Source organism: Ardenticatenales bacterium (assembly GCA_020634515.1).
Taxonomy (GTDB): Bacteria; Chloroflexota; Anaerolineae; order Promineifilales; family Promineifilaceae; genus JAGVTM01.
The window spans coordinates 57,672-115,342 of the sequence record JACKBL010000003.1 but is presented as its reverse complement, the minus strand read 5'-3'; the positions used below and the strand labels follow the sequence as shown (position 1 = coordinate 115,342).

The following is a 57,671-nucleotide window of genomic DNA, read 5'->3' as shown; positions in this document are numbered from 1 at the left end:
AAAACCTGCGCCAGGAAATCGCTTCCGCCAGTGGTTCTATGCAGGACCGACTCGACGAGAAGCGCGCCCGCCTGCACCTACAGGCCCAGGCCAATCGGGAGCAGTTGGAAAGCATTGCGCAAATGATGTTTCTCAACGAAACCGAATACCGCGAGCTGAAACAGAAGTTTGGCAATGTATTCCGCGCCGACATGGGGGCCGAGGCTTTCTACGAAATCCTGAAGAACATGGATCTGAATAAGCTGGCGAACGATCTGTGGCGCGAAGTCCGCACCACCCGTTCCAAGCAAGCGGCCAAGCGAGCCACGAAGCGGTTACAAGTCGTGGAGGCGCTGCGCAAGAGCGGCAACCGCCCGGAGTGGATGATTCTTACCGTGCTGCCCGTGATCCCGCCCGATCTGCGCCCCATGGTGCAGTTGGACGGTGGCCGCTTCGCCACGTCCGACCTGAACGACCTCTATCGCCGTGTCATCAACCGCAACAATCGTCTCAAGCGCCTCTTGGAACTGGGCGCGCCTGATGTGATCGTGCGCAATGAAAAGCGTATGTTGCAAGAGGCCGTGGACAGCCTGATCGACAACAGCCAGCGCGGCAAGGCGTTGAGCCGCCGTGGTCGCCGCGAACTCAAGTCGCTCTCCGACATGCTCAAAGGTAAGAAGGGGCGCTTCCGTCGCAACCTGCTGGGCAAGCGCGTGGACTATTCCGGGCGCTCCGTGATCGTCGTGGGTCCTAACTTGAAGTTGGGGCAATGTGGGCTGCCCAAGACCATGGCCCTGGAACTGTTCCGCCCATTTGTGATCAGCAAATTGATCACGTATGAGTATGCCAGTAACGTCAAAGGCGCGCGCCGCGTCATTGAGCGCCAGCCACCTGAGGTATGGGAAGTGCTGGAAGAGGTCATCACCGATCACCCGATTCTGCTCAACCGCGCCCCCACGCTGCATCGCCTGGGTATTCAGGCTTTCATGCCTGTGTTGGTAGAAGGGAAGGCCATCCAACTGCACCCGCTGGTTTGCTCCGCTTTCAACGCGGACTTTGATGGCGACCAGATGGCCGTCCACGTCCCCCTTTCACAAAAGGCGATTGGGGAAGCGAAAGAGTTGATGATGGCCACGCGCAACCTGCTGAAGCCATCCGACGGTCGTCCTATCGTCGGTCCTTCCAAGGACATGGTGCTGGGCATCTACTACCTGACCGTGATGCACGGTGGCCTTAAAGGTGAAGGCAAGATGTTCAGTAACATGGATGAAGTGGAACGGGCCTATGACCTGGGCTACATTGACCTCCATGCCAAGATTGAGTTGTACACGGACACTTACTTCGACGACAACAATCGCCGTTATGAAGATGGACAGGCGCACCGGCGAGTGATCACGACGTGCGCCGGACGTGTGATCTTCAATCGCACATTGCCGGCAGAAATGCGGTTCATCAATCGCCTCCTGGACAAAGGCGCGGTCAATGATCTCGTCAACCAGGTTTATCGTCGCCTCGGCGATGATGCCACGATTGACATGGTGGACGCCATCAAAGACCTGGGCTTTAAGTATGCCACGCGCTCTGGTGTGACCATTGCGGTTTCGGATCTGACCGTACCAGAAGAGCGGACCGCTATCCTGGACAATGCGCGGCAGCGTGTAGAAATGATTGATCGCCAGTATCGTCGTGGACTGCTGACGGAAGATGAGCAGTATCAGCGCACCATTGAGCAGTGGAACGACGCTAAGGCGCAGGTTGAAGAAGCGGTGCGCGGTGCGATGGACCCGCTTGGTCCCGTCACCGTCATGGCGTTGTCGGGTTCCACGAAAGGGGGTTTTGGCCCCATTACACAGTTGGCCGGTATGCGCGGATTGATGGCCGACCCGCAAGGACGAATCATTGCCGTGCCCATTCAGTCCAACTTCCGTCAGGGGTTGTCTGCCCTGGAATATTTCATTTCCACGCATGGTTCGCGTAAGGGCCTGGCGGATACGGCGCTGCGCACGGCGGACGCCGGCTACCTGACGCGCCGTCTGGTGGATGTGGCCCAGGACGTCATCGTGATGGCCGACGATTGTGGCACGAATAAGGGCATTATGATCCGTCGCACCGATAACTTTGGCAAAGAGACGATGTCGGAACGGCTGTTTGGTCGCTTTGCCGCCGGGCCGGTGACCCACCCGCGCACGGGCGAACTCCTGGCGGATACGGGCCACCTGTATACGGAGGAATTGGCGGACAAAATTGATGCCGCGGGTGTGCAAGAGGCGAAGGTGTTCTCGCCGATGACGTGCGAATTGAACCAGGGCATTTGCGCCAAATGCTACGGGCTGGACATGGCCCGAGGGCAGGTGGTGGAGATGGGTTCCGCCGTGGGCATCATGGCGGCGCAGTCGATTGGTGAGCCGGGGACGCAGTTGACGCTGCGTACGTTCCATACGGGTGGTACGGCTTCCGCGTCTGGTGACATTACGCAAGGTTTGCCTCGTGTGGAGGAGTTGTTTGAAGCGCGGCAGCGACCCAAGGGCGAAGCTGTGATGACGGAGATCAGCGGTATGGTGGAGATCCGGATCATTGATGGCGTGCGCCATGTGTTTGTGACGGACAGCAAGGTGCTGGAGGATCGATACGACGTGCTGCCTGGCTGGATGGTGCGCGTTTCTGATGGTGATGGCGTGGAAATGGGCGAGGTGTTGGCGCAGCATAACGAGAATGAGGACGAGTTTATGCCGGCACGCCACCCCGGCCGTGTCGTCATGGATCAAGAAGGATTGCGCGTGGTCTGGGAAAGCAAGGACGAGCGTGATAATGAGATTCCTGCCGGCACGCGCCTGCTCGTTACCGAAGGCCAGGACGTGAGCGCGGGCGACCAGTTGACCGAAGGTTCCAAGAACCCGCACCGCATCCTGGAAATCCTGGGGCGCGACGCGGTGACCAACTACCTGCTGCGGGAAATGCAGGCCGTCTATCGTCCGCAAGGCCAGAACATCAACGACAAGCATTTTGAGGTGATCATCCGCAAAATGCTGAGCAAAGTAGTCGTGACGGCTTCCGGTGACACGGAGATGCTGCCGGGCGAACTGGCGGAAGCGACCACGTTCAGCACCATCAACGAAGAGATCGTCGCCGAAGGTGGTGAACCGGCGGCGGCTCAGCCGGTACTGCTGGGCATCACGAAGGCGGCGCTGACGACGGATAGTTTCCTGTCGGCCAGTTCCTTCCAGCATACGATTAAGGTGTTGGCGGGAGCGGCAATTGCCGGCAAAGAAGACAAACTTATCGGCTTGAAGGAAAACGTGATCATCGGCAAGCTGATTCCGGCGGGCACGGGCTTCTACCAATTCGGCCGCAACCAGCCGCCGGAAGAGGAAGCATCGGCGCTGGAGGCGGCGGAAGGCGAACAGCGCGCCCCGTTCCTGATCGACGACAATGTTCCTGACGAAGTGCTGGCCAGCCTCACGCCCGGTCTGCGGGACGAGTCTGCGCTGCTCGACGCGGAATAGACAACGTAGCCACCTTCATTCATTTGTTACCAAAAAGGCCTCCATCACGGAGGCCTTTTTTTGTGACGCCAACCAACAAGCTACCGACAACGGCCAACGAAAATGAGGTCAGGCATTTTCGGAATGTGAATGATCCTATTCCATACTGAAAAAGCCTCAAGCCAATCCAGAAAATCGCGCCTTTTCCGGATCGACATTTTTCTGGATTGGCCTTAGCCGGTGATGCGCCGCTTTAGGGCGCGGCTGATGAAGCGTACTTTTTCGCGGCCAGGGAAGCGATTTAGATTTTCTTTGACCACGCCTTTGGTCAGATTCGTGCGGCGGCTGTAGTCAATGTTCACGTCAATGAGGACGGGCTGCCCCTGCGCGGACCATTCTTGCGCCTGCCTGATGACGGGGGCAATGTCAGCGTCGCTTCGCATAGCCAGGAAACGAGAGCCGACGGCCTGGGCGATGCCTTCCGGGTGGAACTGGCCGAGGACGGTACATGTTTTGCGGTTGAGGGGGATTTGTTGGAACTGTGAAATTTGCCCCAATTCGCCGTCGTGAAAGACGAAGACCATGACGCCGATTTTGTGGGTGACGGCGGTGAGCAACTCCATGCCCGTCATGAGGAAGGCGCCGTCGCCGACGATGGCGGCGACTTGCTGTTGCGGATGGGTGAGTTTGGCGCCGATAGATGCCGGCACGCAATACCCCATGCAGTTGAAATCTGTCGGCGAAATAAAGTGGCGTGGCCGGTAAACCGGGAACAACTCCGCCGCCAGGAACGTGTGCTTGCCATCATCCACCACCACGATAGCGTCCTGCGCTAACTGCCGCCGTAGTTCCTCAAAAAAGAAGCCCGGCGACACCTGCTTGCCGTTCTTGCGCTTGCGCCAGCTTCGCGTGTACTTTTCTTTATTTGCCTGGATCGTGGCGGTGAATGCCGGCAAATCGCGCGGACAACGCCACGCCCGCGCCGCCAATTCCTGGCAAATCGCCGCCAACGCCTGCCCCGCATCCCCGGCAATGGCGACCGTGGCCGGATAATTCTTATGAAACACCTGGGGATTGATGTCCACGTGAATCAGCGTCTCCGGGACGGGCATACTGTAGCTGCCCGTCGCCAGTTCGCCGAAACGCGCGCCGACGGCCAGCAGGCAGTCGCAGTCGGCAAAGGCCGCCTGCGCGGCGGGCACGGAGGCCGCGCCAAAGCCCACACCCACATGCAGCCCATGGTTGGCGGGGAAGGCGCTCAGCCCTTGCATGGTTGTCGCCACCGGCGCGACTAGCATTTCCGCCAGTTTAGCCGTCTCCGCGGCGGCGTCCACCGCACCCCAACCCACATAAATGCCCGGATGATCGGCGTGAATGAGCAGATCAACGGCCAGGCGAATCTCATCTGCCGGAATTTCCGCCGTCGCGCGCGGCTTTTTGCGGTAAACGGGCAGTTCGCTGACCTCCCCCTGGAACATTTGCACCTCCACGGGGATTTCCACGAACACGGGTCCCGGCTCACCGTCGGTGGCCGTGTCGTATGCCGCATAAATCGTGGGGATGATCTCCTCGTGCCGCTCAACCAGGTAGTACTGCTTGATGATGCCGTCCAGCACCCGTCCCTGGTCCAGTTGGTGAAGCTGGTAGTGGCGACCGCTGTCGCGGCGCGTGCCACCGGAGATGACCAGCAGGGGGATGCCGTCCAGATAGGCTTCGCCGATGCCGCTCATGGCGTGGGTCATGCCCGCTGCCGGCACAATCACCAGTGTGCCAATCGTCTCCGACGTGCGCGAAATTCCCTCCGCCATAAACGCGCCCGCCCCCTCGTGCGTCACCAGGATAGGCTCAATCTTCTCCGACATGCTCAGCGCGTCGTATAACTCCGTGTTGTGTACACCGGGGATGCCAAACGTGTGCGTCACGCCAATTTGCTCCAGCGCGTACACCGCCAGAAATGCGCCTGTTTTTTTCATGTTTGCTGCCTTTGTTGGGTTGTATCCATGGCGCTGTGCATCGCCACGTAGTCTGTCAGACTTTTGGACTCTGTATTGCGCCATTACCCGGCGATGTGCCGCGCCGCAACGCGCCCGGTGAGGACGCATGTGCCCAGGAACGTGCCTTCGAGCGCGCGCAGGCCGTGGGAGCCGCCGCCACCAAAGCCCGCGGCCTCGCCCACGGCGTACAGGTTGGGGATGGGCGTCTGTTGCGGCGTGAGGACGCGGCTGTGTAGATCGGTCTGGATGCCGCCCAGGCTTTTGCGCGAGAGAATGAACTCGCGGATGGCAACCAGCGGCATGGCGTCCGCGTCCAGGATGGGGGCGAATTTGCAGGTGCGCACGCGGTCGCCACGATATTGGCGCAGGTGGGCCAGGCGGCGTAGCTGGTCGTCGTTGTGGTAGGTGGGGCCGCGCGCAATTTGCGCGTCGTAGGCGGCGATGGATTCTTGCAGGGCGGCGGTGGTGACGTAGGACTGACCGGTGAGGGCGTTCATTTTGTCCGCCAGTTCCGCCAGGGAGTGGGCGACGATGAAATCGGGGCATTCATCGACCATTTTTCGCAGCAGTTTTTCGTTGCCGCGTAGCAGATCGAGGAGGAAGGATACCCATTTTTTCTCGCGGATGCTGTCGTTGAACTCGGAACCGGAAATCGCCAGCTCTTTTTTGGCGATTTTCCAGTTCATGATTTGCCAGGAGTGTTTGACGGGCTGCCGGCATATTTGCTCCACCAAATAGCGCGTATCATACCCGGAGATCAACGGAATCGGTCCCAGCCGCCGCCCATCGTACCCCAACCACAGCGCCGACTTGGGCGGCACCAGGCTGAGGCCGTGGTGGGGACGGTCGGGGCGGGGGGTGGGGTGATGCACACCGCCGGCATAGTGCCACGCTTTATCCAGGTGCGTCACCCGCGCGTTCACGCGCCGGGCTGCTTGCAGGAGTTCGCCATCGGCGTAGGGGTGGGAACCGTTGAGGATGGTTTCCGGCGGCGTCCCCCACGGTTGATACCAGTGCTGCTTGACGAGGTTGATGTTGCCACAGATGCCGCCGGCGGCGATGATGGTGTGATTGGCGGCGGCGGTGAAGGGCGTGTCATCGTTTTCGTCCACGCCGCTGACGCCGGTGGCTTGCCCGTCGTGGGTGTCGATGTGGGTGACGTGGTGGCGGAAGAGGATGCGAAGATTGCCGGCATTCTTGTGCCCCCTCAACCCATCCAACAACGCCATCACCAGCCCGTGCCCCGTCCCCCAGACCATGTGAAAGCGGGGCACGGAGTTGCCGGGGACGAACAGGCCGCGCTCTACCCAATGCACCACGGGAAAGAAGCCGACGCCAAACCCGCCCAACCAGCGAAAAACGTCGTCCGTGCAGCGGTTGACGTAGGCTTCCGCCCAGCAGCGAGGCCAGATGTCGTCCGGTTCCAGTTCGGCGAAGCTGAGCCAATCTTGCAGGGCCAGGTCGGGGCTGTCTTTGATGCCCAGGCGGCGCTGGTGGGGGGTGTTGACGAAGAACATGCCGCCGAAGGATTCTTTGGCCAGGCCGCCAAAGCGGTCGGCCTCGTCGCGGTCCAGCAGCAGCACTTTCAGGTTGTGTTCGAGGAGTTCCAGGGCGGCGGAAATGCCGGCAATCCCACCCCCCACAATCACCACATCCGCCTCATACCGTTTCTCGCCCATGCGTTTCCTCTTTTTTCTTGCGCCAACAGGAAGTCATGATCCCCAGCATAAAACAAGGAAGCACGATGGATTATGTTACCCATCAAATCTTCCGGGAAGCTCGCTCTCAAGCCAGAGTCACCTCATAAACAGCTTTCAGGAAGATATGGAAATCCATCACATCGTAGTTGACAAGACACTATCCTCAAAAATGATGCTTAAGGGTTCGCCCAAAATCAACTTTGGACTATCCATCAAGCAAGAACCCTTCCAGCACATCCGTCAATTCCCGAGCGAAGCCTCTATTAACGGATGCGCCCTGAAGTGCGATGGGGGCGAACTCTCAGAGAGCGGGTCGCTCCCAGTGGCGCTCGTCAATGTACTCCAACGACTGGTGGCGGAAATAGGTGTCGTAGAGGGTGGCGTAATGGCCGCCTTGGGCCATCAGCGAGTGGTGACTGCCTTCCTCAATGATTTGCCCCTCGCTGAGGACAATGATGCGGTCGGCGGCGCGCACCGTGGAAAGGCGGTGGGCGATGATGATGGCCGTTGTCTGCCCCATGATCAGGTTCAGCGCCTCCTGGATCTGCGACTCCGTGAACGGGTCAATAGAGGCCGTCGCTTCGTCCAGGATGAAGATGCGCGGATTCTGCACCATCACGCGCACCAGAGCCACCAACTGCCGCTGCCCCATGGAGAGGCGGCTGCCTCGTTCACCCACCTGGCTATGCAGGCCGTTCGGCAGCGTTTCCAGCCACTCCCCTTCCCCGATGCGTCGGGCCATGGCCGCGATCTCCTTGTCGCTGGCCTCCGGGCGACCATAGCGGATGTTGTCCGCCACTGTGCCATCAAACAGGAAGGGAACCTGGGAGACGATGCCCAACTGGTGGCGATACGGCGTCAGGTCCAGCGCGCGAATATCTTGCCCGTCAATGCGGATTTGGCCGCCCTGGAATTCATAGAAGCGGGCGACGAGTTTGATGATGCTGGATTTGCCCGCGCCCGTGTGTCCTACCAGGGCCACACTCTCGCCAGGGGCGATGCTCAAGGAAAAATCAGGCAGCACGACCTCTTTCTCATTGTAGCGAAACTGGACGTGGTCGAAGGTGATTTCCCCGGCCAACCGCGCCACGGGCATATTGTCCGCTTGAATCACGGCTGGCGCCGCGTCCATGAGGGCAAAAACGCGCTCAACGGCGGACAGTCCCGCCTGGAACTGGCTCCAAAAGGCGGAAAGATTGGTCACCGGGAACCAGAAGCGGTCCACGGTGGCCACGAAAAGATACCAGGCGCTGATGGCGATGAGGCCGTTGACTGCCGTGAGGCCGCCGAAGTAGACGAGCGATGCCGTGCCGATGCCGCCCAGGATGTTGAGCGTGGGGAAGATGTTGGCGAGGACGAAGCCGCGGCGCACGTTGATCTGGTACGCTTGTTTATTGACGGCGGCGAAATCCTCGTAGATGGCCAATTCCTGGCGGAAGTTCTTGGCGACGCTGATGCCGGTGACCGCTTCCTGGATAGATTTGTTTACCTCGGCCATGGCCCGCGATGCCTGCCGTGTGACGCGGCGGGCCAGGCGGCGGAATTGCAGCGCCACGGTTGCCACGATGGGGACCATCACCAGGACGGCTAATGTCAACCGCCATTCGATGCGGAACAGAACGGCGATCAGGATCAATGCCACGACAACCTGGTTGATGATGTCCGTCGCCAATACGATGATCTGGCCGAATTCTTCTGTGTCGCTGGTGATGCGGCTGACGACGCGCCCGGAACTGAACTCGTCGTAAAAGGAGAGGTCCTGGTTGGCGGCGGCGCTGAAGGCGTCGCTGCGCATGGACAGAATGACGTCGGAGATGACTTCCGAGGTGAGGCGACGGCGGATCCAGTTGACGAACCATGTCCCTACGCCGGTGAACGTGATCAGGCCGATCAGCCAGGGGATGATGGCCTGGTTGCCGTTGTCGGCCACGGCATTGATGCCGCTGGAGACGATCAGGGGGGGGGCGGTGCCAAAGGCGGCGATGACGGCCAGGCAGATGCTGATAATCCATACTTTGCGCCGATAGGGGCGAAAGTAGGCGATCACTCGCTCAACTAACTCTTTGTCGCTGTACTGTCGATCATAGGCCTCGGCGTCGAGGCCGCGCATAACGGCTGCCATAGTAACATTCCAGGTAATTGCTAACCCTCTCGTGGGCTGAGCTTGTCGAAGCCATATTGCCTGTGGACGAGTTTCTAACTCGCCCTACAAAGGGGGTTTTGAAGACATGCCGGCATTTACAAAATACGTTGACCGAGCAATGAAGCAACGAGGGCCACAGCCAGCTCGGCGGTGCGGTTGCGGTCGTCCAGGATCGGGTTGATTTCCACCACATCCATAGAGCTGACGCGGCCGCTGTCGCCCAGGATTTCCATGAGCAAGTGCGCTTCGCGGTAGCTGAGGCCGCCGGGGACGGGCGTGCCTACGCCGGGGGCCTCGTCCGGTTCCAGGCTATCCATATCCAGGCTGACGTGCAGACGGGGAAGATGGCGCAGCCGGTCCAGGGCCTGGCGCGCGACGGCGGCCATGCCCAACTCGTCCAGGTGGCGCATGGTGAAGACATGAATGCCGCTGCGAGCCAGCCGCTGCCGCTCCAGCGGGTCCAGGTCGCGGATGCCGATTTGCACGATCTGGGCGGGGTGGAGTTTGCCGCCCGGATACCCGAGATCGACGAGGGGCTGGGGGCCATCGCCGATGAGGGTGGCGACGGGCATGCCGTGGATATTGCCGGAAGGGGAGCTTTGCGGCGTGTTGAAGTCGCCGTGGGCATCAATCCAGATGAGGCCAACGGGACCGCTGGCGGCGACAGCGGAGACTGTGCCAATGCTGATGCTGTGGTCGCCGCCGAGGAAGAGGGCGAACTCTTCCCTTTCCAGGCAGGCGCGCCCGATTTCGTAGATGGATTGGCAGGCGGTGGCCACGGCTTTGAGTCGCCGCGCGCCGCCTTCGGCGATCTGCTCTTCGGGGTTGGGTACGGGAACGTTGCCGTGATCGTGGACGGTGAGGCCAAGCTGGGTAAGACGTGCTTGCAGATTGGCGTAGCGCATGGCGCTGGGTCCCATGTCTACGCCGCGGCGGTTTTGTCCCAGGTCCATGGGGACGCCGACAATACGAACGGTATCAGGCAAGGTACACCTCGGGGGTAGGGGTGTGCGGGTGCGCGGCACCTTTTGATGTTTCTATTGTCGCTGAAAGGGGAGATGCCGGCAAATACAACCGGTGCTCAATGGGTAGTACGGAGAAGTCGGGGCCTACTTGACATCGTTTGGTGAGACTCCTATACTCTTGCCATTGTTGGCGGCACACCATTGCTGATAAAAATAACCTGACATAAGGGCGCATCCATTATAGAGGGTTTGCTTGGGAATTGAGGGATGCGCCGGAAAGTGGTTCATTCTTCGGGAATGAACCAATCTGCAAGGAGCAAAATATGTCCATTCAATACAATCATAGCGAAACGTACCGTCCTACGGAGAGCCAACTTGCCTCCGCCCTTGCCACGGCCATGACGCGCGTGTACGGGCTAATGGCCGTGGGGCTGGCCCTGACAGCCATCGTGGCCTGGATAACGGCGCATTCCGCCACGATCTTGCAACTCATTTTTGGCAATACCATTGTCTTTTGGGGATTACTTATCGGTGAACTGGTGCTGGTGATTGCCATTGGCCGCGCCATTAACAAGTTGTCGCCCACGGCGGCCACGGCGCTCTTCCTATTTTACGCGGCGCTCAATGGGCTGACGTTGGCGGCCGTTTTTCTCGTGTATACGTTGTCGTCCATTGCGTTGGCGTTTGTGGCTACATCAAGCCTGTTCGCGGCGATGAGCATCATTGGCTATACCACGAAGCGGGATATGAGTAAGATGGGGGGCTTCCTGCTGATGGCGCTGATCGGGCTGATTATTGCGTCCGTGGTGAATTTTTTCCTGGCGAGTAGTGCGCTGGAGTGGGTTTTGACGTATGCCGGCATTGCCATCTTCCTCGGCCTCACCGTTTACCATACCCAACGCATCAAGCAAGGGACCGCCGCCATGCTCCTCTCCGGCCAACCCGAGATGGTCAACCGCGTCGCCATTATGGGCGCATTGAGCCTCTACCTCGACTTCATCAACCTCTTCCTTTACCTGCTGCGCCTGATAGGACGCCGGCGGTAAATCCCGTTGGCGGTTCATGGTTGATGGTCGTCAGTCGGGTCGATAGATGAGCGTGTCCGGGCGGAAAGCGGCCCAGGCAAACCAGAAATGGTCGGCGTGAATAATGGGGGGGAGCGCCTCACCCATGAGCGGACCACCGGTGGCCTGTCCCAAGACGTTCCAGGTGGAGCCGGTTTGATCATCCACAATCCCTCCCGCTTGCTGCTGAAACGTCAATTTCCGACCGTTGACGTGGGGGGCGAACACGCCCGTGGCTCCCACGTCTTCCCCTTCGGCGATGATGGCCGCGCCCAGGGCGCTGCTGGTTCCGCCGTTGTAAAAAACGACCAGGTCCTGCTCCCCTTGCTGATCGTTGATGACGCCTATCTCGCGCAAAACGTCCAGCGGATAGGCGACGAATACGTCACCGGGCAGGGCCACCGTGACGACGCGAGCCATTGCGGGGAGTCGCTCATCGTATTCGCCCGTGAACAGGAATGGGTTTTGGTCAATGCGATCATAGCCGGCGTAGGGATTTTGCCCGTAGCGCCGGCTGTAGCCCGTTTCGCGGGAGAGGATGCGGCCCTGGGGGTAGGCGGCGCGGAAGTCGGCGAAGCTGATGATGGCCGAGGGGAGGAAGGTGAGCTGCGCGCCGGTCATTTCGCCCACGATTCCCTCTCCCGTGAACTGCTGCCACAGGCTTTCCGTCTGCCGGTCCCACATCACCAGATCTGAATTCCGCAGCAGGCCGGATGTGCCGAATGTCATTTCCATGCCGGCAATTTGCCGTTCAAAGACCACCGCCGAATTGCATAAGGGGCAAAACGTGACCACAACGGGTAGGCCGCCAACGGTGTCGTTGACGATCTCGTGCCAGGTCAGGATTTGCAGGGGATAGGCGCGGGCGTCGTCGTTGTGGACAAAGAGGATGATGGGTTCGTTGCCGGCAAGCCATGCCGCGGCATCTTCCGTGGTGACAAACGCGGGCTGGTCCAGCGGGGGGATGCCGTCACGCGGCGGCCCGCCGGAGAGGAGTTCAGAATAGTCAATCGTGTGACGGCTCCAATCCGTTTGCCAGTCTCGCGTGATCGCTTTGAGGCTTTCAGGGGGGGCGTCCCTGGCGGGCGTGTTCCGGGGGGCGGTTGGCGTGGCGGCAGGGGGGGGATTGGGGGATGTCGGCGGCGCGGTGGTGGGGGAAATGCCGGCACCACACCCCACAACCAACAGGAAAACCAGCCAGGCCAGGTGACGAGCGATTCTGCTCACCTATCCTCCATTGTAACCGCTAACCCTTTCGCGGACTGGACTTGTCGAAGCCCGTGTCGGCCCCGTATTGCCGTGATAGGCTCAGGCAACGGGTTAGGAGTCACCCTCCATCTGCAAAATTTGCAGCAATATTTGATACTCTTCGCAGCAGCCGCGGCACTGATCTAGATGCTTCTTCACCTTGGGCATGATCACCGTGGGGTCGCTGCCGCGCAGTACGCTTTCCGCGTACTGATCAATCAACTCATACACATCGCCGCAGCCGTAGTCATCCTCTTCCGTTTGCGCCACCATACGCGCCAGCGCCGTCAGACGCGCCACCTGAGCCGCCGCCGCCTCATCCTGCGCGCGGCTGCCGCGCACTGCTTGAATAGCTCTCTGTAGTTTCTGCCGCAAATTCCACATAGTCATTATTTTCCCACTTTCCAGACGAAGTTGATTGTCAGCTTCTTACCTGGCATATGGGGTCTCGGGGATTGGTTGTCGCAATCCTCGTCACGAAAAAGTCGCCAGTACATCCTCCGCCGAGAGATTTTCTTCTTCCAAAGCGCGTTTCAACCGCAGGCGGGCGTCGTGCAGCAGCTTGTAAAGCGCGTTACGGTTCGTGTTCATCTCATCCGCCACCACTTCCATGGGCATCCCTTGAATGACCAGTTTGGTCATTGCTTGCTGCTGCCGCTCCGTTAGCCCTTCCCGAATCAGCCGCGCCAGCGTTTGCAGCAGCAGCCGCTGATTGGCGGACATTTCTGGCGTGGGGCGCGGGTCGGCGAGGAAGTCGGGTGTGAATTGGGTCTGATCGTCCCGCATGGTCATGGCGTCCAGGGAGACATCCCGCCAGCGTTGGCGGCGCAACTCCGTCAGCGCCACGCGCACGGCAACTTTGTTGGCCCACGTCGTGAACTGGCTTTCGCCACGAAACGTGTCCAATTTTTCCAGAATTTTCAGCAGCGCGTCCTGGGCGAAATCCTCCACGATGGCGTCCAGGTCCTGGCGGATGCGGCTGGCGAGGGCAAAGCGCAACCCACGCACCAACAAGGTGCGTAGGTCCGCCAGGGCTTCATCATGATCGGGACCGCCGCTGAGGGCGTCGATCCATTGTTCGTTGGTTCGTCTGGTCATGCAGAGAGCGTGTTAATCGTTGGCGGTTGGTTGTTGACGGTATCCAAAAAGCGGATCGCTCCCCGATTGTAACATACTCTCGCCAACGTGGTACGCGCGGACTGCTTTGTGTTTGGAGTCTCTACCGCAGCGCCCTATAATTCAGCCCATGCAAACGCAAGTCTGGTTAGTGAATCGCCTGCCCTGGCCAACGGATTGGAATGCCTTTTTTGGCCGGGAAGCGCCGCTGCTGTTGGAGATTGGCTTTGGCGGCGGTCATTTCCTGGTCGATCTGGCGCGGAAACGGCCAGACGCCAATGTTTTGGGGATTGAGATTTCCAATCCATCGCTGCGACGCACGCAGGACAGGCTGCGGAAGGGAGGAATCACCAACACGCGGCTACTGTATGGGGATGCGCGGGTGTTGTTTTGGCTCCTTTGCGCGCCGACCACGGTGCAAGAGGTGTACATCAATTTCCCCGATCCGTGGCCGAAGCCGTCGCATTACCGCCGCCGCCTGGTTAGCGATGCTTTTTTGCAGTTGGCGGCGACGCGGATGCCGCCGGGCGCGCGCCTGGAGATTGCTACGGACCATCCTGATTATCAGGCGTGGATCAATGAGCATCTGGCGCGTACGCCGTATTTTGAGAGTACGACGGGGGCGGTGTATGTGACGCGGGATGATGAGCGCCCCCGTACTAAATATGAGCGGCAGGCGTTGGATGCCGGCATTCCCTGTCACTACTACAAATTCCGCCGCAACCACACCCCCGCCCCCGACATTTTTCCCATCCCCCCGGAACTGCCCATGCCCAACGCCATCATCACCACCCCCCTCACTCTGCCCCAAATCCAGGCTCGCTTTCAGCCCGGCGAAGCCGCCGCCGACTCCGTACACGTTCGCTTCATCGACGCCTTCATGAGCGCCCGCTACCCCGCGCTGCTGGTGGAGGCCTACATCAGCGAAGAACCGCTGGACCAGCGCGTGGGGCTGGTGCTGCACCAGCGCGCCCCCGGCGAGGTGCTGGTGACGCTGCATGAGATTGGTTTTCCGCGGACAACTGCCGGCATTCACGCCGCCCTACGCCTCCTATCTGAATGGGTTGCCAGCCTCCACCCCGACGCCTTCATCAAGCAGCACAACCTGGCCTGACCGCCGCTTTTTGCCGGCATGGAACCGATTGCCGGCATCCAACTGGACCAAAAACATGACGACCGCCATTTCCGCCACAACCGCCCAAGACATCCACCGCTACCTCACCACCCACCAGGAAGCCATGACCGACTTCCTGCGCCAGCTCGTCTGCCTGGAAACCCCCTCCTCCGTTCCCGCCAGCCAGGCCCCCTTGCAGCACCTGCTCACCACCGCCCTGCGCGATCTCGCCTACGAAGTAGAAACCATTCCCGGCCACCGGACCGGCGGCCACTTGCTGGCCCGCCCACCCGCCCCCGCCGACCACCCCCGGCAGCTATTGCTGGGGCACTCTGACACCGTTTGGGACGTGGGCACGCTGCAAACGATGCCCTGCGTCATTGAGGACGGCAAAATGCGCGGCCCCGGCGTCTACGACATGAAGGCCGGCCTGGCGCAGATGATCTTCGCCCTACGCGCCCTGCGAGACCTCCGCCTGACCCCCGCCGTGGCTCCGCTCGTCTTCGTCAATTCCGACGAAGAGATCGGCAGCTTTGAATCCGGCTCGCACATTGCGCGCCTGGCGCGGCAGGTGGCGCGGGTGCTGGTGCTGGAGCCATCGCTGGAACCGGGTGGCAAACTGAAAACGGCGCGCAAAGGTGTGGGTGACTTCGTGATCACCGTGCATGGACGCGCCGCGCACGCGGGTCTGGAGCCGGAAAAAGGGATCAGTGCCATCCTGGAGATGGCGCGCCTGATTCCCCAACTGGACGCCATGAACGATTGGGAGCGCGGCGTTTCCGTGAACGTGGGGCTGCTCTCTGGCGGTGTCCGCTCCAACGTCATTGCCCCCATCAGCCAGGCGACTGTGGATGTGCGTATTCCCACGCAGGCGGATGCGGAAAGGGTGACGGCTAAGATTCGGGGGTTGTGTCCATCACGTGCCGGCATTTCCCTGGACATCGAAGGCGGCATCAACCGCATGCCCCTGGAACGCACGCCGCGCAACCGGCAATTGTGGCATCTGGCGCGCGACCTGGGCCGCCTGCTGGGGCTGCAACTGGAACAAGGCGCGGCAGGCGGCGGCTCCGACGGCAACATCACCAGTCCCTACACCGCAACCCTGGACGGCCTGGGCGCGGTCGGCGACGGCGCGCACGCCACCCACGAATTCGTCTACCTGGACAAGATGGTCGAACGTGCCGCCCTCCTCGCCCTCCTCATCCTTACCGAACCGCCCACCAACTGATAACTACCAACTCCTATGTCTCCTGCTCTGACCTACGAACAACTGACCGCTTTCTTAACCCCCAAACTCCCCTTCTATCTTGACCTGCTGGCGCAAATGGTGCGCATCAATAGCTTCACCAGCAACTGGCAAGGCGTCAACCAGCTTGGCGACCTGACGGCGACGGTTTTTGCCGAACTTGGTTTCACCACCGCCCGTGTGCCTTCGGTTAACCCCCAGTATGGCAACCACCTGGTGCTGACGCGCCCCGGTCGCTCCGGACGCAAGATCGGCCTGGTGACGCACCTGGACACCGTTTTTCCCCCGGACGAAGAGGCGCGCAATGATTTTAGCTGGCGGCGGGAGGGCGAGCGCGTTTATGGACCGGGGACGGTGGACATTAAGGGAGGGACGGTCGTCATCTACATGATGTTGGACGCCATCCGTGCCCTGGCCCCTGATGTGTATAATGATGTGACCTGGATTGTGCTGGCGGACGCCTCGGAGGAGGCAGAGGCCGCGGATTTCGGCGCTCTGTGCGTGGAAAAGTTGGCCCCCGATGCGCTGGCCTGCCTCGTGTTTGAGGGTGGGTATGTTTCCGCCACGGCCAAAGAACTAAATGTGGTGGTGGCCCGCAAGGGAATGGCCGTTTATCGCCTGCTGGTGGATGGCAAGGGGGCGCACGCGGGCGCGGCGCACGCGCTCGGGGCCAACGCAATTGTGCAGATGGCGGACGTGATCCAAAAGGTGGCAGCGATGACGGATTACGAGCGGAACCTGACATTTAACGTGGGCACGGTGGCCGGCGGCACGGTGGTCAATCGTGTGCCGCACCTGGCGACGGCAACGGTGGAGATGCGTGTTTTCGATCCGGTAGTTTATGACGAGGCATTGGCGCGGATGTTGGCGCTGAACGGGTACGCTTCCGTGTTTAGCCAGGATGGATTTGCCTGTCAGGTTTCGGTGGAGGTGATGCGGCGTTTGCCGGCATGGCCCGTCAATCCGGAAACCGACCGCCTCTTTGACATTTGGGCACGGGCGGCGGCGACCGCCGGCTTCCGCGCGATCCGGGAACATCGCGGCGGCCTCAGCGACGGCAACCATTTTTGGCATGCGCTGCCCACGCTGGACGCCCTGGGACCATCCGGCGGCAACGCCCACTGCTCCGAGCGCAGCGCCGATGGCAGCAAGGACCAGGAATTTGCCCTGGTTCCCTCCTTCGTGCCCAAAGCGGCGCTGAACGCGCTGGGGATTCTGGCGCTGACCCAATTGCCGCCACACGCTCCCCCGGTGGCCTGATCGACCTCTACGCTCTGTTCCCTGCCACTATCTACTGTTTTGGGAGCGGGAATTAAATAAGACAGCGAAGTTGTTTCCTTACCGTCCCGTCAAACTGACGATGCAATTCCGACCTTTATTTCTTCGTCAGTCCTTAACTATCACCCACGAGCAAAATAATGGCCCACGTCTCACGCAAACTATCCAATTCCTTCGAGGGTGCGTTGGCCGGAGGCGGCGATCCTGCCACGTCGCCGCTGTACGTGTTTGGCCCATTTTTGCGCCTGATTGTGGCGGCGGGGGTGGCGGGGGTGACATTTGGGGCCAGCGTGTGGCTGGTGGTGCTGACGGTAGCGACGGTTTCGGCCATGTACCGCCTGGTGATGGATTGGGTGACGGATGGCAGCGGTGGCAGTGGTTTGAGTGAGGAGGAGTTTGGCGGGTGGGCGGTGAAGGTGAATGCCGGCATCACCTTCATCGAATACACCCTCACCTTCCTCGTCAGCATGGCCGCCCTCGTCACCTTCATCGCCGACCGCTTTCCCCTACTCAACGACACCCTCCTCGGCCTCTGGCAATACCGCACCCTCCTGGCTATCGCCCTCAGCCTCCTCACCGGGTGGCTCGTCAATCGTGGTCCCAAAGTCGCCGCTGCCGCCTTCGGTCCGGCCACCGCCGGCGTCCTCCTCCTCCTCTGGATCATGATCTTTGCCACCATCAACCGCTTTGGTTTGCAACTCCCTCGTATTGACTGGCAGGCATTTCGCGGCGAATATCTGGAATTCACCTTTGGCGGCTACGTGCGCATCCTGGCGGTGATGACGGGTATCGAGGTCTTTGCCAACCTTGTGGCCGCCTACAGTGGTTCGCCGGCGGAAAAGAGCCGCAAGGCGTTTGGCAGTTTGTTGATCATCATGGGGACGACCTGTGTCACGATGCTGGTGGTCGGGCCGGCCATCTTCAGCCTGGCCGATCCTATGAACGCGGAAGTTTCCGTCTTCACGCAGACGATGGACCAGTTACTGCCCGCGCCGCTGGCCTACATGGGAACCATCGTGGGCGTGGCCGTGCTTCTTTCCGCCTGCGCCGCCAGCGCCCAGGGTCTGCAAAACCTGGCGCTCGGACTCAAATATCGGCACTATATTCCTCCCATGATGGGGCGCAAGAATACCTTTGGCGTGGCTGATGGCCCCGTATGGTTGGAAGTGGGTATGGCCATCCTCTGTTTTCTCGCCTTTGGCACGGACGAGGAGACGTACCTGGCGATTTATGCGGCCGGCGTGTTTATCTTGCTCAGCATGACGGGATGGGCGGCGGCCAAGCGGCTGTTGCGCCATTTGCGCGCCGAGTTTTCCGCCGGCCATCTGGCCGTGCTGGTGGGCACGATGGTGGCCGCGGCGCTAACCACGACGGCCACCATCATTATTTTCGCGGAACGGTTTCGTGAGGGAGCCTGGACCTATTTTCTGCTGCTGCCCATTCTCTATGCCCTCTTTTCTTATTTCCGCGCCCGCCTCGGTAATCCCAGTGCGCGTCAGGAGCGATTGGGGCGGTTAATTGCCGGCAGCGGTCCCCTCCCCACCGCGCTCCCTGCCTGGCGTGACCGCCTGGGCACGGATGGCCTGATGCGGCGCATATTGGTGCCGCTGGATGGTTCCCCATTTGCCGAACATGTCCTTCCCCTTGCCCGCACCCTCAGCCGTTCCCTCTCTGCCTCCCTTCTGCTCACGTCCGTTGTGGATGCCCCGCCAAATGCCGGCACGCCTTCTGAGCGCAGCAAATACCTGGAGGACGTTACCGCGCAGGTGCGCTTCTATGACATTCCCGTCACTGCCGTCCTCAGGCACGGCGCGCCCCCTGATGCCATCCACGCCGTAGCCGATGAATACGGCGTGGATCTCGTGGTCATGTCCACGCGGGGTCATTCCGGGGTGCGGCGGCTGCTGTTCGGCAGCGTGGCGCACGCCCTGGTGCAGCGGCGCGCCTATCCGCTGCTGCTGCTGCGCCCCCAGGAAAAGACCGAAGGGGGGCCACCCATCCGCATAGACCGCATCCTGGTCCCCCTGGATGGCTCCCATCTGGCGGAAAACGTGCTGCCGTTTGCCGAACGGTTGGCGCGCCAATTCGCGGCGGAACTGCTGCTGCTCTCCGTGCCAGACGGCCCCGAAGGCAGCGGCCTCAGATCCCAGTTGCAAGCCTACGTGGATGGCGTGGCCGCCGTGCTGGATGAGCAGACCGTGGAGGTGCGTACGCTGGTGACGGGCAGCGGCGCCGCGCGCACGATCCTCGCCGTGAGCGAGGCGGAGCAGGTGGACCTGATCGTGATGGCGACCCATGGGCGTGGCGGGTTGGAACGGCTGCTGTTGGGCAGCGTAGCCGCCTCAGTCGTCACGGATGCCCCGTGTCCTGTCTTCCTGGTCCCACCCCGCTCCGGTCGGTAACGCTTCCTGGCTTCCCGGAAGCTGTTTGGATGTGGAGCTTCCGGGAAGGTTTTTGAGCGGGGAGGGTGTCTCTCCTAGCTTCCCGGAAGCTGTTTGGACGTGGAGTTTCCGGGAAGATTTCTGAGCGGGGAGGGTGTCTTTCCCACCTTCCCGGAAGCTGTTCTAATGAAAGGATGTGAATCATGAATCGTCAATTAACACAATCAGGCAGTTCGTCGCCAACGGCGACGGATCTTGGACGAGAGAATCTGGCCGCGTGGGAGGCCGCGCAGCCGGACAACTACTTCAACGCCGACCGCAATTTGCGCCGGATGTTAGCCTTCTACTGGGGTCAATCGCGCCTGCAACTGGTCGCGCCCCAGCTTTATCATTTTGGCCGTTATGCGGCCACCACCGTAGACGCCGCCGCGCGCACGGCGGACTTGCGCCACAATCTGCCGCAACTGGCCCGTTTTGATGGCATTGGCCGACGCATTGAGGATGTAGATTTTCACCCCAGCTACCACGAAGCGGGCCGCCACATCTATGGGTCGGGCATCATCTCCGTTTACGAGGAACCGGCGCAAAACCTGCTCGCCCTAACCCTGTTCTACATTTCCTCACAAAATGGGGAAGCGGGGCACAACTGCCCCGTGGCCTGCACTGCCGGCGCGGTGAAGGCGCTGCAGGCGGTTGGCTCCCCCTTCCTGCGCGAGACGTATCTCACCCGCTTGCTCGACCCCGACTACGATACCCTTTTCCACGCGGCCCAATTCCTCACGGAAGTGCAGGGCGGCTCCGACGTGGGCGCAAATGCGACTACGGCCACGCCATTGGACCCCCAGGAAGGGACGTGGTTGATTGAGGGCGAAAAGTGGTTCTGCTCCAACGTGACGGCGCACGTTATTTTGATGACGGCGCGCGTGGTGGACCAGGGAGAGGGCACGCGGGGTTTGGGACTGTTCCTGGTGCCGCGTTACCTGCCGGATGGCCGCCTGAATCATTACACCATCAATCGCCTGAAGGAGAAGTTGGGCACGCGAGCCATGGCCAGCGGCGAGGTGTTGTTCCAGGGGGCGCTGGCGTACCAGGTGGGGGAGGTGGCGGCGGGTTTCCGCAATGTGATGACGCATGTGATCAATACGTCGCGCCTGTACAATGCCGTAGGGACGACGGGTAATGCGCGCCGCGCCTATCTGGTGGCGCAAGCGTATGCCACGCATCGCCGCGCCTTTGACCGGGCTATTATTCATTTCCCGCTGGTGCAGGATTTGCTGGCGAAGATGCGGGCGGATACGATGGCGATGTTGTCCGGGTCGCTGCGGATTGCCTATTTGCTGGATCAGGAGGCGTTGGGGCGGGCGGAAGCGGAGGATGCGGGCTTTTTGCGTATGGCCTTGAATCTGAATAAGTTCCGTTCGGCGGTGTTGGCGCATGAGGTGATCCTGGCGGCGATTGAGTTGTTGGGTGGCAATGGGGCGATTGAGTCATTTTCGGTGCTACCGCGGCTGCTGCGGGATAACGTGGTGTATGAGAATTGGGAGGGGACGCACAATGTGCTGCTGGCGCAGGTGCAACGCGATATGCGCCGCTATAAGGTGCATGAGCCGTTTTTGCGGAAGCTGCGGCATCTGTTTAATGGAGCGGCGGCGCTGACGGAGTTGCGGCTGCAAGGGTTGGAGGCGGTGGAACAGATGGCGGCGGAGGTGGAGCAAGTGTTGGGGATGGATGAGTTGACTGCCGGCATTTACATGCGCCCCCTCATGACACGACTGACAGACCTGTACTACACCGCCTGCCTCGCGGCGGAAGCCGACTGGGAACTGCGAGAAAAGCAAGATCGGCTGAAGCAGCGCGTGGCGCTGTTTTTCTTCAGTCGGCGCGTGTTGGGGCGTGAACCGAAGGACATCCCCTACTACGACGACATGGTGGCGCGGCTGGCCGCCGAGCGATGAGTTCTGTTTTGCCTGCTTCGCGTTGTTCGTCACTGGGGCAATGGTTGGCGTTGAGCCGTGCCCGGCGGCTTTGGGCGTGGCTGTGGTGGGGTGTGGCGCTGCTGTTGGTGGGCTGCACCCAACCTGCGCCCACGCCGACACCGCTCCTCACGCGCACACCGACGATGACGCTGACGCCTGCCGTGGGCGTGTCCTTTGCTACGGTTGCGCCGCCGACGGTGGCCGTGATTCAGACGACGCCCACGCCGCTGCCGACGCCCACGGAGACGCCGACGCCGACCCCGATTGCCTATCAGGTGGTGGAGGGGGATACCATCTGGGTGATTGCGGCCAAGAGTTATCGCACGGTGGATGAGATTTTGGCTTTGAATCCGGGGGTGCGTCCGAATTTGCTACAAATTGGGCAGATGCTGCTGCTGCCGCCGCCGGCGACGCCTGTGTTTCAGGGTGGGGGCAGCACACCGGTGCCGATCCGGGTGGCGGTGGTGAGTGTGACGCCGTATCAGACGCCGCTGGATGGGTTGTGGTTGTTGGGGGAGGTGGTGAATGAGGGGGAAATGCCGGCACAAAACCTACAACTAACCCTTGATCTCCTCGACGCCGTCGGGGATGTGCAACAAACAACCACCGCCTGGGTGGTCGCGCCCGTCCTTCCGCCCGGTCAGCGTGCCCCCTTTGGCGTCTTGCTGCCGCGTCGTCCCGATGGATTTGCCGGCACGCGCATCTCCATCAGCGGCGGCGATACGGTCATTGACCTGGGCACGCGCTACCTGGACCTGGCGGTTACGGTGGATGAGGCGAATCTTGGGGAGAATCAGGCGAGACTGGCCGGGGTAATCACCAACGTGGGCGGTGCGTCGGCCACGCAGATTTTGCTGGTGGGCACATTTTATGATGCGCAAGAGCGCGTTACGGGTTATTATCAGCATGTTTGGACGGATGAAATGCCGGCAAGCGGGCAAATCCCCTTTTCCTTCGACATGACGCCGCCGGGTGGGCGGGCCGTATCCTACCAACTGGCGGCCTACGGGCTGCAAGCGGAACCTTAATGGCCGCCCAGAATTTAGTTCTCCCCAAGATTGATTCATTCTCCAAGAATGAACCAAACTGGAGAATGAACCAACAAGGATGCATAAATGCAAACCATCTTCCTCTACATCCTCCGTGGCGTGATGCGCCTGCTGCTGTTCATTGTGGGCAGTGCCCGCTTCTTTGGGCAGGAAAACATCCCGGCCAAAGGCCCCTTCATCATTGTTACCAACCATATGAGCAAAGCGGACGCGCCGCTGCTGTTCCTGGCGCTGCCCGTTCCGCCCATGCGTATTCGCTTCTTCGCGGGCGAAAAATGGGCCAAAAACATCGTTTATGGACCGTTGATGAAGGCGGGGGGCGCGGTTTACATCAACCGTGGCGAAGTGGACCGCAAAGCGTTAAAAGAGGCGATTGAGGCGATTGAAAGCGGCGAAGTCTTTGGTCTGGCTCCGGAGGGGACGCGCAGCCGCGTGGGGGCGCTGATTCAGGCGAAGGATGGGGCCGCTTATCTCGCCAGCCGCACCAACGCGCCGCTGCTGCCCGTGGCAGTGGTGAATACGGATGTGGTGGGGGAGAACTTTAAGCATTTGCGGCGGACCCGACTGGTATGCCATATCGGTCAGCCTATCCAACTGCCGGACCTGGGTCGCCGTGCGCGCACATCCGATCTGGCCGCCTATACGCATTACATTATGGTGCATATTGCCGGCATGTTGCCATCCCAATACCACGGTTATTACAAAGACAGCCCGGCCCTCGCCGCGCTGCTGCGTGGCGAAGACCCGTGGCCGTATTGTCTGCAAGCGGAAGGCGTGCAGCCTTAAAAGCCGCGTACCCCGCTACAGTTCGTAGATGTCGCTGAATTTGGCCGTGATGTAGCGCACAAAAGGTTCGTGGCTGAGCGGCTGGCCGGTGGCCTGCTGCACCAGTTCCGAAGGCGTGAATTTGCGCCCGTGGCGGTGGACATTATCGCGCAGCCATTGCAGCAAGGAGATAGGATCGCCTTGCTCCACGTCGGCGCGGATGGCCGGGTTTTGCTCCTGGGCGGCGGCGAAGAGCTGAGCGGCGTACAGGTTCCCCAGTGCATAGGTGGGGAAGTAGCCAAAACTGGGGCGGGACCAGTGGATGTCTTGCAAGCAGCCTTCGCGGTTGGTGGGGGGCGTGATGCCCAAAAGCTCTTGCATTTTGTCATTCCAGGCGGCGGGCACATCCGCGGCGGCCAGATCGCCGTTAATCAGCGCCTGTTCCAACTCAAAACGCAAGATAATGTGCAAATTATAGGTCAGTTCATCCGCTTCCACGCGAATGGTGGATGGCTGTACTTTGTTGATGGCGCGGTAGAAATCGGTGAGGTTGACCGCGCCCAGGGTGTCGGGGAAGAGGGCTTGCAGTTTGGGGAAATGGACGCGCCAGAAGCCGAGGCTGCGCCCGATGTTGTTTTCAATCATGCGCGATTGGGATTCGTGGATGCCGGAGGACGTGCCGCGCGCGAGGGGCGTGCGCGCCAGTTCTGGCCCCGTGCCCTGTTCGTACATGGCGTGGCCGGATTCGTGCAGCGTGCCAAAGAGGGAGGGGTTGAGGAAGTCGGGGTACCAGCGGGTGGTGATGCGCGCATCGTCCCGCGAGAAGCTGGTGGCGAAGGGGTGAGTGGCTGTGCCCAGGTGGCCGCGACTGAAGTCGTAACCGACGGCGGTGGCGATGTAGTGGGCGAATTCCTTTTGCCGGGCTACGTCGTAGGGTTGGCGCAGAATGCTGCTATTTACGGGTTTGTCGTGTTCCTGGATAGCGCGGAGGAGGGGGACGGTGGCTTCTTTGACGACGTTGAAGATGGCGCGCACCTGCGCGGTTTTGGCGTCGCGTTCGAATTTGTCGAGCAGGGGGTCGTATTTCTCGTCTTCGTAGCCGTAAAGGTCGGCCATTTCTTGTCCCAGAGCGACGACTTGCGCCAGCCAGGGCTGGAAGATGGCGAAGTCGTCCTGTGCGCGGGCGGCTTTCCAGGCGACGTTGGCCTGGGCGCTGATCTGGGTGCGGCGGGCGACGAATTCCGACGGCAATTTCGTGTTGATCTCGTAATCGTAGCGCAGATACCGTATCAGGCTGGCCGCAAAGGAATCGTACGCGGCGTCGTTGAGGCTGGCGGCGGCGTTTTCGATCAGGTCGCCCATTTCGGGGGAGGTTTGCAGGGTGTGGATGAGGCGGCTGAGGGTGGTCATTTGTTGGGTGCGTGCCGGCATTCCCCCTGCCGGCATATTCACTTCACGATCCCAACTTAGCAGCATCAGCGCCTTCTGCAAGTCGTGCAATTCGTTGACTTTTTCCAGGAGAATATCAAAAGGGGAGGTCATGGGAAGCTCTCTGTTGTGAACAGCGGATAGGTCGCGTCAAACGTACTGCCCGGCGCGGGCAGCCGCGACAATTGTACCTCGGAAAGTTAGCGGAGAAAAAGGTGACTACTAACGCTCTCTGGAGCTTGGCCGTTATCAGGGAAAAAGAAAAAGCGGGGACGGCGTGTATCAGAGCAAAGAGAGGAGATAAGGGGCGCTGCTGAGGAGGGGGGCAAGTTGCCACAACGGCAGCCAGCCCGCCGGCTCGCCACGGTAAGGCCAGTGCAGGATGTTGGTGGCGATGTAGTCGGCAATGGCCCAGAGTCCGAAGCAGCCCACGGAGCAGAGGATGATGGCGACGGCAATGGAGAGGATGAGACAGGATTGCGCCCAGGAGAAGCTGGTTGCCGGCATAACGCGCACCTTAGACGTTCTGTTAGCGGAGGTCACGGGGGCGCCGGGGCGCATCGTCTGTCGTCGTTCTCGCGGTGGCCGCGTCATCACATCCACCACTTCCCCCCGCCCCGTGCAGCCGTACGCCGTGCAGCGATTACCGTTTGCCTGCCAGCACGCCTTATGGTGGCGCGCCGCATCCTCCGGGCAGACGACCATTTCATCGCCGGCGCGAAATTCCTCTTTGCATAACGCGCAAGCCTCTCCGATGAAGGGAGAGGCCTGGTCAAGGTGGATGGGCGTTACAGCCATGATCAGTGATTGTGTGTTTATTTCAACGACTGGCCCGTTGCCTGAGCCTGTCGAAGGCAACAGGAGCTTCGACAAGCTCAGCCCACGAGAGGGTTAGCAGTTGCTGTCTACTCCAAAATGCGAATTGCCCGCAGCAGGCGCTCGAACCAGATGATCCAGAAGGGGCGGCGGCGCTCTTCCTGGCGGCGGCGCTGCTCTTCCGCCTTCAACCGCTTCTCATACCCATTGGGAGATGGCCGTGGGGTTTCCTTTGGCAGGTCGCCGTACGTGATCCGCATAATGGGACCTAAATCTTGCCCATAGGGGCGGCACTCGCTGCTGCCGCAGCCCAGGATGGCGCACTTGCCGCCGCTCTGCTCCCAGCACGCCTGGTGATAAAGCGTGCTACACTTGACGCAAACCACGGGCGCCAGGGACGCGCCATCCACGTTTTTTTCCACGGCGCTGGCGCAAATGGGGCAATTCAGGCTCAATTGGTTGGCCTGGCTGATGTCTTCGGTGGAAATAATGAGTGGATCGTTCTCGATCATCTTTAGAAGGCGGGTTAGAGACGCGCCCTATAGCGGGTTTTTGCGGGCGTTAACCGGTACCGATTTACAATCGTAACTGCTAAGCCAGATTGGCCCAATTTTCTTTAGTGAGCATGGCCATTGCGCGCGTAAAATTGGTGCAATTTCCAAAGAGCGTTAGTAGTTACTTACAATCAACAGTCAACGGAAACCAACTGCGGTTATTATACCATTGAACCGGGAGACGATGCAGCAGTCTTTCCTGCATTCATGCACCCGTTATGTTGCTGACAAGCTGTCCGCACATTTGCGCCAATTTAATTGCGGATAGCCACTTCGGGTCAATTCCCGAGCGAAGCCTTGATTAACGGATGCGCCCTTACCAGGCGTCGCGTGCCCAGGCGGGCCAGGGAAATTCGTAGGGATCCACGCGCGAGCGTTGGCGGTCCCAGCAGAAGAAGCCGGTGCGCTGGGCGCGGGGGTCCAGCACCAGGGCCACATGCCATATCTGCGTGAAGAAGTTCTGGTGGATGAACTGGTCCATGCCGGAGAGGAAAATCCCGAAGCCGGGATGGGTATGATACCAGCCGACGATGACGGCGTCTCCTTCGGGATACCGTTCCTGGAGTTTGTCGTTGATGTACCGCCAACTTTCCGGGGTGTAGGTGACGCTGGCACCGTGCATGCGCGTATGTTTGGCGATGATGATGTCGGTGATATGCACCAGGTAGCGGCCATCGGGTTGTTTTTCGGGAGGGGGACCTATGAGCATGCCGGCAACTTCCCGATTCATGCTTGAAAGTGCGTGTGCCTGGGTATCACGGAACGCCGGCTCGTTCATCAAAATATCCACCGCCGTCCAGGTTGAATGCCCCAGGGGACGCCGTTTTCCCAGAATGCGGATGTGTGGTGGGGATATGGGGCGTGCCGTCATGCCGGGGCGGGCTTCGCGTTCCTCATGCACCGGCTCCGATTCCGCCACCATGATGGCCGGTTCCTGTTCTTCGGCGACGGACGCGGGTTCTTCCGCCGCTTCTTGCGCCGGTTCCTGCGCGGGTTCTTGCGCCGCTTCTTGCGCCGCTTCTTGCGCCGCTTCTTGCGCCGGTTCGGGGATGGGTTTTGCCGGCACGCTTTCCGGCTCCAGGTCCGCTTGCGCCTTAACGTCCGCCGCCGGCGGCGCTGCTTCCGCCACGGTGTCCGCCAGTTCCCCGGTGGCCACGGGCGGGGTAAGCAGAATCATGTGATCCAGCAGGGTGTCCAGGGGTAGCGTTCCGCCGGTTGATTCCGCCAGGCACGCGCCAACGGTGATGTCTTCTTGCTGCTGCAGGTCCGCCAGCCGAATCGCCTGATACGCCTGCCAGACGTCGGCTTCCAGCGCATCGGCAAAGGTTTGTAGTTCCGCCAGCGTGCAATCGCCCAGCCGTTTGGCCTGGTCGTCGCCAATGTCCACCGTGTCTGAGGGGTGCATGATCACGCGGGCCGTAATCGCCTGGTCGTGGGATGGCAGGGAAATCGTAATGATTGCCAGGTAAGATGTTTCGTTGCTTTCAATCATGTGAGTGGTCCGTCAGGGCGGGGGGTCAGCGGGGCGCGGAAAGCAGTCGCTCTAGCAGCAAGGCCAGACTGATGATCAGGCTGAGGCTGCCGAGGAAAACGCCCCACCAGGGGCTGATGGGAGGCAGTCCGGGACCTACGTGTTGCGCCAGCATAACGCGGCTGCTGGTTTCGGTAAATGGTTCGTTCGTGATCTGCCAGCCGACGAGGCTACCGGGTTTCTGGTCGAGCCATTCGTAGAAGCCGGTGATGGGCAGAATCTGTTTGCCGTGGCTGGCGATTTCCCAGCCAAAGAAGCACGCTTCCTGGCGCAAGGGATCGACGACGAGGCCCACTTGCCAGGGGAGGGTGAAGGCGGCGGAGTGGACGACAACGTCATCGGCGGAGTAGAAGACGCCGAGGTCGGGGTGGGTGTGGAACCAGCCGACGATGTCCAGGTCAGGGTATTCGGCTTCGCGGGCGTGGTTGATGTGTGCCCAGGTGTCGGCTGTGAAGGTGAAGTGGACGGGGCCGTGGTCACTGCTGGGAGCGGGCATGGCGGCCAGGATTTCGACGAAGGTTTGCGCCTGATGCCGGCATACGTGCCCCAACAACGCGCCGCCTACTTCCCGATCCATATCGCTGATCGTGTGCGTCTGGATCTGCTGTATGGCATTCTGCGCCAGGATAACGCGCACCTGTTTTTGCTGGGGAAACTCGCCGTGGAGGACGACGTCGCCGCTGAATGCTGCCGGCATCGCCTGTGGCAGACTATCCAGCGCCGCCTGGTCAAGCCGTGGTCCCGATGGCACGTGCAGGCCCATGGGGGCGTCCGGCGACTCCGTTACCGTATCCGGTTCGCTAGAGAATGTTGATGCTGAGGTCATCTGCTTCCTCTTCATCGCCCAAGATAATCAGGTCATCCAGTGACTGTCCTTTTAGAGGGCGGTCATCAATTGGAAAGAGGTTTTTGTTGCGCAGCGCCCAACTGGCGGCCTGCGAATTCATGGGATCCATGGGGTCGAAGTTTTTGTATTGGATCATCTCCCCTAACGTGAGCAGCAGTTCGTCCAGTGTTTTGGCCGGCCACCAGGCGCCAATGCACACGGCGCCCGTGCGGTGAATATTGGGGTGGAAAATGGGGGTGAGCCATTTGAGCTGCGGCTGCTTCAGGGGGTATTCCGCATGCAAATAAACGGTCACTTCGTGCAGTTCACGGTAGACGGGGCGGTTGCTGGGGGTGAGTTTCTCCACGCCTTTGCAGGTGAAACGAATGCGATACCGCTCCGGGGGATCGCCGTCGGTGTCTATGATGAAGACGAATTCGCTCCGTTTGACCAGGTCGATGACGCGGTTGTGATCGTTCCGCAAACGGGTCTCACGAATATCATTGCTAAACGCCATGTACGCCTCCAGTGGCGCGAAAATGCCGGCATTTTTGCCTTACGCCGGCGTGAGTGGGGCCTGAAACCAGACCCCCACCAATCACGCGCTCCGGGTGAGAAATGCCGGCAGCCAGAAAAACCTGCAATAGCCCCGGGCATGTTCCTGCCGGCGGGTGCGGTGCAGTCCTGTGTCTCGTGGCCTTACGCCTGCGCCCCCGCCGTCACTTCCGGGAAGAGGCTGAGAATATCGTCATCCTTCACGCCGGCATCTTTCAAAGATTCCTCGTCGCCAATTCGCTTGCCAGATTCACGATGATCCAACCGGTACGTTATAGGATTCGCCCCCTGCGTGGTAGGCAGTCCCATTTTCGTAACCAGCGCCGGAATGAGGCGGCGCATGGGAACGTCGGCGGGAAGTTCCACCGGAGTCTTCTTCGAGCCAGTCGGATCATAGATGATTACTTTGACGCTTGCCATTAGTTTGGTTTCCTCCATAACGTGGGCGGAATCGCTTGTTTCTCATTACCCCAGACCGCCGTCGATCATAAAAGTCTGCCGGATTTTCGTGCTCTCTCCCGGATTAACATTTATCAGGGGCGGACGATTCCAAAAAAGTTCATACGCTAATTATTACGTGAAATGGAAAGGGGAGTTGCGTATTCTTGCTTGTTGGTGTCCCGCAAGAAACGGTGTTCCTCAGGTAAACTGAAGAAACGTCTCCATATCGCCGGACAGTTCCAGGTAAACGCTGTTGCGTCCATTGCGGGCACGAATGATGGACAGTGGCGGCAAGTCCAACGCTGCCAGCGAACGGTCCAGAAAATCCTCGTCCCCGCCGATACGGTGGGTCAACACCATCTCTCGCCGTCCACCACAGTTGGGGCAGACGGCTTGCGTTTCAAACAGCCGCGCCATGCGCTGAAAAACGGGCGTCTCCTGCTCGCAATCAAGGCAGCGCATCCCTGTCACCAACTCAAACCCCAGTTCCAGCACCGTGCCATCGCCCAACTGCTCCCGCGCCACCTGTAGTAGCTCGCTTACAGTGGTTTCCGCCGCGCGCGCGAGCGGCAGTTCCCGGATCGGTTCCATTGTCGCGTGGCTCATGCACATTTCCTTGACGGGATATTCAGTCGTGTACACGTCGTTTGTCAAGCCGTTAATCAGTAGCCCTTTACCCGCCTGCACTTCCATTCCGTGCAGCAGTTTCAACGCTTCTTGCGTCTGGAAGGCGGCCACAATAGAGGCGCTGGTGGGGGTTGTGGGCACTTTGCCTTGCAGAATATTCTCCCGTGCCAGCAGAGGGCAGGAGTAGCGCAAATTGATGATCTGGTAATCCAGGTCGGTGAGTGTGCATTCATAGCACGCACCCTGTCCGGGCCAGAACACGCGCACAATGCCCATCAACTCTTGAATCGCGCCATCGACCCACGGCTTGTTGATCGCCCAGCTAAAACGATTGATGGACAGGCGCGCTTCCCGATTGTCCAGGCAACCAATGATGGCATCCACGTGGCGGAACACACCCAACCCCATTTCGAAATTGATGTTGCCATGCCAGGCCATCACGTTTACGTCCGGGTTGAGCTGCTTTACGCGCTCGGCGGCTACGTCCACTTTGCGCCGCCCGTTGTCGCCCTGGCGAAACAGGACGGAGCGGCTCAGGTTGCTGTCTTCGATGGTGTCGAAATCCACAATAAGTAGGTTGCCAATGCCCATTAGAGCCAGGTTTTTGAGTACTTCGTTGCCCAATGCCCCCGCGCCCACGACCATGACGGTGGCCTCGCGTACTACCTCCTGCTTCCACCAACTTATGTAGCCAAATGTGTGGTAGCGGTCGGTGTCGGGATCGGTGATGACGATAGGAGTTGTCATAAAGGGTTCCTTTCATCTTCCCGGAAGCTCGATTTCAAGCTCAACACGCCGCATTATTCAGCTCATTTGGCATCAAAACAGCTTCCGGGAAGTTTGATTATCGTCCGCGCAGGCGAGCAGCGGGCGCGGAGATGAAGTTCTGCGTGACGACCAGTGTGCCATCGCGGCTGTAGGCAATGCCGATGCCCACGTGCGTCCAGATGGGATTGAGCAGGTTGCCGCGATGGTTGGAGAGGCTGCGCGGCTGGTTCATGAAGGCGTCATGGATTTCGTGTAACCCTTGTTCGCCGTGGCTGGCTTCGCCATAGACGATGCCAATGTTTTCGCCGCAAGCCAGGTAGCGGATGTGCCCCTGATCCAGCCGTTGCGCGGCGGTGACGCCTTCCGGCGTGACGTGTGCCACGTATTGTCGCTGTAGCATGTCCTGGGAATGACCGCGGGCGATATTCGCCAGTTCGTCCTGCCAGGTGAGTTGGCCGGTGCTTAACCAGCCGGGGAGGTGCATTTGCCGCGCCTGGTTCAGCAGCGCGAACATGACCTGCTCCAGGCGGCGCAGCTCTGGGTCTGGTTGGGCTTGCGGAGGGGCGGGCGTCAGGTCGTCCAGGGTGATGCGCAATGTAGGCGCGGTGGGCGCAGCGCGTAGCGCGGGCGTCTCGTCTCCACCCGGCACGGTTGACGGGGTGGATGGTGGTGTCATGTCCGCGGGCGTGATAATCACCACGTCGGGCATGGGGGGCTGCGCCCGCGTCAACCGGTGGGCGCGGGCGATGTCTTCTTCGGTCAGTTGCAACCAGTCGTCCATGTTCGTTTGCATTCAGTGACGTGGTGAGCAGCCGGTGGGGTTACGCCTGGTATTGGCGGTAGAAGGGCAGCGTAAACTCGGTGCGGTCGGCGTTGAGGGTGATGGCTTTGCGTTCGATGTTGCCGCCGAGGTCTTGCGGCCAGGTGACTTCGACCTGGTAGGTGAGTCCTTCGGTTTCCTTGACGGGTAGTTCGCAGAGGAAGTGTCCGTCACGGTTGGTTGTGCCGGCAACTTCCGCGCGCACACGACGACAAGAGACCCGTACCTGCACCCCATACAGGCCGGGACCGTCTGCTACTTGCTGCACCAGCACCCGCAGCTTTGTGGACCTTGCCTGGCTGCCTGCCGCGCGCCGCTGCCCCACGCTCAGGCTGGGGCGGCGGCTGGTTGCCGAATTGGGCATGATCACGGCGGACGGTGGCAGCGGGCTGGGGGGTGTGGGCGCGGGCGGCGGTGGATCGACGCGCAGTGGCGCGGGTGGCGCGGCCTGGCGCACGTCCTCGTCCGTGATGACGAGCGGTTCGCCGCGAGTAACGGGTGGTGGGGTTTCTTGATCCGTCGGCGGCTGCACGTGCAGCACGTCCCGCGCAACCTCCGGGTAACGCACGGGGATGGGGGGGCGGTAGACGGAGGGGGCGGGCACGACGGGGGTGTCTACGTGGGGCATGGTGTCCAATGTGGTGCTTTCTGTGTGCAGGATGTGTCCGGAAAAGGCCAATTGGCGGCGCAGGCGGTCGCGTTCCGTGGGGGAGCGTTGGACTTGCTGGCGTATGAATTGGGCGGTGTCTTTGAGTAAAATGCCGGCAGGACTGAATCCATCCGGCGGCGAAGCAGGGTCAAGCTGGTGCAGCGGAAACCCGCGTTTCCAGGCGTAAGCGGCCACTGCCAGCGGCAGCCAGGGCAGCGTTGCCGGGGCGCTCGTGGCCGCCGCGCTGGCGGTGGCCAGTCCCACGGCTTCCGCGCTTTCGCTCAGCCCACTTTCGTGCAGCAGGTCGTGTAGCGCCAGCCGCGCCGCGCCTTCGTCCGCCATCAGGCGATCAAAATCGCCCAGCGTGGGGTCGTCGATGACTTCCGTTACCCGCAGTAGTGCCCTGGCTCGTGATTCCGTAAATGCCGGCACGCGCTCATACCCACGGTTCAACTCTTTAATGAGCCACTCCGCCAACCGCTGTATGAAATCAGCCAACTGGATCGGATCTCGAATGGAACGAACAAGCCGCGTGGATTGATTCTCCATCTTAACCTTTTTCCCTTCCGCCTTCTATCTTTCTCTTCTGCTTTTTCAAACCGCCAGATTGCTTTCCAGCTTATGCAGTCCTTCCCAGACGCGCATCAGCTCTTCCAGGTCGGAGACGGATTCCAGGTCCACTTCCATCGCCGTGCGCAGGTCGGCGTCGTACAATTTGCGGTCATGCTGGCGCAGCATGGGTTTCACCAGATGATTATTGAAGTCCCGCTCCGCTTTGGTTGCTTCCAGCCAGAAGAGACGGCGCAGCCGTGGCAGCAGTTCGTCGTCGCTGAACAGGTCATCCATGATGGATTGGAAAATCGCGCGCGTTTTCTGGCCGATGTTGTCCAGTTTGTCCGCGTAGCTGGGACCGAGGTCTACATCCAGGTCGGCGCGGCTGAAGGCGCTTTCCTCGCCGGGGAACTTGATGGTGAAGTCGGCGGCGGGCGGTGTATCCAGGATGTTGATCTCGAATTCATCTTCGGCGATGGCTGTTGGCGCGGGCGTGGGCGCGGTGTCCGTGGTCGCGTGCCGCGCCAGGATAGATTGCGCCTCAGCCACGACTTCGCGCCGCACTTCGGCGGGGCCGTGCAGAGCCAGGTCCAGGATGCGGTCGTTATCCGCGAGGGTGACCTCTTTCTCGCCCATTTCCAGGCGGTGGTTGATGGAGCGTTCCGGTTTGACGAGTTCGTACATGGTTGCCTGCCGGCATACTTCGCGGAAATTCACCCCCACACGTTGCACAATACGGCGGTAGGCGTCGTCCAGGGTCAGTGCCTCACCCGGCGCATCCGGCAGGGCGTATGTGTATGCCTGCTCATAGCTGGCCCGCTGCAAACGGGTCAGGATGTCGTGCGCCTCCAACGTGCGCTGTAGTTCGCCCGCCATAATTTCGGCGATTTCCGGCATGAAGAGGGAGATGCTGTCCTGCATGACGAGTTCGACCTGGTAGAGAATGCGCTTGATGGGGACTTCAATGCCGGCACTTCCCCACACCAGATTGTCATACATCACATCCCGATCATCCCAATGCGTCGTGCCATAACTCTCCAGCAGCGTATCCACCTCCCGCTGCACCGCGTCCTGCACCATGCGCTTCACCCCGCTCAGGGTCGGGCGCAGCAAATCGCGGAAGCGCGTATCGCTGTTCGTGCGCTGGCTCAGTTCCAGCAGCGCATCGTGGAACGCCCGCGGCAGCGCCTTCTGCTGCCGCAGCAGCACATTCTCAAACCGCCGCTCTTGCATCGTCTCCCAACTGCTGGCAAACGGTGGATGCACCCCCCGGTTGCCCAACTGCTGCTCGTAATACAGACGCAGCGCGTGCAGTGCGTTCCGAATGCGCGTGGCCGCCTCGCGCAGTTGCCCGCGCACTCGTTCGTTCTGAATAAACGTGATCAGATTGTCGCGCAGCAGCGGCACTTCGCTCAATTCCAGCAGGGCCGCCTTTGTATCCGGGTGCAGCGGATCGCTGATGTCCACCGGCCCCAACTGGTCCTTAAACACCTTGGCGATGCGCTCTGTCTCGCTGGCGAACTCCGCCGGCGCGTGGTCCGGGTCCTGCAAGTAAAGCGCGGGCGGCGCCATGATCAGGAAGTAAGGGCGGTGATTGCCGCGCTCGCGGTAGCGGTCCCAGTAGTTGGGCGCAATGTAGCGCGTGACTTCCTTCACTTCCAGTTCCGCTTCCGGTAGACCGGAATTGAGGCGATCAAACGCCTGACGGATGTTGCCGCCGTTCACGGCCAGGAAGATTTTCGCCGCTGCTTCGTCCAGGTCGCCGCCGCTGAGTCCATAAAGGCGATTCTCCTTGATCCAATGCACAGCGGACATGGACTTCATTTCGTCTACGCGCTGCCGTCCTGCGTCCGTCACCATCACGATCATCGCGTCTTCCCGCTTCATTTCTTCCAACGTAATCGCCTCGTGCAACTTCATGCCGGCACCCAGGCCGGGCACATCCACGATGCGCAAATAGCCGTTCATGAGGATGTCGGGAATGCCGCTGCGCGGTTGAATGCGGAACGTGGCCGAGCGCACCAGGCGAATTTGTCGCTCGCTGCTCCCCTTGAACCCATCCTCGCGCAAATTCTTCAGCGCGTTTTCGCTATCCAACGGCAGCGAACGGGGCGCGGCCACGCCGTTGGCGTACATGTCGCGGTGCTGCTCCCATGTGCTAATGCAGTCCAGCAAAATCTCCAGATACTCATCCCGCTCCGTCTTCGCTTCATCCCGCGTATTTTCGATGATGCCTTCAATTGTCTCCCGCGCCTGCTTTCGCTCCTCATCGTTCGTGATGTCGAATCCCTCCAACTCGCTCAGTTGACACAGACGACGGACCCGCTCCGCGAACTCGTCCGCCGTCCAGTAGGTCAGCGTTAACGACTCCGCTTCATTGGCGGCGGTCTGTTCGATGTACACAATCGTGCCCGTGACCGCCGTCACCGCCCCCGTGGGCAGCAAGTTACGCCCCAGCAGGGCGTTGATCAGGGTGCTCTTGCCCACGCCGGTGCCGCCAAAAAAGACCAGCGTGTAGGTGCGCTGCTCTAAAATTTTCTGCGCTTCGTCGATGCTGTGCCGCGCCTGGGGCACGGCGCGAATGAGGTAGTCGCGGGTGTTGTCAATGGCCCGCTGTAGCGCCACCCACTGTTCCACCTGCGTCGGACTGATATGGGGCAAAGTGGAAAGGGATGAAGCCAATTCGCTATATTTGTCGGTTTGTTTCTTGGGCATCTTGTCCGTTCTCCTGGAACTGGGGAGCGAGGTCCATATGACGCTCTGTTTTCCAGATGGGGCGCTATCGCCAGCGGAACCCATCCAGCCATTATTCTGGGCTGATAAATTCATCCCCTTTACGCGGTCAAGGCGGAAAGGTTGCGATCACCCGTGAAAAACCGGGTTTTTATCAAAAACCCGGTTTTTAGCGCATTGATGTTCCTCCCGTAGCGGGGTTTAATGGTGTCGCCCAACGTCGTGTTTCTTGTGAGGTGCTGTCCATGAACAATCCAGAGCCAGATAAAGAAAGGAAGCCTGCCATAAAAAAGCGAACATGGCTGATAGCGGCAGGGCTGATATTTGTGCCTACATTGATGCTGCTGATCTTGACCCTGGCCGTGCAACCGTTGCTGCCCGCGCCCTGGAATAATGCGCTGATTGTCTTCGGCATTGTGTTTGCGGCGGTGTTGGCGGGACTTTCAGGCGTGCTGGATACGCTTGTCCTGGCCGGCAAGTTGAGCGGTGAAGGAGAAGCGCCGGGGGTCGTCGAATCCGTTGTAGCCACGGGAACTGGGGCTCAAGCGATCCAGAACACCGGCAGTCTGATCATGGGCGAAGTCAATGTCAATCTCCTCACGCAAGAGGCGGCAGCCGTGTTCCTGGACGGTATCAGCGGATTTGCGGCGACCGACATGCACCAGGCGACGGAACAGTATTTGCGGACTTTGGCAAATCGGTATCAATACCTGGAGTTCAAAGGTATGGGCGTTGTGGATCGCGTACCGCTGCGCTTGCCGCTGTTGCAAATGTACGTGCCCTTGCGGGCACGGATTGAGCTGCCTGAAGGGGAAACGTGGGCGCGAGACCTACGCCTGGCGGGGCGACTGGCCAGCGAGGAAGAGCAGGAAGCGATTGGCCGCCGCGTGAGTGAACCGCAGCCGGTATTGGCGCTGCTGCTGCAGCATCCGGGTCTTATTATTCTGGGGGACCCTGGCGCGGGCAAGACGACGTTCCTCAAATACTTGGCGCTCTGCCTGGCTTTGGGGCAAGATGTGGGGTTGGGTCAGCGATTGCCTGTACTGTTGCCGCTGTCCGCCTACGCCAACCAGTTGACGCGGCGGGACCTGGCCCTGGTGGATTTCATTGCCGCCTATTATCAGGGACTTGTCGGGCGCGATTTGCCGCTGGAACGGTTGTTAAGGGCGGCGCTGGGCGAAGGGCGCGCGTTGTTGCTGCTGGATGGGCTGGACGAGGTGAAGGACCCGGGCCAGCGGCGGCGCGTGGTGGAGCGGGTGGCACAGTTTTTCAGCTATTGGCAGCAGCAGGGAATAAATTTATCCTTACCAGTCGCATTGTTGGCTACCGCGAGGTGCGCCCCACCGTCGCGGGGGTGATGGAATGCACCCTGGATGATTTTGACCAGGCGGAAAAGGAAACGTTTGTGGAGAAGTGGACGGCGGCCATTGAGTGGGCGGCGCAGGATCACGCGGAATTAGCGGCGCAAGCGGCGGCGCGGGAAAAAGGAGATTTACTGGCGGCGATTAACAATAATCCCGGCGTGCGCCGGTTGGCGGCCAACCCACTGCTGCTGACGATTCTGGCGTTGATGAAGCGGCAAGGGGTGACGCTGCCGGAACGACGAGTTGAACTGTATGAGCAGTATGTGCGTACCCTCTTGCAGCATTGGAACCTGGCGCGCGGTCTGGATGCGCCCGCGATCCACAGCCTGGACCCCGGGGAAACGCTGAAAGTGCTGGCGCCGTTGGCACTGTGGATGCACGAAACCAGTCCGGGCGTGGGATTGGTGAAGCAGCAGGTGCTGCGGCGGCAGTTGACGGCCATTTGCCATGAACGGGGATGGCCGGAGCCAGAAAAGGCGGCGAAACAGTTCTTACAGGATGCCCGCGACCACGCCGGTTTGTTGGTGGAGCGGGGGCAGGGGACATATGGTTTCCTGCATCTGACGTTTCAGGAGTACCTGGCGGCGGTGGCCGTGGCGCAAAAAGGGCAGAGCGACCCACAGCCTGTGGTGGACGCGCTGGCGGCGCGGCTGGATGATGACGGTTGGCGCGCTATCCCGTCACTGTGGCCCGGTATCGCCTGTTCGTGGAAGCAACAGGACACAGGGTTGTGGATGTAGACAGTTTACGCGATGCGCCAAACCGACCTGTGCGCTGGATTACGTGGTATGAAGCGTTGTTTTTTTTGCCGTTGGTTGACGGAATTGTGGCGGGAGCGGCTGCCTGCAGGCTGCGTTGTAACGCTGCCCTCGGAGGTAGAGTGGGAGAAGGGGGCGCGCGGCGGGTTGCTCATTCCCGCGCCCGGTGCGGCGCACATACGCGCCGCGGCCGACGCCGATTTCGCCCCCGCGCCCGGCGCGCCTGCTTTGGAGGAAAACCCGCTGCCGCGCCGCCGCTATCCCTGGGGCGACGACTTCGACGCGGGCAAGGCCAATACAGAGGAAGGCGGCGTCGGCGAGACCAACGCCGTGGGCGCGTTCCCGCGCGGCGAGACCCCTTATGGCTGTCTGGAGATGAGCGGCAACGTGTGGGAGTGGACGCGCGCCATTGGCAGGTGTACTCGTACCAGTTGAATGGGAAGCGGGAGGATTTGGCCGCGGGCGCCACCGTCCCGCGCGTCCTTCGCGGCGGCGCATATTATGCAAACAATGCTCGCGCCCGCTGCTCGTTCCGCCTCAGGCGCTACCCGTACAACCACTCCAGGTACGACGGGGTGCGGCTGGCGGTGTCCCCATTTCCCTTTGACCTTTGCCCCTTTGGTCTTTGATCTTTTTTGGGGGGAGTTTGAGGGGGTTTCCCCCTCAACGTCGGCCGGTAAGCATCTTCCCGGAAGCTGTTACCCAGGGCCATCATCTGTGAATGGGCTTCCGGGAAGATTGTTTACACAGGAGAATCTTGTGACAAGGGAAGAAATACCGATTTTCACGCGCACGTTTGATTTCCTGGTCTGGCTGATGCCGGTCACCAACCATTTCCCGCGTGTCTACCGTCACACCTTCACACAGCGGCTGCTTGATTCGGCGGGTGCGCGGGGTTTTTGTTGACACCGTCATTTTTGTGGGGCGAATACTGTTCCGCGCCAGGGCGCTTCGCGCCCCGCGCCGGGCGCGCAGCGCCGAGGCGACGCCCTCGACTCGGGCGGAACCAACTTGTGTTCCCCGTATTTCTGTGAGAGACAATGGGCTTCTGGGTTATCAACAAAAGTTCCGCGCACCCTGATTGCTTTTGACTTGCGCGAACGGCTGGAAGAGGCTAATCTACATAAAGGCGCGGCGCGGCGGGAAAGGCTGCTGCTGGCTGACGAATCCCTGGCTCGTGTGCGTCTCTATCTGCGGCTGGCGGCGCGCATGGGGTGGCTTTCCCCCGGCCAGTACCGTCATGTCGCGGAAATGGAAGTAGAAATCGGGCGTATGCTCGGTGGATGGCTAAAAAGCGTCTCCTGACCTTCCCGGAAGCTACCCGCTTCCAGGAAGATGTTGCACCAGGCAAACACGGCGGCGACGCCGTTTTGCGGGGGCAGGCTCACAAGACCGCTGCTCGTTCCGCAACAGGAACAACCCGAACAATCACAACAGGAACAACGGGGTGCGGCTGGCGGTGTCCACATTTGTCCCTACCAGAAATGCCAGGCGGGGTTTCCTTCCTGGACGCGGTTGATAAATGGCGGGGCCTGTTCCTGGCCGGGCCGGCTTTATTGCCGCCCGGGCGAATAACAACGGCCCCATCCCCCCGGTTCGTCCCTGGGATGGGGCTTTTTTTGACGCCTGGCGCAACTCTGTAGGGCGATTTTCTAAATCGCCCTGTCTGCCATGTACACACAATTGACGAGCTGGGACAACCTGCTGCTGGCTTATCGCAAAGCGAGCAAAGGCAAACGGGGCCACCCCAACGTGGCTCTCTTTGAGCATCGCCTGGAAGATAACCTGCTCCAGTTACAGCAGGAACTACAGACGTGCACCTACCGCCCCGGTCCCTACAACAGCTTTCACATCCACGAACCCAAAAGACGCTTGATCAGCGCCGCTCCCCAATCCGTTCGACCACTTTGTGAAGCGGGAGTTGCGCTGCCTGGCCTACGTTCGCCATGTTGATGACGCGCTGCTGTTTTCAGATAGTAGATCAGAGTTGTGGGCGTGGAAAGAGGCTGCCGAACGATGGCTGGCGCGCATCAGGATGACGACGCACCGTGGGGCGCACCCCAAGCCCGTGACGGAAGGGATACCTTTTTTGGGGTTCGTCGTTTTTCCGCGACAGCGGCGACTAAAACGCCGTCGTGTTCTTTACTGTTGGCGCAAATTTCGCCGCTTGCTGGTGGATTACCAAAACGGCGATTTGCTCCTGGCGGCGGTGATGGCTTCGGTACAGGGGTGGCTCAACCACGCGCGCTTCGGCAACACGATCGGATTGCGCCGCGACGTTTTGACGCGGCACCGGATCGTGCCCCCGCAACGCTTTCCGCTACAATACGTATTGTGACTGGCCTTTGGTGGTTCGGGGGTGTCTCATGCCGAGTGCGGGCGTGGTAGGGAATGATTAGGGCGCATCCGTATTTAAGATTTGGAAATGACGGATGCGCTGGAAGGGTTCTTGCTTGTTGGATTATCCAAAGTTAATTTTGGACAAACCCTTAATTGGTGAATTGCTGAATGGGTGAATGGTGAATTTGATGCGGATCATACTGTATTTGGGCAAAGGGGGCGTGGGCAAGACAACGGTGGCGGCGGCCACCGCGTTGCGCAGCGCCGAATTGGGCTACAAAACCCTGGTGGCCAGCACGGACATCGCCCACAGTCTGGCGGACTCGCTGGACCTGCCCCTGGGCGACAAACCCATCCAGGTGACGGACAATCTGTGGGCGCAAGAAATCAGCGTCGTCGCCGACATCTACAACTATTGGGACGTGCTACAAGGATTTGTGGCTAAAACAGTGCAGGGGGCGGGCCTGAACCGCGTCGTTGCCGACGAACTCTCCGCCTTCCCCGGCATGGATGAGATCGTCAGCCTGCTGCACATTGATAAACAGGCGCGGGAGAAGAACTTCGACCGCGTGATCATTGACGCCGCGCCCACGGGGGAGACGATTCGCCTGCTGACCATGCCGGATACGTTCCGCTGGTACGTGGGGCATTTGTCCAAATTTGAGCAGGGCGTCATCCGTACCCTGAAGCCGATCGCGGGTCGCCTGTTGCGCGGTCCCGCGGAACTGATGGAATCGGTGCGGCGGCTGGACGAGGCCACGGGCGAACTGCGCAAAACGTTAAGCAACCCGGCCATCAGCAGCTACCGCGTCGTGGTGCAGCCGGAAAAGATGGTCGTGCGCGAAGCAGAGCGCGCCGTCAGCTACCTGGGGCTGTTCGGCTATCCCGTGGACAGCGTCGTCGTCAACCGGGTGCTGCCGCCAACGGACGACGCGGGCGAGTTTTACCGCAAGCAGCGGGAGATTCAGGCGCGCTATCTGGACTTGATTAAGGCCAATTTCGCGCCGTTGCCGCTATGGTACGCGCCGTATTACGCGGAAGAAGTGGTCGGGCTGCAGATGCTCAGCCGCCTGGCGTACGACTGCTTCCAGGGGCAAGACCCGGCGCAGATTTTCTACCAGGGACAACTGCAGGAAATCCTGGAGCATGAGGATGGCTCCTGTACGCTGCGCCTGCCGTTGCCTTTTGTCACGGGGAGCGACGTTAAGCTGCGCAAACGGGGAGATGAGTTGTTTATCACCGTGGGCAACTTCAAGCGGGAGATGATCCTGCCCGTGGTGCTGGCGCGGCGCAAGGCAACCGGTGGGCAGCTTGTTGGTGGTACGCTGGAGATCGGCTTCGCGCCGCCGGAGGTGGTTGAAGAAACGTCCGTTGGCTGATGCGCGGGTGCGCAACTTAACAGGCGGATGCGCGTAAAGCGTGTGTAAACCTTGCCCTGTAATGATGTGCCGTCGTAGCCCGATTTTCCAAATCGGGCGGGCGATTTGGAAAATCGCCCAACATTCAATGAGAACATCTTCCCGGAATCTGTTACCCAGGACCATTATCTGTGACGAAGCTTCCGGGAAGATCATTTCAGAGGAGACTTCACCGGCTGTCGCCGACCACTATGAATGAAAATGATGCGCCATCGTAGCCCGATTTTCCAAATCGGGCGGGCGATTTGGAAAATCGCCCTACATTTTCGAAGGAGAGTAATAATGAGTGACAATGTGATGCAAGACGAAATTAATGTTGAGCAGATTAAGATGGAAGAAGAAATGGGCACGCACGCGGAGACCGAAGCCGGGAAGACCTGGACCGAAGAGATGAACGTAGCCGCGGGCGAACTCGTGGAGACGGTGAAGAAGTTGGTACACGAGGCCGGCGTGCGACGTGTTGTTATCCGCAAGAAGGACGGCACGACGCTGTTGCAAGTGCCCTTGCTGATGGGTCTGGGTGGCATTGCCTTGCTGCCTACTTACGCGGCGCTGGCGATTGTGGCGGCGCTGGCCACGGATCACGCGATTCTGGTGGTGCGTGTGGAGAAGGCGCAAGCGGCTTAACTCCCTCTCCCAACCACACAACTTTGACGACCAGCCTTTGCGCTGGTCGTTTTGTTTTGGGGCAGTTTTTAGGGGGGATGCGGATGCGCGCGGCCTTTGGGCAAGGAATGAAGTTCCCCAAAGGAACTTCGTTCCTGCACCGCCAGGTTGTTTCTGGATTTATAGCGTGATGGTGGCGAGGCGTTCGTGGGCGACCTTTGGTCCACGGCTGAGGGCGTAGAGTGCGCCGTATCCTTCGATGACGAGGGAGGCGGAGACGAGGCCGTAGTGGACGGCGCGTAGGGGATCGCCTGTTTGCCGCAAGCCTATCATGAAGCCGCCGCAAAAGGCGTCTCCGGCGCCGGTGACATCGACGACGCGCCGGTCGCGCGCCGCGTGGAAGGCGGGCACGGTCGTCAGCCGCGCCGGGTCGCGCTCGTAGAGGAGTACGCCATCCGCGCCTCGCTTGATGATGACGAGGGGCGCGCCCCACTCGCCAAGTGTTCGGGCGGCGTCCTCCAGGGGAGTGCTATCGCCAAAGAGGGAGCGTATCTCCTGGTCGCTGGGCAAAAAGGCGGAGATATGTGGTAAGAAGTGGCGGATGTGGTCCGCCAGCGCGGGCGTCATGTATCGTTCGCCGGGATCAACGGTGATCTGAGGTACATTTTGACTGCGGAGGAAGGGGGGCAGATCGCGGTGCGAGCAGATGGAGAGCGGGGAGAGGTGGACGGCGGCCACGGCGGTGAGCGTTTGGGGCCAGTCGGCGGCGCGCAAGGCCAATGGTTCATACACTTGCGGATCATCCTGGCCGGGCGTGGAGTGAACGTAGTCGCGGAGGAAGTCGGGCAGCGGTTGTCCGATACGGGCAAAGTGTCCGGCGGGATGGGTGTCGTCGCGTTGGCCGGTGGGGGTGTAGGCGTAGAAGGTGCGGTGGTCGTGTGACCCGGCAAGGCGAATGATGGCGCTGTGGTCCAATCCCCAGTGCGTCAGCCGTGCCAGCCAGTCCAATGGGTAATTAGCCCCCACGCGCGCCCAGACACCGACGCCATCCGTCCATAGGGCGGCGCCGACGGCGGCGTAGAGGGCATTGCCGCCAATCAACCCGATGTTTGCTTCGCCAGATTGGGTGATGAGGGTGTCCACGCGGAGGCCGCCGCCCGTGATATAGTGGGGGGTCATGGCTGGTTTAACCGGGTCTGGCGGTGGCTGGTGCGGATACGGGAGATGCCGCCGCCGCCTTCGATGCTGCGCCCGCCGCCAAAGGCGCGGAAGTAGGGTTCGCCGGTTTCCGCGGCGCGGTGGGCGGCGAGGAGCGCGCCCGGCAAGGTGGTGAGGAGGGGGGAGAAGCATTCGCGCACGGGCGCGGCAATGGGGAGGGTGTTTTGTAAGGGGAGGGTGTCGGCGGCCGCCGTGGTTGTGGGGGCGATGAGGGCGACGCGCCGGCCGATGGTGGTGGCGGCGATGGCGATTTCTTGGACGCGGTCGTTGTCCGCCGCGCCGGCGGAGATGAGGAGGGTGGGGGTGTGTGGCTCGCGGCTGAAGTATTGCAGATGTGCCCACTCTTCCATGTCTTGCGCCAGGGCGGGGTCGCCGCTGGCTTCTAGCATTTTGGCGGCGTTGAAAAGGGCTGCGCCGTAGTTGGGGCCGCCGCCGCAGAAGACGAAGTGGGTGGCGTCTGTCCATGTTTGGCAGAGCGCGTGGGCGCGCGGGTCGCAGTTGGCGATAGTTTGGGCGGCGTTGTTGGCCATGCCGGCAATTTCCCAACGCAAACTATCAGCAGCCATCTTTGTTAGGTGGCCGCGTCCCTGTCCCAGTTGAATCGCCAGGAGGTAGAGGGCCAACTGGGAGGCAACGTAGCTGCGCATACCGGGGACGACGATCTCGGGGGTATCGGCGGGCAGTGGGGGGACGCGGGTTTCGATGACGCTCTCGCCGGCTTGCGCCAGCGGGGTTTGGTCGTTGCCGGTGATTGCCAGGGTCCATGCGCCTGCCTGCCGGCATAAATCGAGTGCTTCAATGGTGCGGGTGACACCGCCGCTGACGGAAATGGCAACGAGCAGGTCCGTTTCACCGGCGCGGCGGGAATCTGCGAGATAGGGGGCGTGGTAGCGGCTGCAGGAGAGGGCGGTGAGGGGGATGCAGGAGACGTGCGCGAATTGGCGGAAGGCAAGGGCGGCGCCCACGGCGGCGTGGTGGCTGTCGCCACAGCCGGTGAGGAAGACACGGCTAATTTGAGCGCAGCGAGATGCCGGCACAACGGCGGCCACGGCCCGCGCCAATGGCATGATGAGGTCGGCCATCAGCGCGGGCAGGGAATCAATGTGTTGCAGCAAGCGTGAGCGAGCCATCAGAGGTCAGGAGGCGCGTCAGTTCTGCGAGAAGAGATGTACGTCGCGCTGTGGGAAGGGGATGGAGATGCCTTCGGCGTCGAAGCGCAGCTTCACCTGTTTGGTGATGGCGAAGTGGGCGGGCCAATAGTCGTCGGGCTTGACGTAGGGGCGGACGGCGAAGTTGACGCTGCTGTCGGCCAATTCCATGACGGCCACGGTGGAGCGAGGTTCTTTGACGACCAGGGGTTCGTTTTCCAGGATGTCTTGGAGGATGTTTTGAGCTTTGCGCAGGTCGTCACTGTAGCCAATGCCGAAGATCATGTCCAGGCGGATGACGCCACGCTGCGAGTAATTGGTGATGGGGCCGCCCGTGACCTGTCCGTTAGGGACGATGACGGTTTTGTTATCGAGTGTGACGACGACGGTGTTAAAGATTTGGATTTCTTCGACGTAGCCGAAAATGCCGGCAACTTCCACCAACTGCCCTACTTTGAACGGACGAAACACAAGAATCAGCGCACCGGCGGCGAAATTCGCCAGCGCCCCTTCCAGCGCCAGCCCAATCGCCAACCCCGCCGCGCCGACAAAGGCCACGATGGACGTGTTCTGGATGCCTACGGCATTCAGGGCGGCCAGAATGGCAAAAACGAGGATGCCCACGTTCACGATACTTTGCGCGAATCGGGTCAGCGTTGTGTCCATTTTTGCCTGTCGCATGAGCTTTGCCGTCAGGCGGGAGAAGAAGCCCGCGGCCCACCGTCCAAGCACGAGAATCAGCAAAGCGCCGAGGATGCGCAGCCCGTACGTGATGATCAATACCTGCATGTTTTGCCAGATTTCTTGCATGTGTTGTCTCCTCTAAAAATAATCTTCCCGGAAGCCTCGTCACAGGTGATGGCCCTGGGGAGCAGCTTGCGGGAAGAGGTTGTCATTGACGGCGGTGCGCGACGGCGCGTGCTGTCCCCTTCGAAAATGCGGTGGAAGGCGAGTTTTGACTCACCTGAAAAGCGTCGGCAGTTGGCCGTCTGTTATTGGTCATACCAACCGCGCCACCTGTTCGCGAACAAAGCGCAAACCCGTGCAAAATAGTACCTCGACAACCTAAAAATGAGGGGTGAGGCGTGCGGCATCCTCAGATGCCGCACGTTCGCATCTGAGGATGCGAACTCCTCAAAATCACATTGTTGAGGCAATAGTAGTCAGTGCATGGTGGTCAGACGGGAACCGTCTTCAAGACTGCTCCAGTCTCAGTAACCGCCCGAAAATAACTTCACGCTTTTTACGGACGGTTACTGACAAGCTGTCCGCACATTTCCGCTAATTTAATTGCGGACAACCACTCAGGCGGATGACGCCAGTTCATGTAACTGGGCCAATTTGGCGCGTGTCTCACGCCAGGTTACTTTAGACAACCCCAATTTCTGACGGATTTTGTCATGTTCTACCTGATTTTGGTAATCATGCAAGGCAGAAGTCCAACGCAAGTTCTCAAAGGAGAGTAAACCCGGTGGCAAACCGGTGGCCTCGCCCACGTCGCGCAGAATGTATTCCAGGTTACGAGCTGTGCAGGTGAACAGCGTATCCGGCGGCCGGTATTGATCGAGGTATTCATCAAGCGTCAGCAGCCACTCCGGCTCCAGTTCCACCTTGCGCTCTTTGTAGCGCAGACGCGGATTCTTATAGCGAATAAAGAGGATGGGGCGTTCCGGATCGCCGCGGTCAATATGATTCGGCACAATGGCCATGGCTTCCCCTTTCTTGATGCCTGTTTGCAGCAGCAGCGTCAGCAGCAGGTGGGGGCGTGCATCTGGCTTGCCTTTGGCGTCCCCCTCGCCGCGCCGCCAGGCGCCGGTCGCTACCAATGCTTTGGCCAGGTCTTCCTCGTCCGGCACGGTGGGCAGTGGGCTGCGTACTGTGCGTTGGATGACGGCATTGGCGGGATCAATGATGAGGACGCCATTTTCTTGCAGCCAACCGAAGAAGACTTTGAGCGTGGTGACGCGACGGGCGTAGGTTTTGGGGCTGCAGGGTACGCCGCGCTCTTCGGTCAGCCAATGGAGGAAGTCGTTCAGGTTTTTGGTGCCGATTTCGCCGACTGGTTGGCCGATGCCCAGGTATTTGCCCAGTAGGCGGATGTCGCTGGCAAATGCTTTTTGGGTGTTGATGGAGAAGCCTTCTTCCTGCATATGTTGTTGAAAAAGACCGAGTGCCGCCTGTAGAGAGGCGTTGGCGTTGATGGGAAAGGCGTTAACGGCAGGTGGAAGTTCCTCGGGAGTAAGTAATGGCGCTTGTTGGTTGTCGCTCATGGGTGTATACCTCCTGCGGGAAAGGGTGATGGTTGGTGGTTGGGGATGGTGAGGAATGCCGGCATTCGCCTCACACTTTTCGCATAGTTATGAGGGAGTGTAGCACATTCGTTCGTGTTGGTCAAGTCAAATAGGCAAGCGCGGGGGATGGGGTTGGCGTGGCGAAACGGGGGACAACGTGCGGAATTGGCTAATCCAGAAAAATATCGATCCGGAAAAGGCGTGATTTTCTGGATTGGCTTGAGGCTTTTTCGGTATGGAATAGGATATTTCAAAGTAACTATTCACGTCTCCGAGAGATTGGACCAATTTTGTAGACATCAATAAGATTCAACCAGAGCAAATTGGTCCAATCTGGGCAGATGACCTGTATAGTCACATTTCAAATTCCGAAAAAGCCTTAGCCGCCGGCGGGGTGAGGATGTTGGAAATGGAGGGCAGGGTCGCCGAGCAGGTTGAAGGTGTGGATCACATCCGCCAGGTCGGGGTTGGCGGCGGCGGCGACCTTTGCCGCTTGCAGCGCCTCGCCGAGCGTCAACGTTTCCCTGTTGAGCAGCGTACCGTAAAACTCATCGGCGAGCGGCGTTTGCTGCGTGGTGGTGGAGCGGCCTGAGGGAGCCACGGCAGCGACGATGCCGCCGCCGGGGGTCCAGAGCAGGGTTTCCGCCAGGGCATCTACCTGGGGATGGTTGAAGTACCCATTGAGGCAGGTGAAGGTGGTGAAGATGGGGAGGCGGGCGTAGTTGATGAGGGTGGCGGCGTCTTCGGCGCGCAGCACTTTTTCGTCGCCCCACACTTCAATGCTGCCGTGCCCGACGTAGTTGAGGATGCCGACGCCGTTGTTGATGGCCCCAATGATGGCCTCTTTGTTGAAGTTGGTATCGTCGTTTTGCTCCATGTACAGTTTCTCGGTTTGGAAGCCAAACGTGGCGAGGCTGCTGCTGAGTCTGTCGGAGGTGAGGCTGAAGTTGGGTTCGTCGTCGGCGACGAGGAGGGCGCGGCTGCTCCAATCGGCGGCGGCGCCGGTTTCGTAGCTGATGGTTTTTTCGACCATTGTTTGTAGTTCGGCGGGGGTTTGGGCGGGCAGGCGGCCAATAGCCAGGCTGGGGGAGAGGGTGTTGTTGCTGAGGAGGGTGTACCAGGTGTCGCTGGCGACGTAGCCGGCGAAGGTGGTATTGACGAGGTAGGTGGGGATGAGGTTGCGGTTTTTGCCGGCACTAAAGTCCCGCAAATCATACGTCGCATCACCCGCCAACAGCACAAAGTGGGGGGCCGGGTTCCAGTTCGCCACCGCATAGGCCAGAAAATCGCGGATGGCCTGGGGGGTCTGTCGTCCGTAGGCAAACTCATCGTAAATCTGGCCCACGGGGATCATGGTGACGGACAACCCTTGCTGCTGGCGGTAGTCCAGCAGCGGCTGCACGGCCTCGGCGAAACCGGGGAGGTCGGCGACGATGGCGACGTATCGGGCGCCGCGGCTGGGGTCTTTCAAAGTTTCCCAATAAGGGGCGAGGCTGATGGTGGGTTTGAGGAAGGTTGCCGGGTTGGCGGCGGCGTATTGGTGGTCGGCGGGGGCGGGGAAGCGGGCGGTGCGGTTTTCGTGGCTGACCTGGGTGACGCGACGGGGGATGTCGGGAGTGGTGATGTCCAGGATGACGCCGTTTTGTCGCTCCAGGTTGTGGATGTCCACCATGCCGGCAGAAGGCGCGAAAAGTAGCTGGCGTTGGTCGGCATTCAAACTGCTTTCGTAGGAAAGGGCAATCCAATCCAGGTAGAGTTGTTCCCCTGCCGCGCCCGTGTCGCCCGGCGCGGACAGCGTGAGGACATTGTCTTTGGACCGCAGCAGCCCGGCGGGCACTTTCGCCTCAATGGTTTGTTCCGTGATTCCTTCCCAATACTGGTCGGCAACCGGCGCACCGTTGAGGAGGATTTCCAGATGATGGTCCGGGTTGGGGGGAGCCTGATTATTGGCCCATACGCGCACGGTGAGGATGCCAGGACCGCCCGTGGCGGTTACGTCGTCGAGGGGGATTTCCTGCTGGCTGGGGGCGAAGATGAGCTGTCCCAACCAGAGATCGTGGCCGCTGGCCTGTGCCAGAAAAGTGGTGTTGGTCTCCCAGCGGCGGTCCTCGTAGCTGGTGGCGGTGTTGGCGGCGCTGGCGGTGTCGCTGCCGCCCGCGTCCATGTTGATGCCCACGCCCGGAGCCAGCCAGTAGACGGCGGGCGCTTCCGTGGTGCTGGTGATGGCCTGGGCGTAGAAGTAGAGGGTGGCATCGCGCCCTTCTCCTTGAATGGCGAAGGGGATGGGCTGCCCGTCGCGGGTGAGGCTGAGTCCGGCGGGGGCGAATGATTCAAACACGAGACCCGCGTCTCGCACTTCCTGCTGGGTGACGGCGGCGATGCCGGTTTCGTCGATGGTGAGGCGGAGCGCGCCGGGGGCTGTGCCCAGGGGCAGCGGTTGGCTGGAGATGGCCTGGCTCTGGCTGCGTCCGTGGAAGAAGACGTAGAGGCCGGCGGCGAGGAAGAGGATGGTGAGCAAGCCGAGGCTGATGAGGATGGCGGGGCGCGGTTTGTGCATGAGTTACTCGCGGGTTTGATGACGTTTGATGAGGGTGATGAGGGTGATGATGCCGCTGATGCCGCCGATGGTGAGGAGGATGCCGGCAATCAACCCTCCCCACACCGCGAACGAAAAACGACCAGGGATGGGCGGGGGGCCGGTGAGCGCGGCCAGCGTGGGGGTGGGGGGCGATGCGCCAGATCCCACGACGTGAACCTGGCTGTCGTTCGTGGGGGTGGCCGTGTCCACCGTCGCGCCGGGGGAGGGCACGGATGTGGGGTGCGGGGTGAATGTGGGCGTGGCGGGGCGAAGCGTGTTGGTGGGTTGCGGAGGGGGCGTGGGGGGAGGTGTGGGAGATGCCGGCATTTCCGTCGTATCCAGTCGGGTCAGATTGGTCGTTGGCAGCGGCGTGACTGCCGGTGGGCGCGTTGGCGTGGGCGGCGGCGGCGTCATCGTCGCCGGTGGGCGCGACGTGGGCGAAGGAACCACCGTGTTTTGTGGCGGCGGCGGCGGCGTGGGCGCATTCGTGCTGGTGGGAATCGGCGTTGCATTGTCGCTGCCGCTCGTGGCCGTTGCCAACGGATTGCCGCCGCCCAACATACCTTGCGCCGGGCCGTAGTAATCGGAATGCGCATTCACGTCTATCGCTTCCAGCCAGTAGAAGTAGGTGTTGCCCTGTTGCACGTTTTCGTCTTCGTATTCATATTCCGCGCCAATGGGTTGGCCGCCGACCTGGCTGGGAATGAGGTAGGGCGTGATGCGCGTGGCGTTGTCCAGGCTGTTCGTCGTGCCGCGCCAGATGTGAAAGCCGAAGTTGTCCAGTTCGGTGGCCGTTTCCCAGTAGATGGTGACGTGGCTGGAGCCGCTCTGCACGTAGAAGTCGCTCAGAGTGACGCTGGCGCGCGCGGTTGTGGTCCGCGACAGCAGCGCCACTGCCAGGCTCAAAGCGAGGAATAGGACGGAGGGACATCTACGAAACATCGTGGGGATCAAGGGTGTTGCCGGTTGAAGGTTGTCTGCTTTCCGTTGTTCGTTGATTGTTCTTTACGATTTTCTTACTGCCGAAAACGGCGACGACTGCGACGATTATTTTAGCCCAGATGTAGAAAGCGCGCCGAATGAGGCGGCTACTCCGGGGAAGTGGGCTTGTGGCGTGGGCAAAGAGGCGGGATTCGCAGCCGTTGATGCCGGCAAGATGCACATTCAACCAGCGCCCCATACCCTGCCGTAGCGGGAGCAGGCGACCCTCGCGGCGGCGGGCGGTGGCGCGACCGATCAGCTTTTCCGCCGGGATGGGCGCATCGAAGTCCAGCGGGCGATCACCACGCAAACGCAGATACGTCACACCTTGCCGCGTCACAATTTCGCGCAAGCGATGCGTGAGCAGATCGGTGGCGGCTTCCACCAGTAGGATGTCGCCCGGATGGAGCGACTGCCAGGGGATCGCTTCGATCCGCGCCTGGTCGCCGGGGCGGAAGAGGGGGGCCATGCTGTCGCTGGTGATGATGACGAAAGGTTCTTGCCCTTCCGCCAGCGTCTGGCGCAGGAGGTTGGCAATGGCGGGCGTGTCCAGGGGCGTCATGGTTGCGAAAGAGAGAGGGGAAGGAAGGTGCGTGTACAATGCCGGCAGCTATTCAACCGCAGCGCCGGATCACCCAACAGCATGTACGTGTCCTGCAAATCCTCGAACTGCGCAAACGAATCATTGGCGAACAAATGCTGCTTCGCCCCATAGACCGCCTCGCCCAATCGTTCCGCATGATTCGCGAAGACCGCCGTGTAAAAACCCTGCAACAAGTAATCGTGTCCATGCTGCACCTGCAAACCGGTGGGCGCGTAGCTGGCGATGGACCCCCCCTGGCTGTTCTTCAGAATCGCCTCGGCGAGGCTGTCTCCTTGCGGCTGTTGGTAGAAGCCGACCAGGCACGTCATCGGCAGCATGATGGGCGTGCGGCCGCCGTTTTGCAACTGCGGCATCATGTCCGTGGTCAAGTACTTTTCCTTACCCCATTCCAGGATGGAACTGTGACCGACGTAGCTGACAAATTCGCTGCCTTGATTGTACAAGGGCAAAAAGCGGAGCGTGGCCTGTTCGGCGCTGGTGGCGAAGTAGGAAGCGTAGACGGGATACTCCGCGCGCGGGTAGCAGTCGGGCGGGGCGTAATAAACGCGGTGGAGCGTCTGGCTGTTGGGCAGATACGCCTGCACGAAATTCTCCACATGGGCGAAGAAATCTCCCGCGGCGTCCTGCTCGCACGGGTCGGTGGGGTTTGCCACGGGGGGAAGAAAGCCGTTATCGCTGAGGAACAGGTGGGCGCTTTGCCACGTGGGATCGGATGGGGCGCTTTCGTAGGCGATGATTTTGTTGACCATGATGGTCATTTCGCCGGCGTTGCGTGCCGGCAGTCGCCCCAGGAACATATCCTCCAGGCCATCCCCGTTGAAATCCACGTACTGATTATCGGCGGCGGCTTCACCCAGGTCACTGTCGATGCCAGAACGCAGATAGGCAGGCACATAGGCTTCGCCATCGGATTGTAGCCCCAACAGGTTGCGGTAATCATAGGTCGCGTCGCCCGCGAGGAGGACGTAGGTGGGCGCGGGGGATTGCCAGGACGTGGCCGTGTATTCCAGGAAATCATGAATGGCGCGGGGGTCAAAGATGCCGTAGCTGAATTCGTCGAAAATATCCTGTACGATCACTTTTTTGACGGTGAATTCCTGCTGGCGCAGGCTGACCAGGGGGGCGAGGGCGCTGTTCAGCAGCGGGTCGGTGATGATGATGTAGTCCGCCTGTTGCCCGGTTCCGCGCAAGTTGGACGGAGTATCTTTGACGATGCTCGCGGGCGTGAGGTAGCCGGCGGGGGCGCTGAGGGCGTATTGCGCCGGACCGCTGAGGGTTTGCCCGAAGATGACATTGCCCGGTCCGCCGTCTGTGGTGGTGATTTCCACGGGCTGGTTCGGATCGGTGACGTTGAGGATGAGGGGGGGCGCGCTGAAGCCGCTGGTTTTGAATTCCCATGTGCCCGCTTGCTGATAGCCGAAGCGGAGGCGGTCGTTGACGGCCACGAATTTGCGCTGCACCATGATTTCCGCCCAGTTGACGAGGAGGGAGTGGTTGGTGCCGTTGCCGTTGAGGACGGCTTCAATGGTGAGTGTGTTGGTCCCGTTGATGAGGACGCCGGGGTCGGTGCTGGCGGTGAAGGTGCTGCTGACGTTTTCCACGCCTGAGCCATAAAAGGTGGTGGTTGTGCCTACGGGGTAGCCGTTCAGATGGACGCGGTAGCTGTGGTTTTCGTCTTGAATCCAGCCCCAGACTTCGACGGTGATGGGGACGGTGTGTTCGATGGTGGAGAGGTTGTCGAGGGAGAAGTCGATGGTGAGGGTGTCTACGCCGGCGGAGTTCAGGGGTGCGCCCCAGTACCAGTGGTCGTTGAGGTCTTCGGTGGGGATGCGGCTGTAGTAGCTGTGGTCTTCCTCAAAGTGGGTGCGGGAATCGTAGCTGACGGGCCGGGTGGCGCCGTTGGGATTGCCGGCATTTTCGGCAATCCGCAGCCCATCCTCACCCCCATAGGTCAGCCAGTAAATGTTGGTGTCCGTTTCCTGGGTGCGCAAGGCCACACCATAAAAGAGAATGGTGTCACCGCTGTCAAATTGCTGGTTGGCGTTGGCATCCAGGACTTTGATGGGGATTTCCTGGTCGCGGTGGCACATGCGTAAACTGGCGGCGGAGAGAGTGGGGGGAATGCCGGCATTCTGCAATGCCACCTGACTCAACCCATAAATCCCCGTCTCCTGCACCCCGATGCGAAACGCATTGCTGCCCAGGCAGGGAGACGCCGCCGTTTGCGCAGCCGTCTGCGCAGCCGTCATCAGCGGCTGCGTCTGCCGCCAATCGCGCCCCTGGTCATAATTCAACACCGTATCCCGCAGCACGCGCTCGAAGGCGGGACTTTCCGGACGCGCCAACTGTCGCGGCGCGCGTCCGCGGGGGAATTCGAAGTCGATGCGCACGTCCATTTCCGTGTGCACCACCAGCGAGCGACGGGCGGCGTTGGCCTGCACGGGGCGGACTTGCAGCACCACCACCCGCTGCTGCCGCAGCCATGTTTCCTGCCCCAGGCTCACCGGCGCCGCGGGAAAGAGCGTGTCCGTTGCGTACACCGCCTGGTCCGGCGTGCGGGCGCGGGCGAAGGTGGGGACGGCATGTGGATCGCCGTAGTCGTAGGTTAAAAGCTGGCTGTGCGCGGCGGGGAGGACAAGCACATCGGCGACGGTGTATTGGCTGCTTTGCCGCAGCGTCAGGCGTGGCTCCGCGCCGGGTGGGAGGGCGATGAAGACGTTCCGTTGCGGTAATGATGGATAGCCCGCCATTTCCAGGTTGGCGTACCCGGCGATGCTAAGCTGCTGATAGCCATCATCCTCAGGAGAGGGGCGCGCCGCAAGGGAGGGACGCGGATGTGAATGGTCACGCCGTTGTCGTCGGCGGAGAGGAGTTGACGCCCTCGTCCGGCAGCGTGGCGGTGATGCGGCGCTGGTTGGCCTAACCGATGAAGATTGAGCAAAGGAGGGCAAGGACGCGGCGATAAGGAGGGCGAGGACGAGCGCGGCCAAAAGGGGGAGACGATGGCCGGCGGTGGAGGGCCGATTCAGGTTACTCTTCACGTCATCCATAGGGTGTATGGTTCCTCAAATCAGGCAGCCCAGACAGCAACAAGGGCCAGATAAACGCTTATCTAGCCCTTGCGTGGTGGTCAGGGTAGATACCCTCCTGTAGAGTATCTTCGGTTGTCTCATTGCGTTTGTCCGCGGACAAACGTTGGTTGCGCTACGCCTGGGTGGTGTAACGACAAGCCTGCGAGGATGAAGGCCGCCGGACAGGTCGTTACCCTTTATTCAGCGTACCGGCTGCGTCGCCAGACAATCACCAGGACGGCGGCAGCTTCAGGCTGCCGCCCTGGGTACGCGGGGTACATCCAGAAACAATAAAGCCCCGCCTGACCGTACCGTATCAGGCAGTTGGATTGGTCTCGGTTATGTGAAGTCGCCCGATTAAGTCGTTAGCTGGCAATTTGCTGGCAGGTCTGCTCCGTACCGGTTTTCCCGTTGGTGGGTTCACCTGGTGGGCAGGCCCCGGCGACGCTTTCCAATACCTGGCTGTGGATGACGGACGGTTTCTCGTAGGCTTTTTTCTGTTCCACTTTGTCGTTGTTAAGCATCCTAATTAACTCCTTTATCCATGAGACGACGGTTTTCTTGGTACGCTTGGCGACGCAAACGTGCCTCGCGGTAAGCGACAGATGAACATCCGAGCATATCGCCATCTTCAAAGGCGGCTGTGCCGTGACAGCGGACGCAGAACTGGCGCAGCTCGCATGTTGAGCAAACAGGCAGGTTTTGCAGAGTGAGGCTGCTGGTTTCTTCCCAGACAGGCGATTCTTTCCAGATTTGGGCGATGGGGGCTTCGCGTAGATTGCCGGCAGTTACGCGAGCGCCCAGGCATGTTTGAATATCGCCGGTCGGGCTGATATTCAGGCTGTTCATCCCAATCCCACAGAAGCGGAACGAGTCGTTCTGGGGGTACAGATTCCACGTTTCCGGCGTGACCCGTTCGCGCAGGAAACCCAGCAACTGGTCATCGGTGGGCCGATGCCGCAATGGGGAAACATCGCCGGTGTGCTTTGGAATAATCGTCAAATCGTACTGAAAACCGATGCCCAGGTCGGCCGCAAGCTGCTGCAATTCCACAACCTGGCCGATATTTTCCTTCATGATGGGCGTTTTTATCAGGCAGCGCACGCCTCGTTCGAGAAGCAGCCTGATCGCGCGCATGGTCAGGTCGAAAGAGCCGGGGACCTGGGTGATGGAATCATGCGTGCCGGCATTGCTGCCATAAACACTCATCTCCACCACCACGGGTTTTACCGCTGCAATCCTATCAGCAACGCCGGGTTTGATCAAGATGCCATTTGTAAAATAGCGGATGGCAAAACCCTTCTGACGCGCATAGTGGGAAATCTCAAAAATATCCCGCCGCAAGAAAACCTCGCCACCGGAGAACGTGATCGTCAGCGCGCCCAACCCGGCCAGATCGTCAATGATGCGCCTGGCCTCTTCCGTGCTGACTTCGCCGGGCATTTGCGCCCCCGGCGGTAGCACATCCAGGTAGCAATGGGTGCACCGTTCGTTGCAGCGGTAAGTGATCTCCCACTGCACGGACAGCAGGCGGTGCTGCCGCTGCGTCTTGTTGACGATATTCTGATAGAGGTTGATCTGGCCGTCCGCGTCGCGGTATTGCTCGGTCATTTCGCCTCGTCTTGCGCTTCCGCGAAAACCATAACGTGAACATCCACCAGCTCCCGCAGAAAATCGGCTACGTCGGCGCGGGCGACCTCCAGGGTGACGTCGTACTCCTGGGCGATCATCTGGCAGATGGCGGCCACGGAGCGGCTGCCGTCGGCCAGTTCAAAAATGCGCGACCCGACGTCGTTGAGGACTTTGATTTCGCTGCTGTCCGCCAGGATCAGGACTGCTTCGCCCTCTATGACTCTGCCGGCAGTTTGCGGGTGAGGTTTAGGGTGCAACTGCATCATATTCATCGATTGCCTTCCAAAATCCAGTGTCTTTGCTGAAGTGAAGCTCGCGCACGGGCGCGAGGCGGGCCACGCGGTCACAGACGCGCAGGAGGTGATCGTTCAGGTGTGGGTTGCCGACGACAAAAGGTGCGGCGGCGGCCAGTTCGGCCACGGCGACGGCGTGCGGCAACGGAGCCGCGAAGTGCTTTTTGTCCTGGCGCAGACGGTAAATGCTCTTCAGCGGTGCAAACTGGTTGGCGCGGGGGGCGTCGTCCATTTCGCCGCGAAAGGGGACGCCGTGCAAGGTGCAGTGGTCGTCGTGGCAGCGAATGATGACCAGGTCGTCGCTGAGAATGGTGCCCAGGTGGCGCGAGAGGCCGGTGGTGGTCGTTTTGCCGGCACCGCTGGGACCGAAAAAGACGTAGCCAAGCCCGTTGGCGTGCCGCAGCAAGCCACCCGCGTGTAGCAGCAGCGCCCCATTTTGCACGCAAAGCCAGGCGTAGACCACGCGCAGGAAGTTTTCAATATCCGCCGTGGGCGCAATTTCTAGTTGGCCCATCCGCGAACGCACATCCACCTCACCTTGCTCCCGATAGGAGCGATACGTGATCCGGTTGTTGTCGAAGTCGGATTCGATCACCCAGTTGCCCGGTTCGATGGGCAGGAAGAGCACGTCGGGGGTGGCTTGAATGGCGATGGTGAAATGGGGTGTCTCGTCGGTTCCCAAGAATTGCCGGTATCGCTCATGGATGCGGTCGGCCACTGTCTCGTCGATCGTTTCCAGGGCCACCACAAAGTCGGCGATGTTGAGGATGATTTTTGCGCGTACGGGGGTTGTCAGGGCCAAGCGGATTCCTCCGGCCAGTCAATTGTGCGGATGCAGGCGCGTTGCAAACGCGCCCTACAAAGAAGTTAGTGATGGTATCATACTCATTTTATGGCGTCAAAAGCCGGAAAACGGCTTTCAGGCTGATGATGTCGCCGCGGCTGGTGCCGCCATCGCGCCGGATGGTTTCCAGTTGGTAGTAATAGGTTTGTCCCCAGCGGACGCCGGTATCGACGAAGTTGTGGTCGCCGGCGAGGAAGGGGTCGGCGGCGGGGGGCAGCAGGTCTGTGTTGATTTTGTGGAAGTGTCCATTGGGATCATCGGCGCGGTAAAGGTTGTAGCCGGTCACGTCGAGTTCGCTTTCGGTGGTCCAGTGGATGGGGATGGTGGGGTGGGTGGCGGACCAGAGGAGGAGGGCGGCTATGAGGAGGAGGGCGGCTATCCAGATGTAGAGCAGCAGGATGGTGATGATGGATGAGCGTTTGCGGGACACGGGGGATCAGGCGGTGGTGTAGAGGTGGTGGTCGTGGATGTAGTGGCGCACGGATGCCGGCATTAAATATCGCAACGAACGCCCCATTCCCACCCACGCCCGAATCTGCGTGCCGGAAAGAGGGATGGCCGGCCCGTCAATCATATCAACCGCCGCCGCGACGCCCGGAATCACCTGCTCCAGGTTATCCAGGTCGAACGTCGCCCCCGGACGCGGCAGCACGCCCAGGCGGCAGTAGCGCGGCAACAGGTGTGGGTCTTCCCAGGTGGGCAGGTCGCGCAGTGAGTCGCCGCCG

Annotated in this window: 50 protein-coding genes (2 of these 50 cut by a window edge); 18 read left to right on the top strand and 32 right to left on the bottom strand. The window is 60.6% G+C overall.

The features are described from left to right. A protein-coding gene (gene rpoC / locus H6650_09410; GenBank protein ID MCB8952214.1) for a DNA-directed RNA polymerase subunit beta' crosses the window boundary here: on the top strand, positions 1-3,482 show its 3' portion. It extends 844 nt beyond the left edge of the window; the window shows 3,482 of its 4,326 coding nt (coding positions 845-4,326); the start codon falls outside the window, past its left edge; its stop codon occupies positions 3,480-3,482. A gap of 212 nt (positions 3,483-3,694) precedes the next feature. On the opposite strand, the gene H6650_09405 is transcribed toward rpoC, so the two are convergent. The 4 genes from H6650_09405 to rocF all read right to left on the bottom strand — a co-directional run bounded on the left by H6650_09405 (position 3,695) and on the right by rocF (position 10,284). Further along, complete coding sequence (locus H6650_09405; protein MCB8952213.1) at positions 3,695-5,434, bottom strand: thiamine pyrophosphate-binding protein; 1,740 nt, start codon at positions 5,432-5,434, stop codon at positions 3,695-3,697. 83 nt (positions 5,435-5,517) lie between these two features. Further along, positions 5,518-7,134 carry an FAD-binding dehydrogenase gene (locus tag H6650_09400; protein ID MCB8952212.1) on the bottom strand — a complete coding sequence of 539 codons (1,617 nt, stop codon included), beginning with the start codon at positions 7,132-7,134 and terminating at the stop codon, positions 5,518-5,520. Positions 7,135-7,456: 322 nt separating this feature from the next. Further along, positions 7,457-9,277, bottom strand: a complete 1,821-nt coding sequence (locus H6650_09395; GenBank protein MCB8952211.1) for an ABC transporter ATP-binding protein — start codon at positions 9,275-9,277, stop codon at positions 7,457-7,459. A 116-nt stretch (positions 9,278-9,393) separates the two neighbouring features. Beyond that, positions 9,394-10,284, bottom strand: a complete 891-nt coding sequence (gene rocF / locus H6650_09390) for an arginase (GenBank protein MCB8952210.1) — start codon at positions 10,282-10,284, stop codon at positions 9,394-9,396. Between the two features lie 302 nt (positions 10,285-10,586). Here rocF and H6650_09385 point away from each other — a divergent pair, with 302 nt between their 5' ends. Beyond that, positions 10,587-11,309: a Bax inhibitor-1/YccA family protein gene (locus tag H6650_09385; GenBank protein ID MCB8952209.1), complete on the top strand. Its 723-nt coding sequence runs from the start codon at positions 10,587-10,589 to the stop codon at positions 11,307-11,309. A gap of 30 nt (positions 11,310-11,339) precedes the next feature. On the opposite strand, the gene H6650_09380 is transcribed toward H6650_09385, so the two are convergent. The 3 genes from H6650_09380 to H6650_09370 form a co-directional block, all read right to left on the bottom strand. After that, positions 11,340-12,524, bottom strand: coding sequence for a DUF3179 domain-containing protein (locus H6650_09380; protein ID MCB8952208.1), 1,185 nt, complete (start codon positions 12,522-12,524; stop codon positions 11,340-11,342). 123 nt (positions 12,525-12,647) lie between these two features. After that, on the bottom strand, positions 12,648-12,965 hold the full coding sequence (locus H6650_09375; protein MCB8952207.1) for a hypothetical protein: 318 nt from the start codon (positions 12,963-12,965) through the stop codon (positions 12,648-12,650). Positions 12,966-13,049: 84 nt separating this feature from the next. Then, positions 13,050-13,673 carry a sigma-70 family RNA polymerase sigma factor gene (locus H6650_09370; protein ID MCB8952206.1) on the bottom strand — a complete coding sequence of 208 codons (624 nt, stop codon included), beginning with the start codon at positions 13,671-13,673 and terminating at the stop codon, positions 13,050-13,052. A gap of 148 nt (positions 13,674-13,821) precedes the next feature. Between H6650_09370 and trmB the strand changes: the two genes are divergently transcribed. From trmB to H6650_09335, 7 genes are all read left to right on the top strand, one after another. Further along, positions 13,822-14,805 (top strand): tRNA (guanosine(46)-N7)-methyltransferase TrmB, encoded by a 984-nt coding sequence (gene trmB / locus H6650_09365; GenBank protein ID MCB8952205.1) that lies wholly within the window; start codon positions 13,822-13,824, stop codon positions 14,803-14,805. 55 nt (positions 14,806-14,860) lie between these two features. Beyond that, positions 14,861-16,033: a M20 family metallopeptidase gene (locus H6650_09360; protein ID MCB8952204.1), complete on the top strand. Its 1,173-nt coding sequence runs from the start codon at positions 14,861-14,863 to the stop codon at positions 16,031-16,033. 15 nt (positions 16,034-16,048) lie between these two features. Beyond that, entirely contained in the window at positions 16,049-17,311 is a 1,263-nt protein-coding gene (locus H6650_09355) for a M20/M25/M40 family metallo-hydrolase (GenBank protein MCB8952203.1), read from the top strand. 158 nt (positions 17,312-17,469) lie between these two features. Further along, entirely contained in the window at positions 17,470-19,731 is a 2,262-nt protein-coding gene (locus H6650_09350; GenBank protein ID MCB8952202.1) for a universal stress protein, read from the top strand. Positions 19,732-19,913: 182 nt separating this feature from the next. After that, complete coding sequence (locus H6650_09345; GenBank protein MCB8952201.1) at positions 19,914-21,665, top strand: acyl-CoA dehydrogenase family protein; 1,752 nt, start codon at positions 19,914-19,916, stop codon at positions 21,663-21,665. Between the two features lie 8 nt (positions 21,666-21,673). Next, positions 21,674-22,714, top strand: a complete 1,041-nt coding sequence (locus H6650_09340) for a LysM peptidoglycan-binding domain-containing protein (GenBank protein MCB8952200.1) — start codon at positions 21,674-21,676, stop codon at positions 22,712-22,714. Between the two features lie 87 nt (positions 22,715-22,801). After that, positions 22,802-23,521 (top strand): 1-acyl-sn-glycerol-3-phosphate acyltransferase, encoded by a 720-nt coding sequence (locus H6650_09335; GenBank protein ID MCB8952199.1) that lies wholly within the window; start codon positions 22,802-22,804, stop codon positions 23,519-23,521. 15 nt (positions 23,522-23,536) lie between these two features. Here H6650_09335 and H6650_09330 read toward each other — a convergent pair whose 3' ends face one another. The 11 genes from H6650_09330 to H6650_09280 all read right to left on the bottom strand — a co-directional run bounded on the left by H6650_09330 (position 23,537) and on the right by H6650_09280 (position 35,782). Beyond that, positions 23,537-25,042: a carboxypeptidase M32 gene (locus H6650_09330; GenBank protein ID MCB8952198.1), complete on the bottom strand. Its 1,506-nt coding sequence runs from the start codon at positions 25,040-25,042 to the stop codon at positions 23,537-23,539. A 168-nt stretch (positions 25,043-25,210) separates the two neighbouring features. Further along, entirely contained in the window at positions 25,211-25,726 is a 516-nt protein-coding gene (locus tag H6650_09325; GenBank protein MCB8952197.1) for a hypothetical protein, read from the bottom strand. Positions 25,727-25,833: 107 nt separating this feature from the next. Then, positions 25,834-26,256, bottom strand: coding sequence for a hypothetical protein (locus H6650_09320; protein MCB8952196.1), 423 nt, complete (start codon positions 26,254-26,256; stop codon positions 25,834-25,836). 358 nt (positions 26,257-26,614) lie between these two features. Then, positions 26,615-27,790: a hypothetical protein gene (locus tag H6650_09315; protein ID MCB8952195.1), complete on the bottom strand. Its 1,176-nt coding sequence runs from the start codon at positions 27,788-27,790 to the stop codon at positions 26,615-26,617. 25 nt (positions 27,791-27,815) lie between these two features. Beyond that, positions 27,816-28,655: a Mov34/MPN/PAD-1 family protein gene (locus tag H6650_09310; protein ID MCB8952194.1), complete on the bottom strand. Its 840-nt coding sequence runs from the start codon at positions 28,653-28,655 to the stop codon at positions 27,816-27,818. Continuing rightward, positions 28,630-29,172: a hypothetical protein gene (locus tag H6650_09305; GenBank protein MCB8952193.1), complete on the bottom strand. Its 543-nt coding sequence runs from the start codon at positions 29,170-29,172 to the stop codon at positions 28,630-28,632. The genes H6650_09310 and H6650_09305 overlap by 26 nt, the downstream gene beginning before the upstream one ends. 182 nt (positions 29,173-29,354) lie before the next feature. Beyond that, positions 29,355-29,630: an EsaB/YukD family protein gene (locus H6650_09300; protein ID MCB8952192.1), complete on the bottom strand. Its 276-nt coding sequence runs from the start codon at positions 29,628-29,630 to the stop codon at positions 29,355-29,357. 219 nt (positions 29,631-29,849) lie between these two features. Continuing rightward, a complete protein-coding gene (locus H6650_09295) occupies positions 29,850-31,025 on the bottom strand; it encodes a ThiF family adenylyltransferase (protein ID MCB8952191.1) in 1,176 nt (391 codons plus the stop codon). Between the two features lie 97 nt (positions 31,026-31,122). After that, positions 31,123-31,827: a CAP domain-containing protein gene (locus tag H6650_09290; protein MCB8952190.1), complete on the bottom strand. Its 705-nt coding sequence runs from the start codon at positions 31,825-31,827 to the stop codon at positions 31,123-31,125. A 40-nt stretch (positions 31,828-31,867) separates the two neighbouring features. Continuing rightward, positions 31,868-33,064 (bottom strand): hypothetical protein, encoded by a 1,197-nt coding sequence (locus tag H6650_09285; protein ID MCB8952189.1) that lies wholly within the window; start codon positions 33,062-33,064, stop codon positions 31,868-31,870. A gap of 45 nt (positions 33,065-33,109) precedes the next feature. Continuing rightward, a complete protein-coding gene (locus H6650_09280) occupies positions 33,110-35,782 on the bottom strand; it encodes a dynamin family protein (protein ID MCB8952188.1) in 2,673 nt (890 codons plus the stop codon). Positions 35,783-36,126: 344 nt separating this feature from the next. Here H6650_09280 and H6650_09275 point away from each other — a divergent pair, with 344 nt between their 5' ends. From H6650_09275 to H6650_09235, 9 genes are all read left to right on the top strand, one after another. Continuing rightward, positions 36,127-37,158 (top strand): NACHT domain-containing protein, encoded by a 1,032-nt coding sequence (locus tag H6650_09275; protein MCB8952187.1) that lies wholly within the window; start codon positions 36,127-36,129, stop codon positions 37,156-37,158. Then, positions 37,134-37,904 (top strand): hypothetical protein, encoded by a 771-nt coding sequence (locus H6650_09270; GenBank protein ID MCB8952186.1) that lies wholly within the window; start codon positions 37,134-37,136, stop codon positions 37,902-37,904. The genes H6650_09275 and H6650_09270 overlap by 25 nt, the downstream gene beginning before the upstream one ends. 48 nt (positions 37,905-37,952) lie before the next feature. Continuing rightward, positions 37,953-38,357, top strand: coding sequence for an SUMF1/EgtB/PvdO family nonheme iron enzyme (locus H6650_09265; protein ID MCB8952185.1), 405 nt, complete (start codon positions 37,953-37,955; stop codon positions 38,355-38,357). 324 nt (positions 38,358-38,681) lie between these two features. Continuing rightward, positions 38,682-38,828: a hypothetical protein gene (locus tag H6650_09260; GenBank protein ID MCB8952184.1), complete on the top strand. Its 147-nt coding sequence runs from the start codon at positions 38,682-38,684 to the stop codon at positions 38,826-38,828. A gap of 186 nt (positions 38,829-39,014) precedes the next feature. Further along, entirely contained in the window at positions 39,015-39,227 is a 213-nt protein-coding gene (locus H6650_09255) for a four helix bundle protein (protein ID MCB8952183.1), read from the top strand. 366 nt (positions 39,228-39,593) lie between these two features. Continuing rightward, positions 39,594-39,875, top strand: coding sequence for a hypothetical protein (locus tag H6650_09250; GenBank protein ID MCB8952182.1), 282 nt, complete (start codon positions 39,594-39,596; stop codon positions 39,873-39,875). Between the two features lie 34 nt (positions 39,876-39,909). Then, a complete protein-coding gene (locus H6650_09245; GenBank protein ID MCB8952181.1) occupies positions 39,910-40,260 on the top strand; it encodes a hypothetical protein in 351 nt (116 codons plus the stop codon). 190 nt (positions 40,261-40,450) lie between these two features. Further along, positions 40,451-41,641: an ArsA family ATPase gene (locus tag H6650_09240; protein ID MCB8952180.1), complete on the top strand. Its 1,191-nt coding sequence runs from the start codon at positions 40,451-40,453 to the stop codon at positions 41,639-41,641. A gap of 321 nt (positions 41,642-41,962) precedes the next feature. Next, complete coding sequence (locus H6650_09235; GenBank protein MCB8952179.1) at positions 41,963-42,307, top strand: DUF4342 domain-containing protein; 345 nt, start codon at positions 41,963-41,965, stop codon at positions 42,305-42,307. Positions 42,308-42,466: 159 nt separating this feature from the next. Here the strand turns inward: H6650_09235 and H6650_09230 are convergent, their stop codons facing one another. The 14 genes from H6650_09230 to nadD all read right to left on the bottom strand — a co-directional run. Further along, on the bottom strand, positions 42,467-43,465 hold the full coding sequence (locus H6650_09230; protein MCB8952178.1) for a carbohydrate kinase family protein: 999 nt from the start codon (positions 43,463-43,465) through the stop codon (positions 42,467-42,469). Continuing rightward, positions 43,462-44,634 (bottom strand): SIS domain-containing protein, encoded by a 1,173-nt coding sequence (locus tag H6650_09225; protein MCB8952177.1) that lies wholly within the window; start codon positions 44,632-44,634, stop codon positions 43,462-43,464. Before H6650_09225 ends, H6650_09230 begins: the two co-directional genes overlap by 4 nt. An 18-nt stretch (positions 44,635-44,652) precedes the next feature. Next, positions 44,653-45,462, bottom strand: coding sequence for a mechanosensitive ion channel (locus H6650_09220; GenBank protein MCB8952176.1), 810 nt, complete (start codon positions 45,460-45,462; stop codon positions 44,653-44,655). Positions 45,463-45,956: 494 nt separating this feature from the next. Next, positions 45,957-46,922 (bottom strand): phage integrase N-terminal SAM-like domain-containing protein, encoded by a 966-nt coding sequence (locus H6650_09215; protein ID MCB8952175.1) that lies wholly within the window; start codon positions 46,920-46,922, stop codon positions 45,957-45,959. A 400-nt stretch (positions 46,923-47,322) separates the two neighbouring features. Then, on the bottom strand, positions 47,323-49,500 hold the full coding sequence (locus H6650_09210) for a hypothetical protein (protein ID MCB8952174.1): 2,178 nt from the start codon (positions 49,498-49,500) through the stop codon (positions 47,323-47,325). A gap of 3 nt (positions 49,501-49,503) precedes the next feature. Then, a complete protein-coding gene (locus H6650_09205) occupies positions 49,504-50,463 on the bottom strand; it encodes a hypothetical protein (GenBank protein ID MCB8952173.1) in 960 nt (319 codons plus the stop codon). Beyond that, positions 50,453-51,064, bottom strand: a complete 612-nt coding sequence (locus H6650_09200) for a hypothetical protein (protein MCB8952172.1) — start codon at positions 51,062-51,064, stop codon at positions 50,453-50,455. Before H6650_09200 ends, H6650_09205 begins: the two co-directional genes overlap by 11 nt. Then, entirely contained in the window at positions 51,061-54,156 is a 3,096-nt protein-coding gene (locus tag H6650_09195) for a hypothetical protein (GenBank protein ID MCB8952171.1), read from the bottom strand. The genes H6650_09200 and H6650_09195 overlap by 4 nt, the downstream gene beginning before the upstream one ends. 386 nt (positions 54,157-54,542) lie before the next feature. Next, complete coding sequence (locus H6650_09190) at positions 54,543-54,701, bottom strand: hypothetical protein (protein ID MCB8952170.1); 159 nt, start codon at positions 54,699-54,701, stop codon at positions 54,543-54,545. A 1-nt stretch (position 54,702) separates the two neighbouring features. Beyond that, positions 54,703-55,788: a radical SAM protein gene (locus H6650_09185; protein MCB8952169.1), complete on the bottom strand. Its 1,086-nt coding sequence runs from the start codon at positions 55,786-55,788 to the stop codon at positions 54,703-54,705. Continuing rightward, positions 55,785-56,081, bottom strand: coding sequence for a PqqD family protein (locus H6650_09180; protein ID MCB8952168.1), 297 nt, complete (start codon positions 56,079-56,081; stop codon positions 55,785-55,787). Before H6650_09180 ends, H6650_09185 begins: the two co-directional genes overlap by 4 nt. After that, entirely contained in the window at positions 56,056-56,904 is an 849-nt protein-coding gene (locus H6650_09175) for a hypothetical protein (protein ID MCB8952167.1), read from the bottom strand. Before H6650_09175 ends, H6650_09180 begins: the two co-directional genes overlap by 26 nt. A gap of 88 nt (positions 56,905-56,992) precedes the next feature. Then, complete coding sequence (locus tag H6650_09170; GenBank protein ID MCB8952166.1) at positions 56,993-57,376, bottom strand: hypothetical protein; 384 nt, start codon at positions 57,374-57,376, stop codon at positions 56,993-56,995. A gap of 6 nt (positions 57,377-57,382) precedes the next feature. Then, a protein-coding gene (nadD, locus tag H6650_09165) for a nicotinate (nicotinamide) nucleotide adenylyltransferase (GenBank protein MCB8952165.1) crosses the window boundary here: on the bottom strand, positions 57,383-57,671 show its 3' portion. It continues 314 nt past the right edge of the window; 289 of the gene's 603 nt are visible here — the last part of the coding sequence; the start codon falls outside the window, past its right edge; its stop codon occupies positions 57,383-57,385.

Coding starts and splice junctions, on each gene's coding strand:
- H6650_09405 (MCB8952213.1), bottom strand. CDS start 5,434: ATGAAAAAAACAGGCGCATTTCTGGCGGTGTACGCGCTGGAGCAAATT.
- H6650_09400 (MCB8952212.1), bottom strand. CDS start 7,134: ATGGGCGAGAAACGGTATGAGGCGGATGTGGTGATTGTGGGGGGTGGG.
- H6650_09395 (MCB8952211.1), bottom strand. CDS start 9,277: ATGGCAGCCGTTATGCGCGGCCTCGACGCCGAGGCCTATGATCGACAG.
- H6650_09385 (MCB8952209.1), top strand. CDS start 10,587: ATGTCCATTCAATACAATCATAGCGAAACGTACCGTCCTACGGAGAGC.
- H6650_09375 (MCB8952207.1), bottom strand. CDS start 12,965: ATGACTATGTGGAATTTGCGGCAGAAACTACAGAGAGCTATTCAAGCA.
- H6650_09370 (MCB8952206.1), bottom strand. CDS start 13,673: ATGACCAGACGAACCAACGAACAATGGATCGACGCCCTCAGCGGCGGT.
- trmB (MCB8952205.1), top strand. CDS start 13,822: ATGCAAACGCAAGTCTGGTTAGTGAATCGCCTGCCCTGGCCAACGGAT.
- H6650_09360 (MCB8952204.1), top strand. CDS start 14,861: ATGACGACCGCCATTTCCGCCACAACCGCCCAAGACATCCACCGCTAC.
- H6650_09355 (MCB8952203.1), top strand. CDS start 16,049: ATGTCTCCTGCTCTGACCTACGAACAACTGACCGCTTTCTTAACCCCC.
- H6650_09350 (MCB8952202.1), top strand. CDS start 17,470: ATGGCCCACGTCTCACGCAAACTATCCAATTCCTTCGAGGGTGCGTTG.
- H6650_09345 (MCB8952201.1), top strand. CDS start 19,914: ATGAATCGTCAATTAACACAATCAGGCAGTTCGTCGCCAACGGCGACG.
- H6650_09335 (MCB8952199.1), top strand. CDS start 22,802: ATGCAAACCATCTTCCTCTACATCCTCCGTGGCGTGATGCGCCTGCTG.
- H6650_09330 (MCB8952198.1), bottom strand. CDS start 25,042: ATGACCTCCCCTTTTGATATTCTCCTGGAAAAAGTCAACGAATTGCAC.
- H6650_09325 (MCB8952197.1), bottom strand. CDS start 25,726: ATGGCTGTAACGCCCATCCACCTTGACCAGGCCTCTCCCTTCATCGGA.
- H6650_09320 (MCB8952196.1), bottom strand. CDS start 26,256: ATGATCGAGAACGATCCACTCATTATTTCCACCGAAGACATCAGCCAG.
- H6650_09315 (MCB8952195.1), bottom strand. CDS start 27,790: ATGATTGAAAGCAACGAAACATCTTACCTGGCAATCATTACGATTTCC.
- H6650_09310 (MCB8952194.1), bottom strand. CDS start 28,655: ATGACCTCAGCATCAACATTCTCTAGCGAACCGGATACGGTAACGGAG.
- H6650_09305 (MCB8952193.1), bottom strand. CDS start 29,172: ATGGCGTTTAGCAATGATATTCGTGAGACCCGTTTGCGGAACGATCAC.
- H6650_09300 (MCB8952192.1), bottom strand. CDS start 29,630: ATGGCAAGCGTCAAAGTAATCATCTATGATCCGACTGGCTCGAAGAAG.
- H6650_09295 (MCB8952191.1), bottom strand. CDS start 31,025: ATGACAACTCCTATCGTCATCACCGATCCCGACACCGACCGCTACCAC.
- H6650_09290 (MCB8952190.1), bottom strand. CDS start 31,827: ATGGACGACTGGTTGCAACTGACCGAAGAAGACATCGCCCGCGCCCAC.
- H6650_09285 (MCB8952189.1), bottom strand. CDS start 33,064: ATGGAGAATCAATCCACGCGGCTTGTTCGTTCCATTCGAGATCCGATC.
- H6650_09280 (MCB8952188.1), bottom strand. CDS start 35,782: ATGCCCAAGAAACAAACCGACAAATATAGCGAATTGGCTTCATCCCTT.
- H6650_09265 (MCB8952185.1), top strand. CDS start 37,953: ATGAAGCGTTGTTTTTTTTGCCGTTGGTTGACGGAATTGTGGCGGGAG.
- H6650_09250 (MCB8952182.1), top strand. CDS start 39,594: ATGTACACACAATTGACGAGCTGGGACAACCTGCTGCTGGCTTATCGC.
- H6650_09240 (MCB8952180.1), top strand. CDS start 40,451: ATGCGGATCATACTGTATTTGGGCAAAGGGGGCGTGGGCAAGACAACG.
- H6650_09235 (MCB8952179.1), top strand. CDS start 41,963: ATGAGTGACAATGTGATGCAAGACGAAATTAATGTTGAGCAGATTAAG.
- H6650_09230 (MCB8952178.1), bottom strand. CDS start 43,465: ATGACCCCCCACTATATCACGGGCGGCGGCCTCCGCGTGGACACCCTC.
- H6650_09225 (MCB8952177.1), bottom strand. CDS start 44,634: ATGGCTCGCTCACGCTTGCTGCAACACATTGATTCCCTGCCCGCGCTG.
- H6650_09220 (MCB8952176.1), bottom strand. CDS start 45,462: ATGCAAGAAATCTGGCAAAACATGCAGGTATTGATCATCACGTACGGG.
- H6650_09215 (MCB8952175.1), bottom strand. CDS start 46,922: ATGAGCGACAACCAACAAGCGCCATTACTTACTCCCGAGGAACTTCCA.
- H6650_09210 (MCB8952174.1), bottom strand. CDS start 49,500: ATGCACAAACCGCGCCCCGCCATCCTCATCAGCCTCGGCTTGCTCACC.
- H6650_09205 (MCB8952173.1), bottom strand. CDS start 50,463: ATGTTTCGTAGATGTCCCTCCGTCCTATTCCTCGCTTTGAGCCTGGCA.
- H6650_09200 (MCB8952172.1), bottom strand. CDS start 51,064: ATGACGCCCCTGGACACGCCCGCCATTGCCAACCTCCTGCGCCAGACG.
- H6650_09195 (MCB8952171.1), bottom strand. CDS start 54,156: ATGGATGACGTGAAGAGTAACCTGAATCGGCCCTCCACCGCCGGCCAT.
- H6650_09190 (MCB8952170.1), bottom strand. CDS start 54,701: ATGCTTAACAACGACAAAGTGGAACAGAAAAAAGCCTACGAGAAACCG.
- H6650_09185 (MCB8952169.1), bottom strand. CDS start 55,788: ATGACCGAGCAATACCGCGACGCGGACGGCCAGATCAACCTCTATCAG.
- H6650_09180 (MCB8952168.1), bottom strand. CDS start 56,081: ATGAATATGATGCAGTTGCACCCTAAACCTCACCCGCAAACTGCCGGC.